General features: G+C 66.1%; 44 protein-coding genes, 1 tRNA gene and 1 pseudogene (1 of these 46 running past the window's edge). 28 read left to right on the top strand and 18 right to left on the bottom strand.

Translation table 11 applies throughout. The features are described 5' to 3' along the window. Positions 1 to 376 precede the first annotated feature (376 nt). From A5678_RS01815 to A5678_RS01805, 3 genes are all read left to right on the top strand, one after another. Positions 377 to 1,528 (top strand): exonuclease SbcCD subunit D, encoded by a 1,152-nt coding sequence (locus A5678_RS01815; protein ID WP_068037493.1) that lies wholly within the window; start codon positions 377 to 379, stop codon positions 1,526 to 1,528. After that, positions 1,525 to 4,146, top strand: a complete 2,622-nt coding sequence (locus A5678_RS01810; RefSeq protein ID WP_068037489.1) for an ATP-binding protein — start codon at positions 1,525 to 1,527, stop codon at positions 4,144 to 4,146. Before A5678_RS01815 ends, A5678_RS01810 begins: the two co-directional genes overlap by 4 nt. Before the next feature lie 97 nt (positions 4,147 to 4,243). After that, positions 4,244 to 5,485 carry an alpha/beta hydrolase gene (locus A5678_RS01805; protein WP_068037483.1) on the top strand — a complete coding sequence of 414 codons (1,242 nt, stop codon included), beginning with the start codon at positions 4,244 to 4,246 and terminating at the stop codon, positions 5,483 to 5,485. Here the strand turns inward: A5678_RS01805 and A5678_RS01800 are convergent. Genes A5678_RS01800 through A5678_RS01785 form a run of 4 tightly spaced genes read right to left on the bottom strand, consistent with a single transcriptional unit; the run spans position 5,472 to position 10,870 of the window. Next, a complete protein-coding gene (locus A5678_RS01800; RefSeq protein ID WP_068037481.1) occupies positions 5,472 to 7,100 on the bottom strand; it encodes an ABC transporter family substrate-binding protein in 1,629 nt (542 codons plus the stop codon). The two genes, A5678_RS01805 and A5678_RS01800, sit on opposite strands and share 14 nt — an antisense overlap. A gap of 34 nt (positions 7,101 to 7,134) precedes the next feature. Then, positions 7,135 to 8,973, bottom strand: coding sequence for an ABC transporter ATP-binding protein (locus A5678_RS01795; protein WP_068037478.1), 1,839 nt, complete (start codon positions 8,971 to 8,973; stop codon positions 7,135 to 7,137). Next, entirely contained in the window at positions 8,970 to 9,896 is a 927-nt protein-coding gene (locus tag A5678_RS01790) for an ABC transporter permease (RefSeq protein ID WP_068037471.1), read from the bottom strand. The genes A5678_RS01795 and A5678_RS01790 overlap by 4 nt, the downstream gene beginning before the upstream one ends. Then, a complete protein-coding gene (locus tag A5678_RS01785; protein ID WP_068037469.1) occupies positions 9,893 to 10,870 on the bottom strand; it encodes an ABC transporter permease in 978 nt (325 codons plus the stop codon). The genes A5678_RS01790 and A5678_RS01785 overlap by 4 nt, the downstream gene beginning before the upstream one ends. A gap of 136 nt (positions 10,871 to 11,006) precedes the next feature. Between A5678_RS01785 and A5678_RS01780 the strand changes: the two genes are divergently transcribed. Further along, positions 11,007 to 11,498, top strand: a complete 492-nt coding sequence (locus tag A5678_RS01780) for a carbonic anhydrase (RefSeq protein ID WP_068037467.1) — start codon at positions 11,007 to 11,009, stop codon at positions 11,496 to 11,498. A 3-nt stretch (positions 11,499 to 11,501) separates the two neighbouring features. Here A5678_RS01780 and A5678_RS01775 read toward each other — a convergent pair. Next, positions 11,502 to 11,949 (bottom strand): annotated as a pseudogene (locus A5678_RS01775) (PaaI family thioesterase). A 128-nt stretch (positions 11,950 to 12,077) separates the two neighbouring features. Between A5678_RS01775 and cysD the strand changes: the two are divergent. The 3 genes from cysD to A5678_RS01760 are packed head-to-tail and all read left to right on the top strand — an operon-like array spanning position 12,078 to position 15,458. Then, on the top strand, positions 12,078 to 13,064 hold the full coding sequence (gene cysD / locus A5678_RS01770; protein ID WP_156746718.1) for a sulfate adenylyltransferase subunit CysD: 987 nt from the start codon (positions 12,078 to 12,080) through the stop codon (positions 13,062 to 13,064). Continuing rightward, complete coding sequence (gene cysC / locus A5678_RS01765) at positions 13,064 to 14,914, top strand: adenylyl-sulfate kinase (RefSeq protein WP_068037465.1); 1,851 nt, start codon at positions 13,064 to 13,066, stop codon at positions 14,912 to 14,914. Before cysD ends, cysC begins: the two co-directional genes overlap by 1 nt. A 58-nt stretch (positions 14,915 to 14,972) precedes the next feature. Then, positions 14,973 to 15,458, top strand: a complete 486-nt coding sequence (locus A5678_RS01760) for an RrF2 family transcriptional regulator (RefSeq protein ID WP_068037463.1) — start codon at positions 14,973 to 14,975, stop codon at positions 15,456 to 15,458. A gap of 18 nt (positions 15,459 to 15,476) precedes the next feature. Here A5678_RS01760 and A5678_RS01755 read toward each other — a convergent pair whose 3' ends face one another. Then, complete coding sequence (locus A5678_RS01755) at positions 15,477 to 15,866, bottom strand: VOC family protein (protein ID WP_068037460.1); 390 nt, start codon at positions 15,864 to 15,866, stop codon at positions 15,477 to 15,479. A 9-nt stretch (positions 15,867 to 15,875) separates the two neighbouring features. Further along, positions 15,876 to 16,289: a VOC family protein gene (locus A5678_RS01750; protein WP_068037564.1), complete on the bottom strand. Its 414-nt coding sequence runs from the start codon at positions 16,287 to 16,289 to the stop codon at positions 15,876 to 15,878. Between the two features lie 70 nt (positions 16,290 to 16,359). On the opposite strand from A5678_RS01750, the gene A5678_RS01745 reads away from it, so the two are divergent. Then, positions 16,360 to 17,238 (top strand): LLM class flavin-dependent oxidoreductase, encoded by an 879-nt coding sequence (locus tag A5678_RS01745; protein ID WP_068037457.1) that lies wholly within the window; start codon positions 16,360 to 16,362, stop codon positions 17,236 to 17,238. Between the two features lie 132 nt (positions 17,239 to 17,370). Here A5678_RS01745 and A5678_RS01740 read toward each other — a convergent pair whose 3' ends face one another. Next, positions 17,371 to 19,086: an NAD-binding protein gene (locus A5678_RS01740; protein WP_068037452.1), complete on the bottom strand. Its 1,716-nt coding sequence runs from the start codon at positions 19,084 to 19,086 to the stop codon at positions 17,371 to 17,373. Between the two features lie 156 nt (positions 19,087 to 19,242). On the opposite strand from A5678_RS01740, the gene A5678_RS01735 reads away from it, so the two are divergent. The 3 genes from A5678_RS01735 to A5678_RS01725 all read left to right on the top strand — a co-directional run bounded on the left by A5678_RS01735 (position 19,243) and on the right by A5678_RS01725 (position 21,885). Then, positions 19,243 to 20,535, top strand: a complete 1,293-nt coding sequence (locus A5678_RS01735) for a tetratricopeptide repeat protein (RefSeq protein WP_068037438.1) — start codon at positions 19,243 to 19,245, stop codon at positions 20,533 to 20,535. An 87-nt stretch (positions 20,536 to 20,622) separates the two neighbouring features. Next, positions 20,623 to 21,108 (top strand): NUDIX domain-containing protein, encoded by a 486-nt coding sequence (locus tag A5678_RS01730; protein ID WP_231983551.1) that lies wholly within the window; start codon positions 20,623 to 20,625, stop codon positions 21,106 to 21,108. A gap of 327 nt (positions 21,109 to 21,435) precedes the next feature. Then, positions 21,436 to 21,885: a hypothetical protein gene (locus tag A5678_RS01725; protein WP_068037561.1), complete on the top strand. Its 450-nt coding sequence runs from the start codon at positions 21,436 to 21,438 to the stop codon at positions 21,883 to 21,885. Between the two features lie 23 nt (positions 21,886 to 21,908). On the opposite strand, the gene A5678_RS01720 is transcribed toward A5678_RS01725, so the two are convergent. Next, positions 21,909 to 22,595: a glycoside hydrolase gene (locus A5678_RS01720; protein WP_068037432.1), complete on the bottom strand. Its 687-nt coding sequence runs from the start codon at positions 22,593 to 22,595 to the stop codon at positions 21,909 to 21,911. Between the two features lie 107 nt (positions 22,596 to 22,702). Between A5678_RS01720 and A5678_RS01715 the strand changes: the two genes are divergently transcribed. After that, on the top strand, positions 22,703 to 23,203 hold the full coding sequence (locus A5678_RS01715; protein ID WP_068037430.1) for a nitroreductase family deazaflavin-dependent oxidoreductase: 501 nt from the start codon (positions 22,703 to 22,705) through the stop codon (positions 23,201 to 23,203). A gap of 38 nt (positions 23,204 to 23,241) precedes the next feature. Here the strand turns inward: A5678_RS01715 and A5678_RS01710 are convergent, their stop codons facing one another. The 3 genes from A5678_RS01710 to A5678_RS01695 all read right to left on the bottom strand — a co-directional run bounded on the left by A5678_RS01710 (position 23,242) and on the right by A5678_RS01695 (position 25,894). Then, positions 23,242 to 24,006 carry a S9 family peptidase gene (locus A5678_RS01710; RefSeq protein WP_068037427.1) on the bottom strand — a complete coding sequence of 255 codons (765 nt, stop codon included), beginning with the start codon at positions 24,004 to 24,006 and terminating at the stop codon, positions 23,242 to 23,244. 701 nt (positions 24,007 to 24,707) lie between these two features. After that, complete coding sequence (locus tag A5678_RS01700) at positions 24,708 to 25,388, bottom strand: thioesterase II family protein (RefSeq protein WP_068037423.1); 681 nt, start codon at positions 25,386 to 25,388, stop codon at positions 24,708 to 24,710. A gap of 116 nt (positions 25,389 to 25,504) precedes the next feature. Beyond that, positions 25,505 to 25,894, bottom strand: a complete 390-nt coding sequence (locus A5678_RS01695) for a hypothetical protein (protein ID WP_068037420.1) — start codon at positions 25,892 to 25,894, stop codon at positions 25,505 to 25,507. Positions 25,895 to 26,410: 516 nt separating this feature from the next. On the opposite strand from A5678_RS01695, the gene A5678_RS01690 reads away from it, so the two are divergent. The 5 genes from A5678_RS01690 (at position 26,411) to A5678_RS01670 (ending at position 30,880) form a co-directional block, all read left to right on the top strand. Then, positions 26,411 to 27,514: a tyrosine-type recombinase/integrase gene (locus A5678_RS01690; RefSeq protein WP_068037418.1), complete on the top strand. Its 1,104-nt coding sequence runs from the start codon at positions 26,411 to 26,413 to the stop codon at positions 27,512 to 27,514. A 105-nt stretch (positions 27,515 to 27,619) separates the two neighbouring features. Beyond that, the gene (locus tag A5678_RS26260) at positions 27,620 to 27,847 is read left to right on the top strand and encodes a helix-turn-helix domain-containing protein (RefSeq protein ID WP_197502003.1); all 228 of its coding nucleotides are present in this window, start codon (positions 27,620 to 27,622) and stop codon (positions 27,845 to 27,847) included. A gap of 138 nt (positions 27,848 to 27,985) precedes the next feature. Then, a complete protein-coding gene (locus A5678_RS01685; protein WP_068037416.1) occupies positions 27,986 to 28,585 on the top strand; it encodes a hypothetical protein in 600 nt (199 codons plus the stop codon). A 344-nt stretch (positions 28,586 to 28,929) separates the two neighbouring features. After that, positions 28,930 to 29,166, top strand: a complete 237-nt coding sequence (locus tag A5678_RS01675; protein WP_156746717.1) for a hypothetical protein — start codon at positions 28,930 to 28,932, stop codon at positions 29,164 to 29,166. 316 nt (positions 29,167 to 29,482) lie between these two features. After that, positions 29,483 to 30,880, top strand: a complete 1,398-nt coding sequence (locus A5678_RS01670; protein ID WP_082945329.1) for a phage major capsid protein — start codon at positions 29,483 to 29,485, stop codon at positions 30,878 to 30,880. Between the two features lie 969 nt (positions 30,881 to 31,849). On the opposite strand, the gene A5678_RS26255 is transcribed toward A5678_RS01670, so the two are convergent. The 6 genes from A5678_RS26255 to A5678_RS01640 form a co-directional block, all read right to left on the bottom strand. After that, a complete protein-coding gene (locus A5678_RS26255; RefSeq protein WP_231983546.1) occupies positions 31,850 to 32,938 on the bottom strand; it encodes a LuxR C-terminal-related transcriptional regulator in 1,089 nt (362 codons plus the stop codon). A 201-nt stretch (positions 32,939 to 33,139) separates the two neighbouring features. Then, positions 33,140 to 34,603 carry a tetratricopeptide repeat protein gene (locus A5678_RS01660; RefSeq protein WP_156746716.1) on the bottom strand — a complete coding sequence of 488 codons (1,464 nt, stop codon included), beginning with the start codon at positions 34,601 to 34,603 and terminating at the stop codon, positions 33,140 to 33,142. Then, the gene (locus A5678_RS01655) at positions 34,600 to 34,836 is read right to left on the bottom strand and encodes a type II toxin-antitoxin system RelE/ParE family toxin (RefSeq protein ID WP_068037408.1); all 237 of its coding nucleotides are present in this window, start codon (positions 34,834 to 34,836) and stop codon (positions 34,600 to 34,602) included. The genes A5678_RS01660 and A5678_RS01655 overlap by 4 nt, the downstream gene beginning before the upstream one ends. After that, positions 34,833 to 35,084 (bottom strand): type II toxin-antitoxin system Phd/YefM family antitoxin, encoded by a 252-nt coding sequence (locus A5678_RS01650; RefSeq protein ID WP_068037406.1) that lies wholly within the window; start codon positions 35,082 to 35,084, stop codon positions 34,833 to 34,835. The genes A5678_RS01655 and A5678_RS01650 overlap by 4 nt, the downstream gene beginning before the upstream one ends. Before the next feature lie 61 nt (positions 35,085 to 35,145). Continuing rightward, on the bottom strand, positions 35,146 to 35,532 hold the full coding sequence (locus A5678_RS26925) for a hypothetical protein (RefSeq protein WP_156746715.1): 387 nt from the start codon (positions 35,530 to 35,532) through the stop codon (positions 35,146 to 35,148). A gap of 440 nt (positions 35,533 to 35,972) precedes the next feature. Then, positions 35,973 to 36,045 (bottom strand) — tRNA-Arg (locus A5678_RS01640). A 115-nt stretch (positions 36,046 to 36,160) separates the two neighbouring features. On the opposite strand from A5678_RS01640, the gene argS reads away from it, so the two are divergent. The 11 genes from argS to A5678_RS01585 all read left to right on the top strand — a co-directional run. Continuing rightward, positions 36,161 to 37,813: an arginine--tRNA ligase gene (argS, locus tag A5678_RS01635; protein WP_068037397.1), complete on the top strand. Its 1,653-nt coding sequence runs from the start codon at positions 36,161 to 36,163 to the stop codon at positions 37,811 to 37,813. Continuing rightward, complete coding sequence (lysA, locus tag A5678_RS01630; protein ID WP_068037392.1) at positions 37,810 to 39,228, top strand: diaminopimelate decarboxylase; 1,419 nt, start codon at positions 37,810 to 37,812, stop codon at positions 39,226 to 39,228. Before argS ends, lysA begins: the two co-directional genes overlap by 4 nt. A gap of 3 nt (positions 39,229 to 39,231) precedes the next feature. Further along, a complete protein-coding gene (locus A5678_RS01625; protein ID WP_068037389.1) occupies positions 39,232 to 40,557 on the top strand; it encodes a homoserine dehydrogenase in 1,326 nt (441 codons plus the stop codon). Then, positions 40,554 to 41,636, top strand: a complete 1,083-nt coding sequence (thrC, locus tag A5678_RS01620) for a threonine synthase (protein ID WP_068037387.1) — start codon at positions 40,554 to 40,556, stop codon at positions 41,634 to 41,636. The genes A5678_RS01625 and thrC overlap by 4 nt, the downstream gene beginning before the upstream one ends. A 40-nt stretch (positions 41,637 to 41,676) precedes the next feature. Continuing rightward, positions 41,677 to 42,612 (top strand): homoserine kinase, encoded by a 936-nt coding sequence (gene thrB / locus A5678_RS01615; protein ID WP_068037384.1) that lies wholly within the window; start codon positions 41,677 to 41,679, stop codon positions 42,610 to 42,612. 267 nt (positions 42,613 to 42,879) lie between these two features. Continuing rightward, entirely contained in the window at positions 42,880 to 44,712 is a 1,833-nt protein-coding gene (gene rho, locus A5678_RS01610; RefSeq protein ID WP_068037381.1) for a transcription termination factor Rho, read from the top strand. Between the two features lie 191 nt (positions 44,713 to 44,903). After that, positions 44,904 to 45,140, top strand: coding sequence for a 50S ribosomal protein L31 (gene rpmE, locus A5678_RS01605; RefSeq protein WP_068037558.1), 237 nt, complete (start codon positions 44,904 to 44,906; stop codon positions 45,138 to 45,140). A 100-nt stretch (positions 45,141 to 45,240) separates the two neighbouring features. Beyond that, the gene (gene prfA, locus A5678_RS01600) at positions 45,241 to 46,314 is read left to right on the top strand and encodes a peptide chain release factor 1 (protein ID WP_068037371.1); all 1,074 of its coding nucleotides are present in this window, start codon (positions 45,241 to 45,243) and stop codon (positions 46,312 to 46,314) included. Continuing rightward, positions 46,311 to 47,159: a peptide chain release factor N(5)-glutamine methyltransferase gene (gene prmC, locus A5678_RS01595; protein WP_068037368.1), complete on the top strand. Its 849-nt coding sequence runs from the start codon at positions 46,311 to 46,313 to the stop codon at positions 47,157 to 47,159. The genes prfA and prmC overlap by 4 nt, the downstream gene beginning before the upstream one ends. A 72-nt stretch (positions 47,160 to 47,231) precedes the next feature. Beyond that, positions 47,232 to 47,891 carry an L-threonylcarbamoyladenylate synthase gene (locus tag A5678_RS01590; RefSeq protein WP_068037365.1) on the top strand — a complete coding sequence of 220 codons (660 nt, stop codon included), beginning with the start codon at positions 47,232 to 47,234 and terminating at the stop codon, positions 47,889 to 47,891. A gap of 28 nt (positions 47,892 to 47,919) precedes the next feature. Continuing rightward, positions 47,920 to 48,259: the start of a glycosyltransferase family 4 protein gene (locus A5678_RS01585; RefSeq protein ID WP_156746723.1), read on the top strand. The gene runs 878 nt beyond the window's last position; the window shows 340 of its 1,218 coding nt (coding positions 1-340); its start codon is at positions 47,920 to 47,922; its stop codon lies off the right edge, out of view.

Raw genomic sequence — 48,259 nt, 5'->3', positions numbered from 1 at the left:
CAGCTGCCGGCGCGCCCTCTCACAGCGCTCCAACATCACCAGCTGCTGCCGGACAGTCAACGCCTCCACCGGCAACGCGCGGGCACGAGCCAAGGCTGCATCAAGATCGTCGAACACCGCCTCGACACCGGGATGACTACCTGGACTCACACCCCCAAACTAGCCACCCCCACCGACAAAATGCCCTGAAAATCGCCACAGATGCACACTCGCGGAAAATCTTTCACTCGTGATCGCGGGACTCGTGGTCGCGCGGCCCGAAAGTCGCAAAGTAGCCGCTCGGAGACCTGCCGGGCGAGGTCCCGCGTCTTGTCGGTGTGCGGACTTAAGCTCGCAATGCCCTGGTAACCACGCAGTTCGAAAGGGGGCCACCGCCATGCGATTCCTGCACACCGCCGACTGGCAGCTCGGGATGACCCGGCACTTCCTCGCCGGTGACGCCCAGCCGCGATACTCCGCGGCCCGGCGGGATGCGGTGGCCGGTTTGGGGGCGCTGGCGGCGGAGGTGGGCGCCGAGTTCGTCGTGGTGTCCGGTGATGTCTTCGAACACAACCAGCTTCCCCCGCAGGTCGTCGGACAGTCCCTGGAGGCCATGCGCGCCATAGGGATTCCCGTCTACCTGCTGCCCGGCAACCACGATCCGCTGGACGCCTCCTCCGTCTACACCAGCGCGCTGTTCACCGCCGAACGCCCCGACAATGTGGTGGTGCTCGACCGGGCCGGCGTCCATCAGGTCGGGCCCGGTCTGGAGATCGTCGCCGCGCCTTGGCGGTCCAAGGCCCCGACCACCGACCTCGTCGCCGAAGTCCTCGAAGGCCTCACGCCGGAACCGGTCACCCGTATCCTCGTCGCGCACGGCGGGGTCGACGTGCTGGACCCCGATCGCGACAAACCCTCCCTGATTCGACTCGCCGCCCTCGACGACGCACTGACCACCGGCACGGTGCACTATGTGGCCCTGGGGGACAAGCATTCGCGCACGCACGTCGGCAACAGCGGCCGGGTCTGGTACTCGGGTGCGCCCGAAGTCACCAACTTCGACGATGTGGAATCGGACCCGGGCCACGTCCTCATCGTCGAGATCGACGAAACCGACGCCCGCCGCCCCGTCACGGTGGAATCCCGGCACGTCGGCCGCTGGCGGTTCGTCACCATCCACCGACAGGTCGACACTCGCCGCGACATCGCCGACCTCGACGTCAACTTGGACTTGATGACCGAAAAGGACCGCACCGTGGTGCGATTGGCGCTCACCGGATCACTGACGGTCACCGACCGCGCGGCGCTGGATGCCTGCCTGGACAAGTACGCGCGGCTGTATGCCTGGCTCGGCCTGTGGGAACGCCGCACCGACCTGGCGGTCATCCCGGCCGACGGCGAATTCAGCGATCTCGGTATCGGGGGATTCGCCGCCGCGGCGGTCGACGAGCTGGTGGCAACCGCCCGCGAGGGCGACAACGAGACCGCCGTCGACGCGCAGGCAGCGCTGGCGCTGCTACTGCGACTCACCGATCGGGGCGCCGCATGAAGTTGCACCGCCTGATCCTGACCAATTACCGCGGAATCACGCACCGGGAGATCGAGTTTCCCGACCATGGTGTCGTCGTGGTGTGCGGCGCCAACGAGATCGGCAAGTCGTCGATGGTCGAAGCCCTGGACTTGCTGCTGGAGTCCAGGGACCGCTCGACGAAGAAGGAAGTCAAGCAGGTTAAACCGACCAACAGCGATGTCGGCTCCGAGGTGAGCGCCGAATTAAGCTGTGGCCCTTATCGATTCATCTATCGCAAGCGGTTCCACAAGAAATGTGAGACCGAGCTGACGATTCAGGCGCCGCACCGCGAACAGCTCACCGGCGACGAGGCGCACGAACGCGTCCGTGCGATGCTGGCCGAGACGGTGGACAGCGACCTGTGGCATGCCCAGCGGGTGCTGCAGTCCGCGTCGACCGCCGCGGTGGATCTGTCCGGCTGTGACGCACTCTCGCGCGCGCTCGATGTGGCGGCCGGCGACACCGGGGCGCTGTCGGGCACCGAGCCGTTGCTCATCGAACGAATCGACGCGGAATACGGGCGCTATTTCACCGCCACCGGGCGTCCGACGGGCGAATGGGCCGCGGCGATCACCCGACTGGCCGACGCAGAAGCCGCGGTCGCCGAGTACGCGGCGGCGATCGCCGAGGTCGAAGAGCGGGTGTGTCGGCATGCCGTCCTGACGGAACGGGTGGCCGAGTTGTCGCAGCAGCGCATCGCCGCCCGTCCCCGGCTCATCGCTGCGCAGGAGGCCGCGGAAAAAATCGACGAACTTGCCGGTCAGGCCCGTGAGGCCGAGTTGATCGCGGCCGCAGCAGCGGCGACGAGCACCGCGGCGACAACCGCCCACCACACACGTCTGCAACTGCTGGCCGAAATCAGCACCCGCACCGCCGTTGTCGCCAACGCCGAGGCCGAAGCGCAAGGAGCGATCGACGCGCGCGAGGCGGCTCGCATCGAGGCCGAGGCCGCCGACGCCGCGGCCCAGGAGGCCGCCGGGGCCCTTGCCGACCTCCAACTCCGCGTCGAATCGGCCCGGCGTGCCGTCGCTCAGCTAGCCGGCCGCGAAGAGGCCGACCGGTTGAGCGCCCGGCTGGCCAAAATCGAGGCCACCCAGCGGGACCGCGATCAAGTGTGCGCGGCACTCAGCGAGCTCGCCATCACCGGGCAGTTGTTGCGACGAATCGAGAACGCCGCCGCAGCGGCCGATCGCATCGGTGACCAGTTGGCGTTGACGTCAGCCGCGGTAGAGTTCACCGCCGCCGCGGACATCGAACTCTGCACCGGCGACCAACGAGTGTCCTTGTCCCCAGGCCAGACCTGGTCCATCACGACCTCCGGCCCCACCTCGGTCCAGGTGCCCGGCGTCCTGACCGCGCGGGTCAGCCCGGGCGCAACCACGCTGGAGGTCCAAGCGAAGCACGCTGCGGCACAAGAAGAATTGTCCGCCGCATTATCCGCTGTCCGGATGCCCGACCTCGCCGCCGCCCGTGCTGCCGATGAACGTCGCCGCGAACTACAGGCCAGCCGCGACCAGCTGAGCGCCACCCTCGCCGGCCTGTGCGGTGACGAGGAGATCGACCAACTCCGCGCGCGACTCGCAGAGCTGCGCCCCGGGCAACCGGCGGAGGCAGGCCTCGCCGCCGCGAACATCGGCGCGGCCCGCGACGAACTCGATGCACTCGAGAAGACCCACCTGGCCGTGATGGGGGAGTGCGACGACCGCCGTCGGACCGCCACGGCCGTGACCGCCCGGTTCACCGACTTGACCACCCGCGCAACGGTTCTCCGCAACACGTTGGAGACGCAACGCGGCGAGCTCAATGCCGCCACCGACCGGCTGGCCCGGGAGCGGGCGTCGGCCGGTGATGACGAGCTGGCGGCCTCGGCGGACGCGGCGCTGCAGGCGGCGCGGGCCGCGGAACGTCGCTACGCCGAGCTCGCCGACGGGCTGGCAACGGCGAATCCGGACGCGGTGCGCGGCGAATTGGATGCTGCTACAAAGGAAACCGAGAAACTGCGCGAGCGCTATGAAGAGGCCGCGCGAGCATTGCGCGAAATCACCATTGAACTCTCGGTGTTCGGCAGCGAGGGACGCCAGGGCAAACTCGACGCCGCGGAAACCGAACGTGAGCACGCCGCCAGCGAGCACATCCGGGTCGGCAGCCGGGCCCGTGCGGCGCGGTTGTTGCGCTCGGTCATGACTCGCCACCGCGACACCACGCGGGAGCGGTACGTCGAGCCGTACCGCGCGGAACTCGAACGGCTTGGCCGCCCGGTGTTCGGTCCCACGTTCGAGGTCGACATCGACAGCGACCTGTGTATTCGCAGCCGCACTCTCGACGGCGTCACGGTGCCTTACGAATCCCTCTCGGGCGGGGCCAAGGAGCAACTCGGCATTCTGGCGCGGCTGGCCGGCGCCGCCCTGGTCGCCAAGGAGGACGCCGTTCCCGTGGTGGTCGACGACGCGCTGGGGTTCACCGATCCCGACCGGCTGGCCAAGATGGGGGAGGTCTTCGGCACGGTGGGCACTCACGGTCAGGTGATCGTGCTCACCTGCAGTCCCGACCGGTACGACGGCGTGCAGGGCGCGCACCGCATCGATCTCAGCGCCTAGCCCGACGCGCTGAGCTGCGTCGAACGCCGCGTGTGGACGGTCGTGACGGAGCCGGCGGACCGTCCCGGCAGAATGGGATCATGGCGGGCCTACACCGATGACGATGAATGCGAAACGGCGCCGGGTGCAGGAGAAGCTTGCCGCGCTACCCGGTGTGCGGCCGGTGCGTCGGCCGATCTCGCCGGCAAGCAGCGAAGAGTTCGATCTGTACTACGTGCGCACCGGTCGAAAGTCAGCGCACCCGCTGGTCATCATCCCGGGCGGTCCCGGCGCGGCGTCGGTGCAGCTGTACAAGGGGCTGCGGCGCCGCGCGGCCGCGGCTGGCCTGGACGTCATCATGATCGAACATCGCGGGGTGGGCATGTCGCGCCACGACGACTCCGGCGCGGATCTGCCCCCCGAAGCGATCACGGTGAATCAGGTCGTAGACGACATCGCCGCCGTGCTCGACGACGCCCACGTCGACTCGGCTGTCATCTACGGCGTCTCGTACGGCACCTACATCGCGTCCGGGTTCGGTGTGCGCCATCCCGGCCGGGTCCGGGCGATGATCCTCGACTCGCCGCTGCTGTCGCGGCATGACATTGTGATCGTGCGCCGCGCGATCCGCCGGCTGCTTCTCAGAGGCGGTAGCCCCGAAACCGCCGCGCTGGCACCCAAGATGCGCAAACTCGTCGACGCCGGGGTGATGACCGCGGCGAACACTCAGGTGGTGGCGACGATCTACGGCTACGGCGGCGCGGACCTGCTCGAGCGGGAACTCGACCTGCTGTTGGATGGCCGAAAGCTGTTGTGGTGGGCGATGTCCCGGTTCACCACCCTGAGCAACCTGCCGTTTCGCTACGAGGAAGACCTGGTGAGCCGAATAGCGTTCCGCGAACTCGACTACGCCGCCGAACCCGACGGGCTTCCGCTGGACCCGGCAGTGGCCGAACGCGAGGCACGCACGCAGACCGCGACTTTCGAGGACGAACCCTATGACCTGGTGGCCGAGATGCCGCATTTCGGCTGGCCTACCGCGGTTATTTCGGGCGGCCGCGACCTGATCACCCCGCCCGCGGTCGCCGAGCGCGTCGCCGCGCTGCTGCCCAGCGCGGTGCTGTTGAAGCTGCCCACCATGGCGCATAGCGCGCTGGACTTTCGCGAGCGTGCCGCAATCGCCATCGCCCGAGCGGTGTGCCGGGGCGAGTTCGACGGGCTCGCCGCGAAAGCCCCGGCACTCGACGCGCTTCCGGGGCGACCAGAGCTGCGCCTGCTGTGGAAGGCGATCGGGGTGGCCGCCGCCGTGGAGGGCGTCCTGCCGATCCCGGCGCCGTTGCGCCGGTTCAGCCGCGCATGAACCCGATGTCGGTGTAGCGCAGGTCGCCGAGACCGGCGGCGCCGAAGTTGGCCAGCGTGCTGCGGACCGCGACGTCACCAGGTGATTGCGTCAGTGGCAGGCTGAACCCTTCGGCCCAGATGAGCTTGTCGAGATCGTTGGCCAGCGCCCGCGCCTTGTCGGGATCGAGTTCTTCCAGGGTCCGCTCGATCGCCGCGTCGATCTGCGGGCTGCCAACCTTGCCGAAGTTGCTTTCCCCGCCCGACAGGTAGATCTGGGTCAGCGCCGACAGCGGGAATGCGTCGCCGAGCCAACCGAATTGGGCCATGTCGAAGTCTCCGACGTTGATGTAGTTGGTGAAGAACCCGCTGCCGGCCCTGGCCACGAGTTCGAGCTTGACGCCGATCTGAGCGAGGCTGTGCTGCGCGATCTGCGCGAACTGCCGGCTGCCCTGGGCGTCGTAGAACAGATCGCGGATGACCAGTGGGCGGCCATCCTTCTCGCGGAATTGCCCGTTGAGCTTCCAGCCCAGGGCGTCGAGCTCCCGCTTGGCCTCGTCCGGGTCGTACGGGACAACCTCGCTGTTGTCTTGATAGCCCTTCTGACCCGCGACATAGATGTGGTTGCCCAGCGCCACCGGATCACTGGTGAGACCGTACTGGACGACCTTGGCGATGGTGCGCCGGTCGATGCCCTTGGACACTGCCAGGCGCAGCGCCTTGTCGGCCAGGATCGACCCGGGCGCGCCGTTGAACGTGAAGTGAGACCATGCCGGGGCCGGGGCGCGCCGGATCGAGATTCCCTTCGTGCGCTGCGCGATGGTCAGCTGGTCGACCGTACCGACGCCGGATGCGTCGATGGTGTTGTTCTGCAATGCGGGCAGCCGCGCGGCGTCATCCAGCACCAGGTAGGTGATGTTGTCCAGGCGCGGACGGGCGCCCCACCACTTCGGGTTGCGGGACAACACGATCCGCTGGGTGGTCCGGTCCAGCGACGTGACGATGAAGGGGCCGGCCGACGGGCCGGGCGCGTCGAGTTGGCCCTTGTTGAATGCCTCCGGCGTGGCCGTCACGCTCTTGGGCAGCAGCATCCCGTTGCCGGCGAACATGCCACGCCATTCGGCGTAGGGTTTGGCGAAGGTCATGACGGCCTGCCGGTCGTCGACACCCCGGGTGACCGACGCGACGCGGTCGGCGCCGCTGGGACCCGCGATCTCGAACGTCTTGTCGGCGCCGCTCAACGCGTGGACTTGGCTCGCGATGTCTTCCCACGTGATCGGGGTGCCGTCGGACCACACCGCCTTCGGGTTGATCGTGTAGGTCACCACCTGCGGTGCGGTGCCGGTGAGTTCGACGCTGGCGAAGTAGTCGGTGTCGACCGTGGTCGAGCCGTCGGGGCCGATGATGAATGCCCGCGGCAGGGTGGCCTTCATCATGGCGGCTACTTCGGCCGAGTTGCCGTCGATGTTCAAGATATTGAAGTTGGGCGGGAAGTCGCTGAGCGCCAGCCGCAGGCTGCCACCGTCCTGCAAGGTGGCGGGGTCCTGCGGGTTGATATCGCTGGTGGTGCCGACCTCGGCGGCGTTATGACCGGTTTCCGGAATGACGTTGATGGCCGGGGAGCACCCGGAGACCATAAGCGCCACAAGGAGAAGCGCCGCCGCGACCCGCCTAGACACGTTTGCCCGGATCCGGTTGTGGCACGGCGCCCAGCAGCCGCCGGGTGTAGTCGTGCTGCGGATTGCCGAACACCTGATCGCTGTCGCCCTGTTCCACGATCGCGCCCGCATACATGACCACCACCTGGTGGGCGAGGTGTTTGACCACGGAAAGGTCATGGGAAACGAAGAGATACGACAGGCCGAATCGCTCTTGAAGGTCGAGTAGCAGGTTGATGATGCCGGCCTGGATGGAGACGTCGAGGGCGGAGACCGGCTCGTCGAGCGCCAGGATCTTCGGCTGCAACGCCAGCGCCCGGGCGATGCCGATGCGCTGCTTCTGCCCACCGGAGAACTCGGCGGGGTAGCGGGCGGCATCGGCCCGGCGCAACCCGACGATGCCGAGCAACTCTGCGACGCGCGCGTTGGTCTCGTCCTTGCCGAAACCGTTGGCCAACAACGGTTCGGCGATCAGGTCGAACACCGGCAGGCGCGGGTCCAGCGCGGCCACCGGGTCCTGGAACACCACCTGAATGTCACGTCGCAACGATCGCCGGTGAGAGGCGCTCAGGGTCGCGACATCGACGCCGAGCACTTCGATCGAGCCCGATTGCGGCGCAACGAGTTCGAGAATTTCATGCAGTGTGGTCGACTTCCCGGAGCCGGACTCGCCGACGATGCCCAGCGTGCGGCCCTGGTGTAGTTCGAAACTGACGCCGTCGACCGCGCGGACCTCACCGACGGTGCGGCGCAACACCACGCCCTTCGTCAGCCGGAACGTCTTGACCAGATCGCGCACGCGCACGACGACCGACGAGTCGCCGGATTCGGTCCGGGGTGCCTCGGTGTTGACCCCGTAGATGTCCGCAGCGCTGCGGCCGTTGACCTGGTCGGTGCGGATGCATGCCGCGCGGTGCTCCACCCCGACCGGGAGCAACCCCGGTTCTTCCGTGCGGCATTCCTCGATGACCAGGGGGCAGCGCGGCGCGAAGGGGCAGCCCGGCTCCAGTCCCACTAACGACGGGGGCGCACCGGGGATGGGGACCAGCCGGGTGCCCTGAGCGGCGTCCAGCCGCGGGACAGAGCCCAATAGTCCGACGGTGTAGGGCATTTGACGATCCTGGTAAAGGTCGGGGACCCCGGCGGATTCGACGACCCGGCCGGCGTACATCACCAGCGCCCGGTCGGCGAACTCGGCGACCACGCCCAGGTCGTGGGTGATGATCAGCACCCCGGCGCCGGTGATGTCGCGCGCGGTCCTGAGCACTTCGAGGATCTGCGCCTGCACGGTGACGTCCAGGGCGGTGGTGGGTTCGTCGCAAATCAGCAGATCCGGGTCGTTGGCGATCGCGATCGCAATGACCACCCGCTGGCGTTCGCCGCCGGACAGCTCATGCGGAAACGCCCGGGCGCGCCGTTCCGGCTGTGCGATGCCGACGAGCTCGAGCAGTTCCACCGCGCGCCGGCGGGCGGCGTTCTTGCCCACGTGCGGCTGGTGAATTTCGATCGCCTCGGCGATCTGGTCGCCGACGGTGTAGACGGGCGTCAGCGCCGACATCGGATCCTGGAACACCATGCCGACCGCCTTGCCGCGGAACCGCGACATCGCATCGTCGCCAAGGCCCAGCAATTCGGTGTCGTGCAACCGCACCGAGCCGCGGACGCGCGCGTACTCCGGCAGCAGACCCACCACCGCCATGGCCGAAACCGACTTGCCCGAGCCCGATTCGCCGACCATGGCCACGACTTCGCCCGGGGCGATGCTGTAGCTGATGCCGCGCACCGCGGTCACCGGTTCACCGTCCGTCGGAAAGCTGACGGCCAGGTCGGTCACCTCCAACAGCGCGCTCACCGGGCTCCACCTCGCAGCATGCCGCTGCCGGGGTCCAGTGCGTCGCGCAGGCCGTCGCCGGTCACGTTGGCGCACACCAGGATCAACACCAGCACGCCCGCCGGGAACAGGAACACCCACGGGAAGGTGGTCGCGGACTGGGTGCCATTGGCGATCAATGTGCCCAACGACACGTCGGGCGGCTGAATGCCGAAACCGAGAAAGCTGAGTCCGGTCTCGGCCAGGATGGCCGAGGCGACGTTGAGCGCGGCGTCGATGATCAAGATGGAGGCCACGTTGGGCACCACATGGCCGAGGATGATCCGGCGGCTGGACACACCCATGTACCTTGCGGCCCTGATGAATTCGCGTTCACGCAGACTCATGGTCATGCCTCGCACCATGCGCGAGCTGATCATCCAGCCGAATCCGGCGAGCAGCAAGACGAGCAACAAAATGTTGGCCGAGCTCTTGGTCCGCGGTGTGACGATGGCGATGAGGATGAAGCTGGGCACCACCAGCAGCAGGTCGACCAACCACATCAGCGCCCGGTCGCGCCAGCCGCCGAAATAGCCGGCGATCGAGCCGACCGTGGCGGCGATGCCGGTCGAGATGACCGCCACGCAGACGCCGATCAGCATCGACTTCTGCATGCCCCGCAGGATCTGCGCCAACAAGTCCTGCCCCAGCGCGTTGGTGCCCAACCAGTGCCGGCTGTTCGGCGGTTGCAGCAGCGCCTCGAAATCGAGGTCGTCATAGGAGTACGGCAGCACCGCCGGCAGTGTGTAGCAGCCGACGAACAGCAGCACCAGCAGGGCCAGCGACACCACCGCCAATCGGTTGCGGACGAACCTGCGCAACACCAGAGTCCGGCGCGAGGTGAACTCCGTTGCTGCCGGAGCCGAAATGCCCTGAGCGCTCTCCACTTTGGGTTCGGCGGTCATGACACCCGCACTCTCGGATCAAGAGCGGCGTAGAAGACGTCGGAGAGCAGGCCGGCGAGCAGCACCACCGTGCCGGAGAACAACGTGATCGCTGCGATGATGTAGGTGTCCTGCGTGGCGATGCCCTGCACCAGCCATTCGCCCATGCCGTGCCAGCCGAAGATCTTCTCCACGAACACCGCGCCGGTGACCAGCCCGGCCACCCCGTAGGCGAACAGGGTGGCCAACGGTATCAGCGCCGTGCGCAGCCCGTGTTTCACCAACGCGCGCCGGCGGGTGAGCCCTTTGGCGCGCGCGGTGCGAATGAAATCCTGGCCCAGAACGTCGAGCATCGCGTTGCGCTGATAGCGGCTGTATCCGGCGGCGGCGGCCAACGTCAGGGTGAGCGTGGGCAGAATCAAGTGCCGCAACCGGTCGACCAGGTGGTGCCCGAGCCCGCCGCTCACGCCCGGCGACGTTTCCCCGGTGTAATCGAAGAGTTGCACGCCTAATGCCCAGTTCACCCGCAGCGCACCCAGGATCAACAGGCTGGCGATGACGAACGTCGGGGTGCTCAGGACCAGCAGTGCCACCATGGTGACGAGGCGGTCACTGAGTCGGTACTGGCGGATGGCTCCCCACGCACCGGCCACGATGCCCAGGACCGTGCCCGCCAGCGAGCCGACGACCAGGAGCCGCAGGGTGACCCCGACGCGGCGCCAGAGTGTGGCACCGACGGGCTGTCCGGTGATGGTCTTCCCGAAGTCGCCACGGACGGCGTGCGAGGCCCACTGCGCGTAGCGGATCGGTATCGGCTTGTCCAAGTTGAGGGCGTGAGCCTTGGCGTCGATCACCGACTGCGGCGGCCGCGGACTGCGCTGCAACAGGCTGTCCAGTGGCCGGAAAGCAACCGACGTCAGGCAAAACGTCAGAAACGACGCCAGGGCCAGCAACACGACGTAGTTGAGCAATCGGCGCGCCAAGAAGCGGATCATCCCCGACCGCACCGCCCGGCTCGCATTGGGACAGGTTAACGAGCCGAGCCCGTCCTTGTGATCCGGCTGATTCTCATGAGTGAATTGCGGGTGGTTCGTTGCTACTTTCAGGCCGCGATGTCCCGAGGAGGCGTGCGTGACGGTTACCGATGACTACCTGGCCAACAACGCCCAATATGCGAGCGGCTTCCAGGGCCCGCTGCCGATGCCGCCGAGCAAACACGTCGCGGTGGTCGCGTGCATGGACGCCCGGCTCGACGTCTACCGCCTTCTGGGCCTCAACGAAGGGGAGGCCCACGTCATCCGCAACGCGGGTGGAGTCGTCACCGACGACGTCATCCGCTCGCTCGCCATCAGTCAGCGACTGCTGGGGACCCGTGAGATCATCCTGATCCACCACACCGACTGCGGGATGCTCACCTTCACCGACGACGACTTCAAGCGCGCCATCCAAGAGGAGACCGGCGTCAAGCCGCCGTGGGCGGCCGAAGCCTTCCCCGACCCGGCCGAAGACGTCCGGCAGTCGTTGCGCCGCATCGAAGGCAACCCGTTCGTCACCAAGCACGTATCCGCGCGCGGATTCGTCTTCGACGTCGCCACGGGCAAGCTCCAGGAAATCAAGGCCTAGCCTTCAGCCGGCCTTGTAGGTGGCCAGGGCCTTCGCGACGAGCTGGCCCTGCGCGTCGACGATCTCGGCCTCGCAGTCGACCAGCGACCGGCCGCGCCGCAGCACCCGGCCGACGCCGATCACATCGGTGGCCCGGGCGGGGGCCATGAAGTCCAACGTCATCGACACCGTTACGCCCCCCAGGTCCGGGGGCGCCTCGGCGCCGCACCACGCCGCCGCCATGACGGTGACATCGGCGAGCGTGGCGATAGCGCCGCCATGGACCATGTCGCCAAGGGTGATGTTGGACGGGTTTCACGGCGGCCGCAGCCTAACCTCGTGCTCCTCGAGTTTGTCGGCCTGAATTTTTCTAGATGCCCAGCTTTGCGACGAAGGGTGATTGGGGGAGGAACTGCGAGATGACGTCCCGGCCGCTGGGCGGCCGGGTGGCGGGCGCAGAGGCGGAAGCCATCCGCTCATGCTGTCGCACCAGGCACCGCCCGCAAAGGGTTGTCGCCGCTGTTGACCCGATCCGTGCGGTGGCCGGCGTCGCTCCAGGGGAGCGGTCCCCACTTGACACCGCCGCCGCGAACTGATGCTATGAATGGCAAAGCTGCCAAATATGACCGACTCAACCAGGTTTACCCCAAGGAAGCTATGACCAGCGATCTGAAGGCGGGTCCGGCCGCCGGCCAGTACGAGTTGAGCCATCTGCGCTCGCTGGAGGCCGAAGCGATCCACATCATCCGGGAGGTGGCCGCCGAGTTCGAGCGGCCCGTGCTGTTGTTCTCGGGGGGCAAGGACTCCATCGTCATGCTGCACCTGGCGCTGCGGGCGTTCCGGCCCGGGCGGTTGCCGTTACCGGTGATGCACGTCGACACCGGCCACAACTTCGACGAGGTGATCGCCACCCGTGACGAGCTGGTCGCCGAGCACGGGGTCCGCCTGGTGGTCGCCTCCGTCCAGGAGGACATCGACGCCGGGCGAGTCGTCGAGCCACGGCAGGGACGCAACCCGATCCAGACCGTGACGCTGCTCCGCGCGATCCGGGAGAACAAGTTCGACGCGGCGTTCGGCGGAGCGCGCCGGGACGAGGAGAAGGCGCGCGCCAAGGAGCGAGTGTTCAGCTTCCGCGACGAGTTCGGCCAATGGGACCCGAAGGCGCAGCGGCCAGAACTGTGGAACCTGTACAACGGCCGGCACCACAAGGGTGAGCACATTCGCGCCTTCCCGCTGTCGAACTGGACCGAGTTCGACATCTGGTCTTACATCGGCGCAGAGAACATCGGGCTGCCCTCGATCTACTACGCCCATCGGCGCAAGGTGTTTCGCCGCGACGGCATGTTGCTCGCGGTCCACCGGCACATGCAGCCGCGCGACGACGAGCCGGTGTTCGAGGCGACGGTGCGTTTCCGCACCGTTGGGGACGTCACCTGCACCGGATGCGTGGAATCGGAGGCCGCGACGGTGGAGGAGGTCATCGCCGAGACGGCGGTGTCCCGGCTGACAGAACGCGGCGCGACCAGGGCCGACGACCGAATCTCGGAAGCCGGGATGGAAGACCGCAAACGGCAGGGGTACTTCTGATGGCCACGCCCACCACGCTGCTTCGCCTCGCCACCGCCGGCTCGGTCGACGACGGCAAGTCCACACTGATCGGCCGCCTGCTCTACGACTCGAAGGCCGTCATGGAGGACCAGTGGGCGGCGGTGGAGCAGACGTCCAAGGATCGCGGCCACGACTACACCGACCTGGCGCTGGTGACCGACGGCTTGCGAGCCGAACGCGAGCAGGGCATCACGATCGACGTCGCCTACCGCTATTTCGCCACTCCCAAGCGGAAATTCATCATCGCCGACACCCCGGGCCACATCCAGTACACGCGCAACATGGTGACCGGCGCGTCGACCGCCCAACTGGTGATCGTGCTCGTCGATGCCCGGCACGGCCTGCTCGAGCAGTCCCGTCGGCACGCCTTCCTGGCCTCGCTGCTCGGCATCCAGCACATCGTGCTCGCCGTCAACAAGATGGACCTGATCGGCTGGGACAGAGACAAATTCGAGGCCATCCGGGATGAATTCCACGCCTTCGCCGCGCGCCTGGATGTGCACGACGTGGCCACCATCCCGCTTTCCGCACTGCACGGTGACAACGTGGTGACCAAATCGGACCAGACGCCCTGGTACGAGGGTCCGGCGCTGCTGTCGCACCTCGAGGAGGTCTACATCGCCGGTGACCGCAACCTGGTCGATGTGCGGTTCCCGGTCCAGTACGTCATCCGGCCGCACACCCGTGAGCATCAAGACCACCGCAGCTACGCCGGCACCGTGGCCAGCGGGGTCATGCGTCCCGGGGACGAAGTCGTCGTGCTGCCGATCGGCAAGACCACCCACATCACCGCCATCGAAGGGCCGAACGGTCCAGTGGAAGAGGCGTTTCCGCCGATGGCCGTGTCGGTGAGCCTTGCCGACGAGATCGACATCTCGCGCGGTGATCTCATCGCCCGCACCAACAATCATCCCCGGGTGACGCAGGAATTTGACGCGACCGTGTGCTGGATGGCCGACGAAACGGCGCTGGAGCCGGGCCGCGACTACGTCATCAAGCACACCACCCGAACCACGCGCGCGAGGGTGACCGGGCTGGACTACCGGCTCGACGTCAACACCCTGCATCGCGACAAGGCCGCAACGGCGTTGCAGCTCAACGAGCTTGGCCGCATCTCGCTGCGTACCCAGGTGCCGCTGCTGCTCGACGAGTACACCCGCAATGCCAGCACCGGTTCGTTCATCCTGATCGACCCGCACACCAACGGGACCGTGGCCGCCGGCATGGTGTTGCGCGACGTCTCCGTGCAGACCGCGAGCCCGAACACCGTGCGGCACAAGTCATCGGCCCTCGCCGAAGCCCGGCCGCGAGGCAAGACGGTGTGGTTCACCGGCCTGTCCGGTTCCGGCAAATCCTCGGTGGCCATGCTGGTCGAGCAGATGCTGCTCGAAAAGGGCACGCCCGCTTACGTTCTCGATGGCGACAACCTGCGACATGGTTTGAACGCCGACCTGGGCTTCAGCATGGCCGACCGCGCCGAGAACCTGCGCCGGTTGGCGCATGTGGCGGCGTTGCTGGCCGACTGCGGCAACGTCGTGCTGGTGCCGGCGATCAGCCCGCTGACCGAGCAACGTGAGATGGCTCGTAATGTGCACGCCGCGGCGGGGTTCGAATTCGTCGAGGTGTTCTGCGATACCCCGATCGAAGAATGCGAGCAGCGTGATCCGAAGGGGCTGTACGCCAAGGCCCGCGCCGGTGAGATCGCACACTTCACCGGCATCGACAGCCCGTATCAACCGCCGGTCAAGCCCGACCTGCGGCTGACGCCGGACCGTAGCGTCGAAGAGCAGGCGCGCAGCATCGTCGACCTGCTTGAATCTCGGGCGTAGGGCACCGCCACAGCCCGGCTGCACCGGATTTCGCGCGCCGAGTGGCACAATCCTGAGAGTGCGCATGTCGGCGAAGGCGGAGTACGCGGTGCGGGCCATGGTCCAGCTCGCCACGGTCCCCAGCGGAACATTGGTGAAAACCGACGACTTGGCCCAAGCGCAGGGCATACCGCCGCAATTCCTCGTCGATATCCTGACCAACCTGCGCACCGACCGTCTGGTGAAAAGCCATCGGGGCCGCGAAGGCGGCTACGAACTGGCCCGCCCCGGAGACGAGATCAGCATCGCCGACGTATTGCGCTGTATCGACGGGCCGCTGGCGAGCGTGCGCGACATCGGGCTGGGCGACCTGCCGTACTCGGGGCCCACCGCGGCGCTCACCGACGTCTGGCGGGCGCTGCGTGCCAGCATGCGGTCGGTGCTGGAGGAGACAACCCTGGCCGACGTCGCCGCCAATGCCCTGCCCGAGCATGTCGCGCAATTCGCCCACGACTACCGGGCGCAGGAGAGCGTGCGGCACGGCACACCGCACGCCGGCGACTAGGCGCGGCCATAGGGAGCGTCAGCCTCCCGACCCGTAGGGGCGGGTGAGAATCTCCATGGCATGCCCCGAGGGATCGCGGAAGTACACGCCGCGCCCGCCGTCCCTGTGGTTGATCTCGCCGGGCCGTTTGGCGCCCGGGTCGGCCCAGTGCTCCAGGCCTCGTGACTGGATCTTGCCGTAGATCGTGTCGAACTCCTCTTCGGAGACCAGGAAGGCGTAATGCTGCCGCGGGATCTCCCCGCCCTCGGAAACGTCCGCATAGTCCAGACTGGCGTCGTGCTCGAGTTGGACAACCATGAAGTGGCCGAACGGCTTTGGTTCGGGCAGGCCGAACAGATCGGCGAGAAACTCCGCGGACTCGCGTTTGTCCCGGGCGGCGACGATGGTGTGGTTGAAACTGATGGGCATGGCCTCCTCCTACTTCGGTGCCGTGAGCTCTAGGGCGATGTTGTCGGGGTCGCGGAACTGAAGGATGTAGGACGGTCCGATGTCTTTCACGGGCTCGTGCGCGATGCCGAGCTTATCGAGATGTGCTGCGGCCGAGTCCAATTCATCCTTGTTGGTGATCCGGAACGCGACGTGGTCGAGCCCGGTCCGATCCTCGTCGAAGCGGTCGGTGGCAACCGGCCGCAGTCCCAACAGCGTGCCGCCGAGGTCGTAGATGACGCCACCGAACAGGAAGCTCAGCTGGCTACGGGTGGCCTCGTCGGCATTGTCGGGCACCTCCAACAGGACCGGCCAACCGAACACGCTCTCGTAAAACTGCCGGGATCGTTCGATATCGGTGACGGTGAGGCGGACGTGCGCGATGGAACTGCTGGTGAAACCCATCTGCTCCATGCTGCCACTTGCACGGCCGGATGTTGACCGTCGTGCCAGAATCGCCGTCGTGCGGATTGCGATGACGCTGCCGGTGATGGAGCCGGACTTGGACGCGAAGGTTTTGGAGGACTGGGCGCGCGCGATAGACACCGGCCCGTTCTCGTCGCTGTGCTGGGGCGAACGCATCGCGTTCGACAACCCGGACAACCTGACCCTGCTGGGTGCGCTGGCGGCCTGGACGAACCGGGTGCGGCTGCTGACGACCGTGATCGTGCCGCAGCTGCACGACCCGGTGATGCTGGCCAAGGCCCTGGCCACCGGCGACATGCTGTGCGGCGGGCGGCTGAGCGTGGGCATCGGCGTGGGCGGCAGGCACGAGGACTACCACGCCGTCGGCGCAGATCCTGCGACGCAGACCATGCGCGAGATGGCCGAACGCGTCGCCGTGATGAAGCGGGTGTGGGCCGGCGAGAAGCTCACCGAGTCGGTCCTGCCGGTCGGCCCGGCGCCGGTGCAGCCCGGCGGTCCGCCGCTGTTCGTGGGGAGCATCGGCCCCAAAACCATCCGCAGCGCCGCGGCCTGGGCCGCCGGGCTGGCCGGGACCACCCTGGATCTGGACGTGGCCAAGCAGAACGAGCTGTTCGACGTCGCGCGCGATGCGTGGGCGCAGGTGGGCAAGGGTAAACCGCACCTGGTCACGTCGTTTTGGTTTGCGTTCGGGTCGCCCGAGCAGGCCCGGGCACAGGTGCATCGCCATTTACGGCGGTACATGAATTGGATACCGGCGGAATACGTCGACGCCATGGCGCCGACGACCGGGTGGGCCGGCACCGAGGACGAGCTGCTGGCGGTGCTGCGTAAGTTCGAGGACATCGGCACCGACGAGGTACAGCTGATCCCGACGAGCGCGGACGTCGAGCAGCTGAGCCGCGCGGCGGACGTGGCGGGGCGGCTCTAGATCGCCGCGCTTGCGATCGCCACTAGGCCGATGGTGGCGACCCGCCGCGCCCGGCTACGCCGCGCTTGCGATCGCCGCTAGGCCGATGGTGGCGACCCGCCGCGCCCGGCTACGCCGCGCTTGCGATCGCCGCTAGGCCGATGCGCGTTCGTCGCCGGCGGCCGGCTGCTGAGGCGGCTGTCCCTTGCGCAGGGTCGCCAACAACTCGCGATACGGGCCGACAAGGTAGACGGTGTCGCCGCCACGAAGCCAGGCGTCACGCCGCGGGTGCAGCTCGGCGGGCGCGTCCTCGCGGGTGATCGCGATGACGCGGGTCTGGGTGGACAGTTCGAACATCTTCAACCCGTCGAGTTCGCTGCCGGACGCCACATGCATTCCGCCGATCATGAACGAGCGCTGCCCGACGGAGAACGTGCCCAGCACCTGCAACCCCATCGCGGCGCCGATGAACCATGGTGCGGCCAGTTCGACGGTGGAGCGGACGTTTTCAAATCCGAACCGCTGCGCCACCGCGGCCCCCAGCGCGCGGTCGTAGACCCGCAGCACCAAGGGAACGTCGGTTCGGACGACTTCGGGCATCACCCGCGGGCCCAGCATCTCGCGCAGCACGATCCCGGTTTCGATGTTCACCATGTCGTCCTGGGTCAGCACCGCCACCGCACGGGCGTGCTCGACGCGGGCGGCGTCCAGCGTCTGGCGCAGCGTCGCGTCCCCGAAAATCACCGGCACGTCGAGGTCGGCCGCGGCCGACAGGAAGCGGTTGTTTTCGTCCCGCTCGATCACCGCGACGTCGTACCCGGCTGACCTGAGGTCGGCGACGACGCGGCTGCCGAACGAACCGAGCCCGACGACGATGACGTGATTGCGCAGGTGGCGCGCCCGGCGACGCCCGACCGAGTGGGCGAAACGCCGCGATATCAGCAGGTCGGCGATGAAAGCGACGAGGAGCGCCGTGGTTGTCACGCCGGCGAACATCAACATGATGCTGTAGAGCCGCAGCCAGGTGGGTTGCTGGAGGAAGCTGAAATCGCCGTACCCGACCGTCGCGATCGTTTCGGTGCTGAAGTAGAGGGCGTCGAGCCAGGTCATCTTCGGTTGTGGCTGGTAGCAGAAGCGCAGCACCACCGTCGACCCGAGCAGCAGGCACGCCGCGGCCAGCAACGCCCGGGAGAACATCGGGTTGACGTCGTCACGCAGGGCGCGCACGCTGTCGAGCGCCCGCCGCAGCCGGGGCAGGCGATAACGGGTCACGGTCGGCCGCGGCACCTTGATGCCGCGGGCCGCCAACTCGTCGGCGGTGCCGATCATCGCCGTCCAGTCGCCGGCGTGCACCGACAGATCGCGGCCCGGACAGGACACCACCTCGCCCGGGGTGGCGCAGTTCTCGCCGTGGATCACGGCCACCGGTGCCAGGTCGCCGTAGATTTCCCGCAGCGTCGCGTCACGCGGTGCCTCGGCCCCGGAGACGACGAATTCGATGCCCGCGGCCTCGAACGGGTGCACGGTGTGCGCCAGGCATGCCTCCACCACCGAGGGTGCCGCCAAGTCGGCAACGTCGAGGATCGCGCCGGGGCGCTTATCGGCGGCCATCGCCGTCCGCAACACGTCATTGGCCAGCCGCGCCACCACGCGCACACGCGGGTTGGCCTTCCTTGCCAGCAGCGCGATTTCGAGGTTCGTCGCGTCGTCGTCCCCGACGCAAATCACGGCTCGCGCGCGGGTGACTCCGACGGTGTCGAGCTCGCCGGCGGTTCGGACCTTGACGATGTGCACGCCCGCGTTGTTGAGCTCCTCGACGATTGTGGTCGCCAGCGCGTCTTCACCGCTGACGATAATGTGCCCGCGCATGGTTAGGCACGCTTCGGGTCGTCCGGCATGACCCCCACCTCTGCTGACGTTGGAGTTTCGATCCTACGACTATCGGGCACGGTGCCGATTCATGCCAGCACGACACCGGCCACGGAGTGAATTGCCACGGGGCCGCGGGCGAGATTCGATAGCGGTATGACGCAGCCGGAACTGCCTGGGCCGCTCGCCGCCTTGACCCGGCTCATCTCGGAACGCATCGCCGCGGCCGATTTTGCCGGGGCGTTGCCACTCATGAACGAGCTGGTCGCGGTCTGCCGCCCGATCTTGGGAGAGCGCCACCCCAACGTCTTGGACATGAAACTTGCCCTGGTCCACCTGCAGCTCCAAATGGGAGACCAGGCCGGGGCCTACGCCGTTCTCGAGCAGCTGGTACCCGAGTTCGAGGAGGTGCTCGGTCGGGATCACATCACGACGTTGACGGCGCGCCACATGTTCGCGGACCGCCCGCAACAGGAAGCGCGGGCCGCGTTGGCCGAATGGTCGCAGCTGCTCGCCGACGAAGAACGCGTGCTGGGCGCCGAGCACCCCACCGTGCTGACGTCGATGGACCGGGTGGCGCACAAGCGCAAGGAGCTCGGTGACTATTCCGGTGCCATCGCCGAAGGCGAGCGGGTCCTTGCCGCCCGGCGCCGGGTTCTCGGCGACGACCACGAGGACACGTTGGGCACGCGGTTGGCGCTGGCGCAATGGCACGGCGAATCGGTGGACGGCGCCAGCGCCGTGGCGCAGCTCGAGTCGCTGGTCGAGGTGATGCGCGAAAAGCTGGGCGACGACCACCGCCACACGCTGATCGCGCGGCACACCATCGCGCTGTGGGAGCCGGAACCGGAGGACTACCGGGACAAGGTCGCTACCTGGCAAGCCCTGGTCGATGACGAAGCACGGGTCTTCGGTGACGACAATCCGGTCACCGTCGCGGCCAGGGAGGAATTGGCCAAGTGGCGCGACCGCGTCGAGGGCAACCGGTGGGTCGCCGAGATGCGCGACCGGATCGAAGAGGCCACCCAGCGGCGCCTGAACGCTAAAAGCCAAGCAAACCAACGGTTTTCGAACGAGGAATACCTGCGATGCTGGCTTGCCGAGCGCGGGGCCCAATTCCCGGTCTGGGCAGGCCATTACGGCGGCGACGCGGTGTGGGACTTCTCGCCGGAATCCCTTGACGCGCTGGAAGCGCTCGTCATGCAGAAGGCCTCGACACCCGAGCAGCTCGTAGACGAGCAGAATGCGCCGTTCGTCGATGGCGCCGTGTGGTATCTCGGGGAAGTGCTCCGCCGCGGACGGCCCCAACCGTGGCAATACGTCCGCGGCGATACGGCGGATCCCACCGTCGGGCACGTCGACGTGTTCGAACTCCTCACCCGTGCGCTGCACTCCGTCGACCGCGGCGTCCTGCGCCGCACGTACGACCGCTTCACGGCATCCCGGTGACGGCACGCACCCTCGGCCGGTGGTGATACTGGGTTGGTGCCCTTCATCGAATGCGTCACGTCCCGCGAGATCTATCGGAGCCAATGGATGGTGCTCCGCGAAGACGACATCCGCCGCCCGGACGGCAGCCCCGGCATCTACGGCGTGGTGGACAAACCGGACTATGCGCTGGTGATGCCGTTTGACGGGCACCGCTTCCGGCTGGTCGAGCAGTTCCGGTACCCGTTGGGGGAGCGGCGGTGGGAATTCCCGCAGGGCACCGGCCCCGGCTTGGCGGACACCGACCCGTCCGAGTTGGCCGAGCGTGAGCTGCGCGAGGAAACGGGATTGAGTGCGACGTCATTCGAAGTGCTCGGCCAGCTCGACGTCGCCCCGGGCATGACCAGCCAGCGCGGGTGGGTGTTCCTGGCCACCGGAATCGCCGAAGGGGAGCCGGATCTCGAGCACGAGGAACAGGATTTGCGCAGTGCCTGGTTCGGTCGCGAGGACGTCGAGCAGATGATCCGGTCCGGAGTGATCGCCGACGCGCAGTCCGTCGCCGCCTACAGCCTGTTTCTGCTACGGCGACCATGAATAATGGGGGGCCCGCCGGGCTCCCCGCACTGTGGTGGTCGGTATCAGGTCGACGTGACGTACTGCGGGGAGTAGACCGAGGCCGCGTCGACGACGGAGGCGGTGAAGCGGCGAGGGAACATCGGGTTCTCCTTGTGCTGAGGTGGATTTCTGGGTGAACGCGGGTGCGTCGATCACAGAATCAGCACGGGGCCTTAACGGCTTCTCAAAGAATCCTTGGCGGCGCACGGGGTGCGCCGTTGAGCCCCCACCATGGATCTGATGTCTCCGGGATGGCGGTTCGGCGGGGCTGTGCCGCTCGGTGCCATCGCGGCCGCAGTGATCGCGATGACCGCGGCTTCGGTGCACGCGGCGACCCCGTCGTGGAACGGGAAGTATTCGCTGGTGAGGTATGCCGCGGGCAAGTCCGGCACCAGCGCCGCGGCCAGTCAGTCCGAGCCGACGTTCAGCGCCGACTACGTGTTCGTCACTGCCTGCTCGTCAGGCAAGTGCGTGGCCACCGCGACCAACGGCCCCCCGCCCGAGAACCCGACGCTGCCCCGGCCGTCTCACTACACCTGGGACGGCACCCGCTGGTTTGAGCACTTCGACTTCCAATGGGATTGCTACATGGGCGAAGGCGTCCCCAAGGTGTGGGCGCCCGCACGGTCGTGGGCCTTCTACACGCCGCAGGAGGACGGATCGTTGCGCGGCGCCTGGCATACCGACATCAACGGCGGCCCGTGCCGGGGAACCGTCGAAATGCCCGTGGCGGCGTTTCCCGCCGGGTCGGAGTGAAGCTCGCTGTCACCCAACAGCAGTCATTGCGGAGCGGGCGCCATCGAGGCGATGTAGTAGACCTCGTGCCCGGTCGGGTACCCGCCACCGTTGGTGGCGATATGCACGTGGTCGTAGTGGTTGAGGGTTTCCGAGCCAAGGTCGGCGGTCCAACTGCCCCCGCCGACGCCAGGGTAGATCTTCTGCCGCCAGATCACGTGGTTGATTCCCCACCGCTTCGCATTGGCCAGGGCGTACCCGGCGATCTGGTTGCCGAGGTCGATGCCCTCGGGGCTGTTGTGGTTCGGGATCATCACGTCGATCGCCAGCCCGTTGGGGTGCCAGGGTAGGGGGTCTTCCCGGTACCCAAAGATGGTCTTGATCTGCGGAAACAGCACGCTGATGGCACGCTCGGCCCAGATGGTCTTGACCTGCAGCCTGTCCTCCGACGCGAGGCCGCGGGGCAACGCCACCTGGAATTGCTGGGCGGCGGCAGGCGCGCTGGCGGCCAACATCTCCACTTCCGCGGGGCTGGCGGTGTGCGGGGTGTTGGGCGGGGCGGCGGTGTTGACCGACGCGGCGGCCGCGGTGGTGGGGGCTGCCGCCACCGCGTTCGGCGCGCAGCATCGCGGCTTTGTGTCTTGGGCGTAGACCATGCCGGCCGCAAGCGCGAACGAGGCTGCGATTGCCAGCCAGCGGCCCCGGCCGTTGGCTAACACGTTCTTGCCCACGACCAGCAGCTTAGTGCCGTAAGCGACGTCTGTGGCGGGTTTTCATCCGGATATTTAGCTCGGGCGAATAGGCCCTATGCCGCCCGAGGTCGGGTCACAATGACACCATGCCCGGCCAATCCTTCGGCGATGCCAATGCGTTCCACCGGACCATGCGTCGTTTCGCGTCCACGCCAATCGGTGTGGCGCTTCTTCGCCCAACGGCGCACCACCTCGACCGACTCATCACCAAGGTCACGGGCGGCAGGAGCAGCTTCGCCGGCCTCGCGACCGGCATCCCTGTCGTGATGCTCACCACCACCGGCGCCAAATCCGGTGAGCACCGCACGGTCGCCGTGTACGGAATCCCGCATCCGGATGGCTTGGCTTTAATCGCGTCGAACTTCGGCGGCGCCAAGCATCCGGCCTGGTACCACAACCTCAAGGCGCACCCGGAGGCTACCGTCACGATCGGCCGCGACACCTGGCATGCGAACGCACGGCTCGCCACGCCGGGCGAGCGCGACGAGATCTGGGCGAAGGGCCTTGAGCTGTACCCCGGCTGGCGGAAGTACGAAGTGCGGGCGGGCAAGCGCCACATCGAGGCGTTCGTCCTGGCGCGGAGTTGACATAAGCCCAGTTCTCCTGTCGGACAGGCGATCTGGGGTCAAACCCTATCGCCGAGGTATGCGTCGGCCCAGGCGCCGATGATTCGCCCGGCGCGATGAGCTTGGCCCCGAGCGGTCAGGAAGTGATCCGAACCCTCGAGTGAAACGAAACTCCGAGGGTGACGGGCCAAGCGGAAGATCTCGCTCGCGTTCGCGATGCCGACCGTGTTATCGGTGGGCGAGTGCAGAATCAACAGCGGCAGGCGCAAGCCCTTGATCTTGTCGCGCAGATGGGCTGCGCGGACGTCCTCGACGAATGCCCGTTTGAGGGTCAGCGTGCGTCCACCGACCATCCACTCGGCGCTGCCCTCTGCTAAGCAACGGTCGACGACTGCGTCGTAATGCTTCTCGACGTGGCTCGGGTCGACGGGTGCGGCAACGGTGACGACCGACTGCACACCCTGGCACTGTCGGGCCGCGGCGAGCACCGCCGCGCCGCCCCACGAGTGCCCGATCAGGATCTCGGCCGGGGTTCCGCGGTCCGTCATGAATTCGCATGCCTTGGCGATGTCGTCGACCTTGACCGTGAACGACCCGTCCCCCCAGTCGCCCTCCGAGCCACCGAGACCCAGTGCGTCGAAGCGCAGCATGCCGATGCCGTCGGAGGCCAGTTGCTTGCAGATTCTCGCCGCGGCCGGCGAGTCCTTACCGAGCGTGAAGCCGTGCGCGAACACGCCCCAGCCGCGCACCGCCCCCTCCGGCACCTCAATGACCCCGGCCAGAGTCGCGCCCGTGGAACCCTGGAACGTGACACGTTCGCCCATGCTGGAGATCTAACCTGCCCCGGACGACGCTCGTAAGGGGCCCCGGCAGCCGCGAAATTGCGGCATCGTGAAACGCCGATTGCGCACTGATTAGCGTAGGTACGCGAAAACCATTGGCATTTTTAGGGTTAAACCCGAATCGAACGCACCATTTGATACCAACTGGTTGTTGTAGCGGACGAACCAACAGAATCGAACACCGATTCGGCCAGAGAGTAGCTTCTGGCGAGCTTGGGTAGTGCTGTGCGTAGCTGTTACGCGCTAGACACTTGTCGCGAGCACTTTCTGGCGACGCTCAAGATCCTCCAACCCACAATTCTGATCCTTCAGGGTGAGAAGGCGGCGGGGTGGACTAACACTTTTCTAACCGACGTTCGCAAATTTGCCGATTACCCATACCTGTATGAAGGCTACTTGGGAGAAGTGCGGACGCTTGTCTGCGCGTTCTATCACCCGTCTGCACAAAGACCGTGGCAGCGGTGGGACCACTCGCACGCTCCGTACCTGACTGAATTTGTCGAGCCAACCCTGCGCGAGGCGATACGCCTGGTCTAGTGCAAGTGCGCTCGAAGCCGGCAGGAACGATAACTGCGGGATTGAGCGACATATACGCAGGTCAGAAGCATAATGCCGGGTGCGCGCGTCGGATAGTCGTCGGGTTCGCCCAAGCGTTGCGCGAGTTGGCGTTGTTCGCCGCGTTGCTATGCTGCCGCGATCGTCGACATCAGCGGACGCAGGGTCTTAAACAGCGGCTGCCGATCACGAAGATAGAAGTGGCCGCCTCGAAGCATCTGCACAGAGAAGTCCGCCGTTGTCCGCGAACGCCATTCGTACAAGTCGGATTCACTCACAAGCGGGTCCTCGCTGCCACCGAAGACATGAATCGGGCAGGACAGTTCCGCTGTGTCGTCTTCCTCGTCTGTCATACACAGCCGCAAGTCGTGTCGAGTGGCAGTGACGGCTCGCTCGTGCAAAGTGGGCCATCGCGTTAGTTGCGAAGGCAGCCCGCCCAAGTCGGACAGGAGAGTCGCGAGCTGGTGGTCGTCGAGTAGATCTATGACATGGAGTGGCGGCGGAAGGTGCGGTGGGGCGTACGCGGACAGGAATACCGCCCTTGGCAGCGGAGCGCCTTGCGCCGCGCGCAGGCACGCCAATCGGTATGCGAGCAGGGCGCCGAAACTGTGGCCGAAAAACATATGCGGTTGGTCAAGGGTGGCCAGCAGCTGATGGTTCACCGAGTCGACGAGTTGCCTTAGCGTGGTGAAGCGCTGCCGGTTGGCGACCTCGACTGGGATCACCTCGACGGCCGGCCTCAGCGCCTTATCCCAGGCGTTGAATGCCAGCCCGCCGCTCCCGGCATGGTGAAAGCAGAACAACTTCACGGCGTCAGTCGCCTTTCTCGTCGCGGCTCACCGAAATCGACGTTTGGCAAGCCCCTGGGTCATGCTTGGGGAATCTTGTGGCCGCATGCATCGGCGGCGCGCTTACCAAGCCGGGCCTAGCCGGCTGCGTTCAGAAGCTCCAGCTCCTCGGCCAGCGCCGTGACCATGAACCGGATCTGTTCGGATGAGTGGCAGCTGGTTACAAAGAATCGCAAACCCGCTTTGTCCTCCGGCACAACGGGAAAAACGATCAAGTCGGCATTGATGCCGCGCCGCATCAGAGCGTCGGACAGTTCCAGCGCCTTGCTCGAGCTGCCGACGATGCACCAGATCATCGGGGCGCCCGCGCTGTCGACGGTGTCGATGCCGGCTTCTCGGGCCAGGCACAGGAAGAGTGCGGTGTTCGCGTGCAACCGGCGCAGATGTTCGACCAGCGCAGGGCGCCCGGTGGCCCTCGTTCTTGACGCCACAGGTGCGATCACGTCGAGGCTGTGGTTGGTGTTCATGCTGTGCTCCGTACCTTCGTAGGGCGGGACCCGGATGGCCCGCGCTCACAGGTAGGAGCGTTCGAACCCGCTAGCAGAGACAGCTTTTCCGAAGAATTTCTTGCACCGGCAACCCCGCGACTGTCGCCGACCCCTACCAGCGCCCCGCACGGGCTCACCCTTCGCGCCCGTCACTATCGGCGGCGTTGCAACGTCCGGGCGACCACGCACAACGGCGAAAGCGTGTACTGACCGACGCAGCGGCCCCGGCCACGGCCCCGGCCACTACACGCAGGGATATACCAACTGCGCAGACACGCAGGGCATTGATCTTTATAGACGGTTTTGCCTGATAGACGCGGTGCCCCCGGCAGGATTCGAACCTGTTAGCCCCTACGACGTGGCTGAGTTGGCTGACCCGGAATTTTAGCGGCTTGAGCTGGCATTTTGGTGCCTCCGCCAACCGGCAGTAATAGACATTGTGGGACACAGAAGTACAGTCTTATTGTCACGTTGGTTGCACGGAAGGTTCCCAGGATGCCACGTAAGACCCGCCGCAAACGCCGCCGCTTCGGACGCCTGCGCCACCTACCGTCCGGGCGCTGGCAAGCCGCCTACATCGGCCCCGACAGCAAGCTGCACAAGGCCCCCCACACGTTTGCCTCCGACGTGGCCGCGGAGTCGTGGCTGGCCGTGGAGCGCCGCAAGATCGACGTGGGCACGTGGGGCGCGGTCGAACGCAGCGACGGCATCACGCTACGCGCATACGCGAAGCGGTGGATGGAGCAACGAACACTGCGCCCGCGTACCGCCGCGCTGTATGAGTCCATGTTGGAGCGGCTGATCCTGCCCACCCTGGGTGATGCGGTCATGGTGACGCTGACACCGGCAGCGATCCGCCAATGGCACACCGCACTGGGGGAGGACCACCCCACCCAAAACGCCCACGCCTACGCGCTGCTACACGCGATCTGCGCCACCGCCGTCCAGGACGAAGTAATTGACGCCAACCCTTGCCGCATCCGGTCCGCCATGCAGACCAAGCGCCGCAGGAACATCGACATCCTCACCCCAGCCCAGGTAGATCAGCTGGCCACCGAAATGCCCGCACAGCTGCGCTGCAGCGTCATCCTGCCCGCCTGGTGCGGGCTTCGGTGGGGCGAAACCAGCGAGCTACGCCGCGCGGACGTAAGCGCCGGCTGCAGCGTCCTGCATGTTCGGCGGGCGGTCACCTACCGCGACGGTAAGTTCTCCCTGGGTGAACCCAAGACCGCAGCCGGAGTTCGCGACGTAGCAGTACCACCCCATATTCGCCCAATCATTAAGGCGCACTTGAAGAATTACGTGGGCCGTGCGGCTGACTCGCTGCTGTTTCCTGACGACGACGGAACCCATCTTCGCGCCGACCGCTACCGCACCCATTGGGAGAAGGCCCGCGCTAAGATCGGCAAGCCCACCCTGCGCGTCCATGACCTACGCCACGTCGGTGCCGTCCTGGCAGCCCAATCCGGTGCAACCACAGCGGAATTAATGCACCGGCTGGGTCATACCACCCCGCAGATGGCGCTGCGCTACCAGCATGTCGCTGAAGGCAGAGACGCCGAGATCGCGGAGCGTCTGTCCAAACTTGCTGGCGCGTAACAAATACGCGCGTGTAGCGCGTTTACCCTGAGCTCCCCAGGAGACACGCCAGGGCGCGGATGGTGTCCCACCATGGCGCGGAAGGCTGATGTGTACTCAGCGACCATGAAGACCAACCAAACAACCACAGAGGGGCTTTTGCCCCCGATGCTGGGTCCCAAACAGGCTGCCGAATTCGGCGGCGTGGACGTGAAAACCATTTACCGTCGCGTCCAGGACGGTACCTTGCCTGCCGTGCGCTTTGGGCCGCGCTGCATTCGCATCCGGCGCGAAGACCTGTTAAAGCTACTGACGCCCGAAGGACCGCACCATGCGGCCCGGAAAACGAGTTGAGAGCGCGCAACGCGGGCCACAGCGTTGCCTCCTCTCAACTTCGATGAGCCACCCGCATGTCATCCAGGAAGACCGGGACGCACTCGATGATCTCGGCCTGATCGACAACGACCACACCGAAGTGCTGGGTGGGCAGCCATGACCTGGACGAAACTCTCCGACGACTTCTCCGATGACTGTTGGGAGCTTTCCGACGCTGCCTACCGGCTCCATAGCGAAGGGCTGGTGTGGTCGAATCGGAAGCTCCTGGACTGTCGGCTGCCCAAGAGCGACATACGACGGTGGGCGAAGCGGCCCGACGCTGCCGATGAACTGGTGGCGTGCGGCTGGTGGCGAGACATCGGCGACGCCTACGTGATCGTGCATCACGCGGTGTATCAGCGGACCCGCGATGCTGTCCTGGCCCAGCAGGACGCCAACCAGAAGAACGGGCAAAGGGGCGGACGTCCCAAGGGTCCACCGCGCGAGCGTCGACCCCGGAAGCGTTCAACAAAAATCCATTCGCTAACCGAATCGCTAACCGAACGCAGAAGCGAATCGGTTTCTGTCCGCATCGGTTCCGATGTGTCAGAAACCCGTTCGCTAACCGAAAGCAAAAGCGAATCGCCAACCGAAAGGGACGGGACGGGCCTGGACAAGAAACCAACCACCCGCGTCGGCGAACTACCGGTAGCTGCCGGCGCGGAGTGGCCGCGCTGGCGTGGCCAAGGCTCGAGCCCATTCGACGAATACAACTAGCGATGAGCGCAAGCTCCGATGTGTTCCGAGCCTGGGACGCCGACCCCGACCAACCTCGTGTGGTGGGCTACCGCGCCGCCCATATGCGGCTGCTGGCTGCCAGGGGCCGCGCGACGTCGTACCCCTGCATGGGTGATTGCGGACGCCCTGCAGCTGAATGGGCGTACGACAATAGCGATCCGGACGAACTCGTGGCCACCGTCAACGGCGCGCCGCGCCGCAACAGCCTGGACCCGGACAGGTATCAGCCGATGTGTCGGCCATGCCATCGACACTTCGATCGCACCCACCGCGCGCTGCGCGTATACGCCACTTGGTGACCCCGACCCGAAAGGACCCCCAACATGAACGCTGAAGAACGCCGACGCATTGTGAGTGAAACCCGCGAAATCGCCGGGGAGGCCGCAACAGCTCACACCCTGTCCGACGACGAGTGTGAGCGCGGCCTGTTGGAACGTGGCCTGGACACCGAGCAGGCCGCTCTGGACCAGCTGCAGCATCAGGATCCGTTGGGGATAACCATATTCGGGGACCGCGACGACTGGGTGGATTCGCGACTTTCACGTACACCGCCGAAATGACCTCTGGCGCTTTGTCGGTGGCCTGGTCTATGTTGGGTGCTGCGACGTACACACGCAGGCCCGACCCGCAAGGGTTGCGCCGCCACCGGACCGGGCAGGCCTGGGATCCGCTGGCAAGGCAACGCACAGTTCGCATTTCGGTTTGCCCGCGTAGGCCACTGCGCGGATAGCGGACAACCTCATTTCGCGTGGAAGCAGCATGCAATTGCCGCGTGGCTCCGTCGCCGCTTACTTGGCTGCGACGGCGGGGCCGCGTGGCCCCTAAACGCGGCCACCACTGAAACCTTAAACAGCCCTTGACCAGAGGAACGAGACAATGACTCAATCGCTTACGCGGGACGCGGCGGTGGCCCGTATGCACGAAATCCACGAGCGGATGGAAGCCCTCGCCGCAAAGCACCGCATCTCGAAGGCCGAGGGCGCGGAGTTGGACGAGATTGGCACCGAGTTCGACTCGTTGACCCGCCACGTGGAAACCCTGGACCGCCGTGATGCCATTGCCGGGGCAGCGCGCGGAGCGGGTGGCCAGCTGCGGGTGGAGCGCGGCTCCATCGAGCCTTACACGCCCACCATGGGCGGCACCTCGCAGCGGGGCAGCGCCATGCGGACCTTGGAGCGATCGGTCAAGACTGGTGGCCTGGATGAGCGCGCCGCCGAGGCCGTGGAGCGCCTGGTGGACGGCGGCAACGACTTGGAGCGCAGCTGGATGCAGCGCTGGGTGACCGACAGCGGCAGCCCGGAATACAAGGCGGCATTCCGGAAGCTATTGGCGCACGGCGAAGCCCGCGCGGGCCTGGAATTCACCGGCCCGGAACGCGTGGCATTCGAGCGGGTTTCGTGTTTGAAGCAGGAGCAGCGCGCCATGTCGTTAACGGACTCCGCTGGCGGGTTCCTGGTGCCGTTCGAGGTGGATTTCAACATCAACCTGGTCAACGCCGGTTCCATCAACCCGCTGTTGCAGTGGGCGCGGGTGGTGCGCTCGGTTTCCGACATCTGGCATGGCATCAACTCCAACGGGATCGTGTCGGAGTTCCTGGCTGAGGGTGCGGAGGCATCGGACGCGAGCCCCGCTCTGGCGGAGCCGCAGGTCGTCAACTACAAGGCATCCACATGGGTGCCGTTCTCCGTGGAAGTGGCGATGGACGCCACGGACCTGGTTTCCCATCTGGGCCAGCTGATTTCGGACAGCCAGCTGCAGCTGCTCAACGAGAACTGGACCAACGGCGGCGGTGTGGGCGGTCCCACCGGCATCGTCACCAAGCTGACTGGCTCGTCCAGCGTGGTCAACGCGGGCACGGAGGCAACGATTTCAGCCAGCGACATCTGGGCTCTTCAAAATAGCCTCGGCCCTAGGTGGCAGGCCAACGCCAAGTGGCTGGGCAACCTGGCCGCCATCAACGCCATCGCCGCGTTGGAGACCCCCAACGGCGCGATCCGGTTCCCGTCCATCCAGAACGACCCGCGCTCGCTGCTGGGTCGTCCGGTGGGTGAGGCCTCCAACATGGACGGCAGCCTGGCCGCCGGCAGCCACGCGATAATCTACGGCGCCTGGGACCAGTTCGTTATCTCCCAGCGCATCGGCACCAGCGTGGAACTGGTTCCCGTGGTGTTCGGTCCCAACCACCGGCCTACCGGCCAACGCGGGCTGTGGGCCTGGTCGCGTTTGGGTTCGGACTGCATCAACACCGCAGCGTTCCGGATGCTGGCGCTTTAGCAACGACTTCCGTGGGACGGGGATTTGTGGTGGGGTGCCCTCGGTGTGCACCGGAGCCTGCCCCGTTCCACGGAACTCCCACTTCCGTGGGCGGGTGACGGATGTGTTGCCGACGGGACAAACAGCACTCGGGCGTCGACACCAGGGCACCGCTGCCCGCCCACGGAACCCCTGAGACTCCCGTGATCGGGCGCATGGTGTGGCCAGTCGCTGGCTTCCCCGGTCATGGGACCCTAACTCGAACGCAGACCCCAGGGGGGCGGTCAAACAGGACGAGGACCGGGAGGCAAACCACGCCCGCCCCTGTGTGGGTAGCCCCCCCTCAGCTTTTCACCGAAGAATTTGTGCCCCGCGAAAGTCGCTTTTAGCAGGGATTTTCGCGTGTTTACGCTGGTCAGCTGTTTGTGGCGGCGGGTTTCGGGGACAGCGTGAAAACCGAAGGCGTTCGGTTTCACGCTGGAAAGCGGCAACGGGATCGGCGCAAACCGAATTTCCCCGCCAGATTTAGGTGGCCGGTTCCCAGCGCCAACCATCATTGTTAGTGCAAACGATCTTTTCGCCGTCAGCGGTCACGCCGGTTACGCCGTGGTCTCTGTTACGGCAAAATTGGCCGGGCCGATAGCAATTGCCGCCGTTGCTCACTGGCTGGCAGGTTGACGGCGAGAGCGGCGGCGCAGGAGCCGTCGGGGCGAAGAATGCTGCGGAAAGCGCGAGGGCGGCCAGTACGTTCACGCCGCATATTATTGCCTCGACGTTAACGCGGTGTCCCGGAAATGATCTTTTCGCTGCGGAAGTCGCTTTTCAGCGGGGGCTTCCGCTGGTCAGGCGGTGTCCTGCGGAAGCACGTTGTGCAGCAACGGATTCGGGTTTGACTGGTCCTAAAACCGAATGCGGGCGGTGGGCACTTAGTGGCCCATTGCTGGCATGCTTCGCTGCAACCGGAAGGGCTCTGGTCGGTCGCTCCCGCATTCAGAACGGCGGCTCGTCGTCTCCGAGCAATTGCCTTTCGCTCTTACGCCACTCCCGGAACTGTTGGAGCTCTGTCTGAAGTCGCTCGATGTCGAACTTCTTGTGGCATCGCTTACACATCGGCATATAGAACTCAGGAAACCGCGAATAGGGCACGATGCTTCTCAACTGCCAATCATGCCGAGTGTCATACAGTTCAGACTGATCCGTGCCGTCGTACGCCCATTCCTCAGCGGGGTCGCAACACCAGATGCATGGGTATTGCTGGACGCGGCCCCACAGCGCCCTGCACCGATGGTGCGCCCCGGTATAGGTGCATTCATCAAAGATGGTTCGGATGGGAACCATGTGGCCATGTACCCGTAGCTGCCGAAGGTGGGCTTCGCAGTATCCCTTCGATTTTGCTTTACCGGTGCAGCCGTCGAAGCTACATAACTCTGGCTGCTTCATTCGGGGCTGGAACGAAGGCATGACCGCGCCGGTGTCCCTCAGTTGCCGCGCATGGCCATTGCAGTAGCCATGTTTGTTTCCACGCGGACGGGTGCAGCCTTTGACGATGCAGGGCGTGTTCTGGCCCTTTGGTGCGCGCAGCAATTCAGGGACGAGCGGCAATCCTCTTTGTTTCCGTTTTTCGTGCGTTGAGCAGTAGCCGTCGGTGCCGTAGTTTGATGGCCGCTCGCAGCCGTCGATGTTGCACCGCTTCGGCCCCGTGAAGACTTGCGGACACGGGTCGCCCGTGACGCAGAGCGCCCTGTGAACAGTGGTCTGGCTGATACCGAGTTGGGCGGCGATCGCTTGCATGGTGAGCCCGGTCGCCCGCAGTGTGAAAACCGCTTGCTCGCGCTCCCGACGGGCCTCCTGCTGTTGCTTCAGTCGCGAGTGGAAAGGTGTCACTGTGCCGTTATCCCGCAGTTGGCGCGCATGGCCACGGCAGTAGCCGGTTTTGCTTCCGCGCGGGCGCTCGCAGCCCTCGACGATGCACGGCGGTGTAGGTCGGCGTTTGCGCAGCGGGCGTGGATCGCCCGTGACGGCCAGCGTGGACCGAACTGTCTCGACACTGACCCCGAGCTGTTGCGCGATCGTGTGCATGGTCAATCCACTCGATCGGAGCGCCAAGACAGCCTGCCGGCGCTCTTCCCGCACCGACGCGCGGACCGCCGGAGAAACGCGCGGCGGCGGACGGCCCCGCTGGGATCGCCCGGACTGGGGGGCATCTTGCATGCCAGACAGCATTTCAAACCGCATGCTGTGTAGTTGTGCATTTGGTTCCAACACCAGAATCAGGCGGAACTAGCAGGCATCCAGCAGTTCTTGAAGGGCGTCTGAGTATTCGCTCAGACCATCGTTGAAGTACACCAGATGCCATTCGCCGTTGGCGATCCCAGCAAGATCCCACATCCAACAGAAGAGACCATCTGTCGGGTTTTCCCGCGCCGAATCGAGCGCTTCCCGCGCTCCTGAGATGTCTCCCAAAATGTAGCGCGCGAGAGACAGGTTCAGATAGGCCATGGCCAAAAGCGGCTTCGAACTCGTCGTCTCGATGGCTGTTGCCAGGTAGCCAGCCGCCTCTTCCGGCTGTTCTGGGAGAATGCAGAAGCCAAGGTTGTTGGTGACCTCTCGGTCATCTGGCCGAATTTCGTACAGCATCTTGAAGATTGACACCGCCTCCGCGCGATCCCCGCGCTCAAGAGCTTCAACCGCCAGCGGCAAGAACTGGCCCACGTGTAACAGGCCTGCCGGCCCATCTCCGCCGGAGTCATCGTCGATGTCCGCGTCGTGTCCCTCAACGTGGCGCGCGCCCACCTCCGCGAGCAGCATGGCCAGCGCTTTGACGTCCACGGAGCGCTCACGCATGTTCGCTGGAGGGCATGGCGAAGCGCATTGGGAGTGGATATATCTCCACTCCCGCTGCAGTGAACGCCGGCTCCAGTCATCGAGATATGTCGCGGTGAAGCGTTCGACGAGCCAAACAGCGTCGAAATCCCTTGGGGGAAGGCCCTCTGCGTACAACCGTTCAAGCTCATCGACGGGCATCGTCAGCCGGTGTTCTATCAGGTCTTCGATATCAGCGAACAGAACCCAAGCCGTTAGATGGGGTCTGATTGTGTCCACGGCTCGTTCAAGGCCATCCTCCGCATCGGAAGCGCTCTCGTCGAAATCCGGTGCCACAGCACGGATTAAGTTTATCCAACCGAGTTCATCCGACCCTTTGGCAAGCACGTTGTGTATGTGCCACAAAACTGAGGTCGTGATGTGCCTGAACAGGCCTTGACGGGTGACGGCGACCGGGTCGATACCGCGAATTCTTAGCTCATCACAGATTTCATTGAAGCGTTCCATGCGCGGCGGATCATTCGGATCAACCGACATCCAAGCCAGCTGAAACTGCAAACCCTTGATCAACGAGGTCATACCCCACGAGTTGACGTCACGATCGCGGTCCGTCAGGTAGAACTGTCGCGCATCGAAGGCGACTCGTCCGGTAGCTGGAATGCGGCGCGGACGAGGGCGCCTAGGCCCCTGCATAGCCGCAAGGTCACTACCAAGAGTTAACGTGTCCGGTTCTACCGCATGGGACAAATCGTCGCTGAGAATGTCTTTGCATTCCTCGCCGCAGATGGGCGAACCGTCCGGCTGCAGTTGATAGAAGGGGCACGACGGGGTCAGTTCTGGGACGTCGCAAGCATCACTGAAGTCCGCTAGTGCACGATATAGAAGTTGCTCCTTCCTGATTTCCTGTTCCCGACCACTCATCTATACGCGTCCTTCCGCGGGACGATCGTGAGCACAACCAGCGGGTCGACGCAGTAGATGATTCGGTGGGTTCGCCCCAGCCGAAGAGAACGCTTTCCCTCAAGCCTGCCCTTCAACTTCTTGCCGAGCGCGGGTTCGGTCTGTAACCGCTCGATCAGCGCCTCGGCCTTCGCGAGCAAAACATCCGGAAGTTGCTCCAGATCTTTAGTCGCGCGCCTTGTTCGACGGGTCATCCGTTGAGCTCCGCCTCAGCTTCCTCGATCGCATCCATCGCCTCGTCGTCGCTCAGGATGTTGAGTGTCTCGACCAGCGACTCGTACTCCTCATAGGAGAGGATGACTGCGACGGGCTTGCCGTGGCGGGTAATGGTGTACTCCGTGGCTGTAGTCACAACTTCGTCGATGATGGCCTTGATGTTGTCCCGCACCTCGGTGAGGGCAATCGAAGCGGACTCGGCAGTACGGAGCTCGTTCGCGTTCATGTCAAGAACTGTACGCATCTCCGTACGTTTTTCAAGTTATTTCCTCCCAAAGTGTACGAAATCACGTACGTTTGCGAAGTTGTAACGCGGCTCGAACTGCCTGAAAGCCGGTGAACAGGGCGGACAGAACGAACAATTTCGACTCATAGCAGCGCCACCACGCTTGCGGCGGTGATGAGTGCCCAGGCCGCGCAGTCACGGATCGTGCCAGATATTGCTGCGGTCGCTGCCGGCGAGCACGGTACGTGCCCGGTTGTGGGTTGCCCAGGGCGAGGTCATCGTGGTCGCAGGCGCCCAGGGCCACCGCTGCGGCGACCTGGCGGGCGTCATCCCAGCACAGTCCGGCCAACGCACCCTCGGCGTGCAGCGGCCCGCACAAGTCCTGCAGGACCTCGGTGAAGGCGTGGGTGTCCAGCAGCTTGGCGGGCAGCTGGACGATCAGGTCCAAGGCAGCCGCCTCGCGGTCGGCGGGGTTGGCGGGAACTCGTATGTGGTGGTCATAGCGGTCGACAGTATGTCGGTGACAGCGAAACGCCAAGGCACGCAACAGAAGTGATATATATGTGGAGAACTGGGCATCTGTGTGGAACGCGACGTATGAAGACGCTGTCGTGGAAAGATCGGCACATGGGTAACCACCACGTCCACAACTGGCACCTTGTCGAGGTAGGCGAGATACCCGACGATCCAGACGCCACATTCAAGGTGGAGCGATGTTCATGGTGCGGTTAACGCCGCGAATACCGCGACTCCGGCCACTACGACCACGGCTGACGTCTGCTTTTGGGGTGGGCGGGCATTGCCCTGGACAGCAGAGCGGTGGACCAGCTGTTAGGTGCCCGTTATTTCACGCATCTGCACGGTTTTGTGTTTGCACTGGTCAAGCAGTGCCCCCGGCAGGATTCGAACCTGCGGCCTTCTGCTCCGGAGGCAGACGCTCTATCCCCTGAGCTACGGGGGCGCTACGACTTCGGTGTTGCGCCATTGGGCCCCGCCAGACTAGCGCATGACGGTAGCCGCTTTGCCACCGCAATGGATTCGGGGCGCGGGCACCGCAGCCAATAGGATGGACGCTCGTGACCCCCGCTGACCTCGCTGAGCTGCTCAAAACCACCGCGTCCGCGGTGCTGGCCGAGCGCGGGCTGGATGCTGCCGCATTGCCGGCGACGGTCACCGTGGAGCGCCCCCGCAATCCAGAGCACGGCGACTATGCCAGCAACCTGGCGCTCCAGCTGGGCAAGAAGGTCGGCGCCAACCCCCGTGAACTGGCCGGATGGCTGGCCGAGGCGCTGGCACAGGCCGACGGTGTCGCCTCGGCGGAAGTGGCCGGACCCGGCTTCATCAACCTGCGCCTCGAGGCATCGGCGCAGGCCAAGATCGTCAACGCCGTCATTGGGGCCGGCGACGCCTTCGGCCAGTCCGATGCGCTGGCCGGCCACAAGATCAACCTCGAGTTCGTCTCGGCCAACCCCACCGGACCCATCCACATCGGCGGCACCCGCTGGGCCGCCGTCGGCGACGCGCTGGGCCGGTTGCTGGCCACCCAGGGCGCCGACGTCCTGCGGGAGTACTACTTCAACGACCACGGCGCGCAGATCGACCGCTTCGCCAGCTCGCTGATCGCCGCCGCCAAGGGCGAACCAACCCCCGAGGACGGCTATGCCGGCGCCTACATCAACGACATCGCCGCGCAGGTGCTGCAGAAGGCGCCCGACGCGCTGAGCCAGCCGGACGCCGACATGCGCGAGACGTTCCGGGCAATCGGCGTCGACCTGATGTTCGCCCACATCAAAGAGTCGTTGCACGAGTTCGGGACCGACTTCGACGTCTACACCCACGAAGACTCGATGCACACCAGCGGCCGCGTCGACCAGGCCATCGCCCGGTTGCGCGAGACCGGCAACATCTACGAAAAAGACGGCGCAAGCTGGTTGCGCACCAGCGCTTTTGGTGACGACAAGGACCGCGTCGTGATCAAGAGCGACGGCAAGCCGGCCTACATCGCCGGTGACATCGCCTACTACCTGGACAAGCGGCAGCGCGGCTTCGACTTGTGCATCTACATGCTCGGCGCCGACCACCACGGATACATCGCCCGGCTCAAGGCCGTGGCCGCCGCGTTCGGTGACGACCCGGCGACCGTCGAGGTACTTATCGGGCAGATGGTGAACCTGGTCCGTGACGGTGCGCCGGTCCGGATGAGCAAGCGCGCCGGAACCGTGATCACGCTCGATGACCTGGTCGAGGCGATCGGCGTCGACGCGGCGCGCTACAGCCTGATCCGTTCCTCGGTCGACACCCCCATCGACATCGACTTGGCACTTTGGTCATCGGCCTCGAATGAAAACCCGGTCTACTACGTGCAATACGCGCATGCCCGCCTGTCGGCGCTGGCGCGCAACGCGGCCGAACTGGGTTTGGTCCCCGACACCGGCCACCTCGAGCTGCTCAGCCACGACAAAGAGGGGACCCTGCTGCGCAGCATCGGGGAATTCCCCCGTGTACTGAAAATGGCTGCGTCCCTGCGGGAACCGCATCGGGTGTGCCGTTACCTGGAAGACCTGGCCGGCGACTACCACCGGTTCTACGACTCGTGCCGGGTTCTGCCCCAGGGCGACGAACAGCCAACCGACCTGCATACCGCGCGCCTGGCGCTGTGTGAGGCCACCCGGCAGGTCATCGCCAATGGGCTGACGATCCTCGGCGTCACCGCTCCGGAGCGAATGTGAACGTGCACCCCGCCGGTCCCCGGCATGCCGAGGAGACCCGGCACCCGAATAGCCCGCCGCGACCGCAATCTCCCGACGAGCTGCTGCGCCTTGCCTCGAACGTGTGGCCGCGCAACATCGTTCGCGACGACGCGGGTGTGGCCAGCCTCGCCGGAATCCCGGTGACCCAGCTCGCCCGGGAGTACGGCACCCCGCTGTTCGTCATTGACGAGGACGACTTCCGTTCCCGGTGCCGCGAGCTGGCGACGGCGTTCGGTGGCGGGCGCAACGTGTGCTACGCGGCAAAGGCTTTCCTGTGCACCGAGATTGCGCGCTGGATCGATGAGGAAGGCCTCTCGCTCGACGTGTCCACCGGTGGCGAGCTCGCGGTCGCGCTGCACGCGAACTTCCCGCCGGAGCGGATCACCTTCCACGGCAACAACAAGTCCGTTGCGGAACTGACCTCGGCGGTCAAGGTTGGGGTCGCGCACGTCGTCCTGGACTCGATGACCGAAATCGAGCGCCTCGATGCCATCGCGGGGGAGGCCGGCGTCGTCCAGGATGTCTACGTCCGCCTCACGGTGGGCGTCGAGGCGCACACGCACGAGTTCATCTCCACCGCACACGAAGACCAGAAGTTCGGGCTGTCGGTGGCCAGCGGCGCGGCGATGGCCGCGGTGCGCCGGGTATTCGCCACCGATCACCTGCGACTGGTGGGGCTGCACAGCCACATCGGCTCACAGATCTTCGACGTCGACGGCTTCGAGGTCGCCGCGCACCGTGTCATCGGGCTGCTCCACCAAATCGTCGACGAATTCGGCGTCGACAAGACGGGGCAGGTCTCGACCGTGGACCTCGGTGGGGGGCTGGGGATTTCATACCTGGGAACCGACGACCCGCCTCCGGTGGCAGAACTGGCGGCCAAGCTGACGGCAATCGTCGGCAACGAATCGGCGGCCGTCGGGCTGCCCACCCCGAGGCTGGTGGTGGAGCCTGGGCGTGCCATCGCCGGGCCGGGCACCATCACGCTGTATGAGGTGGGCACCGTCAAAGACGTCGACGTGAGCAGCACGGCCGAGCGCCGTTATGTCAGCGTCGACGGCGGCATGAGCGACAACATCCGCACCGCGCTGTATGACGCGCAGTACGACGCCCGGCTCGTCTCGCGGGCCAGCGACGCACCGGCAACGCTTGCGCGGATCGTCGGAAAACACTGCGAAACCGGTGACATCGTCGTGCGCGACGTCTGGGTGCCCGACGACCTGCACCCCGGTGATCTGCTGGGGGTCGCCGCGACCGGCGCGTACTGCTATTCGCTGTCGAGCCGCTACAACCTGATCTGCAGGCCGGCGGTGGTGGCGGTTCGTGCGGGGCGGTCCCGCCTGATCCTGCGCCGCGAGACGGTTGACGATCTACTGAGTCTGGAAGTGAGGTGAACTGTGCCCCGTGACGAGAAGCCCGTCGGCGTAGCGGTACTCGGGTTCGGCAACGTCGGAAGCGAAGTCGTCCGGATCATCGAGGACAGCGCCGACGACCTCGCGGCTCGCGTCGGCGCGCCCTTGGTGTTGCGCGGCGTCGGAGTGCGGCGGGTCGCCGCGGACCGCGGCGTCCCGATCGAGTTGCTCACCGACAACGTCGAGGAACTCGTGTCCCGCGAAGACGTCGACATCGTCTTGGAGTTGATGGGGCCGGTCGAACCGGCCCGCAAGGCTATCCTGCGCGCGCTCGAGCACGGCAAATCCGTCGTCACGGCGAACAAGGCGCTGTTGGCCACCTCCACCGGGGAATTGGCGCAGGCCGCCGAAAACGCCCACGTCGACCTGTATTTCGAGGCGGCGGTCGCGGGCGCGATCCCGGTTATCCGCCCGCTCACTCAGTCGCTGGCGGGCGACACCGTGCTGCGGGTCGCCGGCATCGTCAACGGCACCACCAACTACATCCTGTCCGCGATGGACAGCACCGGTGCCGACTACGAGACCGCCCTGGCCGAGGCGAGCGCACTGGGCTACGCCGAGGCCGATCCCACGGCCGACGTCGAAGGCTACGACGCCGCGGCCAAGGCCGCGATCCTGGCATCGATCGCCTTTCACACCCGGGTGACCGCCGACGACGTCTATCGCGAGGGCATCACCAAGGTCACTCCGGCCGACTTCGCCTCCGCGCGGTCTTTGGGTTGCACCATCAAGCTGTTGTCCATCTGCGAGCGCATCACGGGCGACGATGGGCAGGAACGGGTCTCGGCCCGCGTCTATCCGGCGCTGGTGCCGCTGTCGCACCCGTTGGCCACGGTCAACGGGGCGTTCAACGCCGTCGTGGTCGAGGCCAAGGCGGCGGGCCGGCTGATGTTCTACGGCCAGGGCGCCGGTGGCGCGCCCACCGCATCCGCGGTCACCGGTGACCTGGTGATGGCCGCCCGCAACCGGGTGCTGGGCAGTCGCGGGCCGAAAGAATCCAAGTACGCCCAACTTCCCATCGCGCCAATGGGTTTCATCAATACCCGCTACTACGTCAGCATGAACGTCGCCGACAAGCCTGGTGTGTTGTCCACCGTGGCGGCCGAATTCGCCAAGCGAGAGGTGAGCATCGCCGAGGTCCGGCAGGAGGGCGTGTCCGACGAAGGCGGGCGACGGGTGGGAGCCCGTGTCGTGGTGGTCACCCACAGCGCCACCGACGCCGCCCTCTCCGAAACCGTCCATGCGCTGGCGGATTTGGATGTCGTGCAGGGCGTCACCAGCGTGCTGCGACTGGAAGAGACCGGCTCATGAGCGTCCCGCATACCGCCGTGCACCAACCGTGGCCGGGACTGATCGCGGCGTACCGTGACCGGCTGCCGGTGGGCGACGACTGGACCCCGGTCACCCTGCTCGAGGGTGGCACCCCGCTGATCGCGGCCACGCGCCTCTCGGAGAAGAGCGGTTGCACGGTCCACCTCAAGGTCGAGGGCCTCAACCCAACCGGTTCGTTCAAGGACCGGGGCATGACCATGGCGGTCACCGACGCACTGGCGCGCGGCCAGCAGGCCGTCTTGTGCGCATCGACCGGCAATACCTCGGCTTCCGCGGCGGCATACGCCGCGCGCGCCGGCATCACCTGCGCCGTGCTCATCCCGCAGGGCAAGATCGCGATGGGCAAGTTGGCGCAGGCGGTCATGCACGGCGCCAAGATCATCCAGATCGACGGCAACTTCGACGACTGCCTGGAACTGGCCCGCAAAATGGCCGCCGATTTCCCGACGATCGCGTTGGTCAACTCCGTCAACCCGGTCCGCATCGAGGGCCAGAAGACGGCGGCGTTCGAGATCGTCGACGCGCTGGGCACCGCACCGGACGTGCACGCCCTCCCGGTGGGCAACGCGGGCAACATCACCGCGTACTGGAAGGGCTACACCGAGTATCACCAGGACGGCGTTATCGACAAGCTCCCCCGCATGCTGGGCACCCAGGCGGCCGGCGCGGCACCGCTGGTGCACGGCGCCCCGGTCAACAACCCCGAGACGATCGCGACCGCGATCCGCATCGGTGCGCCCGCCTCGTGGGCGGCCGCGGTCAACGCGCAGCAGCAGTCCAACGGGCGCTTCTTGGCCGCCACTGATGAGGAGATCCTGGCCGCGTACCACCTGGTGGCCGAAAGTGAGGGCGTCTTCGTCGAGCCCGCGTCGGCGGCCAGCATCGCGGGTCTGCTCAAGGCTGTCGACGACGGTTGGGTGGCGCGCGGATCCACGGTGGTGTGCACGGTGACCGGCAACGGTCTCAAAGATCCCGACACGGCGCTGAGGGATATGCCGACCGTCTCCCCGCTGCCCGTTGACCCGGTGCTCGTGGTCGAGAAGCTGGGACTGGCCTAGTGGCGATCGCAGCAGAACTGAAAGCCTGTCCGTGACCCCGATGCTGCCCGCCGGGCTGGTGGCGAGCGCCGTGGTGTCGGCGTCCAGCGCCAACCTCGGTCCGGGTTTCGACAGCATCGGCCTGGCGTTGGGTCTGAGCGACGAGATCGTCGTGGAGACAACGGAATCCGGTCTGGTGGTGCTGGTGGAAGGGGAGAGCTCCGAACAGGTGCCGCGGGGCCCCGAACACCTGGTCGTGCGCGCCGTGGAATGCGGGCTGCGGGCCATGGGCGCCGGCGCCGGGGGCCTGGTGGTTCGCTGCCGCAACGCCATTCCGCACTCCCGCGGCCTCGGCTCGTCCGCGGCCGCCGTGGTCGGCGGCCTGGCTGCCGCCAACGGCCTTGTGACGCAGACGGATTCAAAACCACTCGGTCATGACCGGCTGATTCAGCTGTCCTCGGAGTTCGAGGGTCACCCCGACAACGCCGCGGCGGCCGTGCTGGGTGGTGCGGTGGTTTCCTGGATTGATCGCTCCGGTGATCGTCCCCGGTATTCGGCGGTGTCCGTGCGCCTTCACCCCGACATCCGTCTGTTCTGCGCAATACCCCAAGAGCGCTCGTTGACCGCGGAGACCCGGGTGCTACTGCCCGCCCAGGTGAGCCACGAGGACGCCCGATTCAACGTCAGCCGCGCCGCCCTGCTGGTGGTGGCGCTGAGCGAACGCCCGGACATGCTCATGCCGGCCACCGAGGATGTGCTCCACCAACCGCAGCGTGCTCCGGCGATGCCGGCCTCCGCGGAATATTTGCGACTGTTGCGGCGTCATAACGTCGCAGCGACACTTTCGGGGGCCGGTCCGGCACTGATTGCGCTGAGCACAGCGCCGGAGTTGCCCGCGGAAGTGGTGGAGTACGGGACCGCGAACGGATTTGCCCTCACTGAGATGACCGCCGGCGAAGGAGTTCGCTGGAGCCCGGGAGTCACAGTCCCCGGTTGATTCACAGCGTGGCCGGAGGGTTTGCTTGCTTCCAGGCAGGATGCGGGCTATCCTCGGACCCGTCCAGCAATCGCAGCATCTGCATCTGCATACATACTGCCTTGCCGCTAGGACAACACCAATTCTTCTCGTGGACGAGGTTCGCCGCTTACTCCGCCGATTAAGGCGATCACCGTTGCAGAGTCGATATTTGGGCGCACTCGGCGATTTGGCTGAATGCAACGAACCCCCCGGATGACGTGATCAGCGGGGGAAGAAAGGAAATCCGTGACTGATACGGACCTATTCACGGCTGACGCGAGCACCGAGAGCAATGAGGTGCCGAGCGCTGTGACCCCAGACACACCCGATGTCAAAACCAAAGCCTCGGTTGGCTCTCTGTCGACCATGGTGCTTCCCGAACTGCGCGCGCTGGCTAACGAGGTCGGCGTCAAGGGGACGTCGGGCATGCGCAAGAACGAACTCATCGCCGCCATCAAGGAAATCCGGGGACAGTCCAACGGGACTTCCGCCCCTGCCACCTCCGAGGACGGCGCGACGTCGGAAGCCGCCAGTGCTGAAGCACCCGCCGGCGAGGACCACCCGAACGGTTCGACAACCGAGGCGCCCCGCCGCGAACGGCGCAGCGCCTCCCGCGAGGCGGGATCGGCCCGCACCGGCGACGAAGCCGAAGACGAGCGCTCACGCAGCCGCGAGGGCAATGCGACCGGCGAGGCCCACACCCGCCAGGGCGGCAAGCGCGACAACCAGAGCGACGAGCGCGGCCAAGACTCCGGCAGCGAGCAGGGCGGTGATCAGCAGGGCTCTGGCGGCCAGCAGTCTCGCGGCGGCTCGAACCAGCAGGACGACGACGGCGAGGGCCGCGGAGGCAGGCGTGGTCGCCGCTTCCGCGATCGCAGGCGGCGCGGTGAGCGGTCCGGCGAGGGCGGCGACACCGAACTTCGTGAAGACGACGTCGTGCAGCCGGTCGCCGGAATCCTTGACGTTCTCGACAATTACGCGTTCGTGCGCACCTCCGGCTACCTGGCCGGTCCGCACGACGTCTACGTGTCCATGAACATGGTGCGCAAGAACGGCCTGCGCCGCGGCGACGCGGTGACCGGCGCGGTTCGCGTGCCGAAGGACGGCGAACAGCCCAACCAGCGCCAGAAGTTCAACCCGCTGGTGCGCCTGGACAGTGTCAACGGCGGTCCGGTCGAGGACGCGAAAAAGCGGCCCGATTTTTCCAAGCTGACGCCGCTCTACCCGAACCAGCGGCTTCGCCTGGAAACCACCCCCGATCGGCTCACCACCCGGGTCATCGACCTGATCATGCCGATCGGTAAGGGCCAGCGCGCCCTGATCGTGTCGCCGCCGAAGGCCGGTAAGACGACCATCCTGCAGGACATCGCCAACGCGATCACCAGGAACAACCCGGAATGCCACCTCATGGTCGTGCTCGTCGACGAGCGGCCTGAGGAGGTCACCGACATGACGCGTTCGGTCAAGGGTGAGGTCATCGCGTCGACCTTCGACCGGCCGCCGTCGGACCACACCTCCGTCGCCGAATTGGCCATCGAGCGCGCCAAGCGGCTCGTCGAGCAGGGCAAAGATGTCGTCGTGCTGCTCGACTCGATCACCCGCCTGGGCCGCGCCTACAACAACGCGTCGCCCGCGTCGGGCCGGATCCTGTCCGGTGGTGTCGACTCCACCGCGCTGTACCCGCCGAAGCGCTTCCTGGGTGCCGCACGAAACATCGAGGAAGGCGGGTCGCTGACGATCATCGCCACCGCGATGGTCGAGACCGGATCCACCGGCGACACCGTCATCTTCGAGGAGTTCAAGGGCACCGGTAATGCCGAACTCAAGCTGGACCGCAAGATCTCGGAACGGCGGGTCTTCCCCGCGGTCGACGTGAACCCCTCGGGTACCCGCAAGGACGAGCTGCTGCTGTCGCCGGACGAGTTCGCGATCGTGCACAAGTTGCGCCGCGTGCTGTCGGGTCTGGACTCTCATCAGGCCATCGACCTGCTGATGTCCCAGCTGCGCAAGACGAAGAACAACTATGAGTTCCTGGTGCAGGTCTCCAAGACCACACCGGGATCGATGGACAACGACTAGCCGACGACTAGCCGCGCCCGGCTGGTCGGTCACGGCACATAAACCACGCATAGGACACGCCGGCAGACCCCGCCGTGGTTTATGTTTCGCGACAACCCAAGCGCTGGGAATGCCGCCGGGCACCCCGTTGTTTTGGGGGGATAGCGGTTGACCTGGCATAATCGGTGCTCGACAAGATCGAAGAGGACAGCATGAAATCTGACATTCACCCCGCCTACGGGGAGACCACCGTGCACTGCGGCTGTGGGAACACCTTCCAGACCCGCAGCACCAAGCCCGGCGGCAACATTGTCGTCGAGGTGTGCTCGCAGTGCCATCCCTTCTACACCGGCAAGCAGAAGATTCTTGACAGCGGAGGCCGGGTGGCCCGCTTCGAGAAGCGTTACGGCAAGCGCAAAGGTGCCGCGGCGGACAGCACCGACAAATAGCTGCGTTGCCGACGCCCGAACTGTGCGAGAGCACAGGCCGGGCGTCGGTTTGCGTTTACGGCAATGGCAACCGCGGGGCGAAACGGGCAGGAGGTGACAGGTGACGCAGCCGGTGCAGACGATTGACGTGCTGCTGGCCGAACACGCCGAGCTCGAGCAACGGCTGGCGGATCCCGACCTGCACAGCAATCCCGCCGAGGCGCGCAAAGCCGGCCGTCGCTTCGCCCGATTGGCGCCGATCGTTGCCACGTATCGCAAGTTGGAGTCGGCGCGCGGCGACCTGGAGACGGCGCGCGAGTTGGCCGCCGACGACGAGTCGTTCGCCGATGAGGTGACCGAACTCGAATCCCGGGTCACCGAATTGGACACCCAACTGACCGACATGCTGGCCCCGCGCGACCCGCACGACGCCGACGACATCGTGCTCGAGGTCAAATCCGGCGAGGGCGGCGAGGAATCGGCGTTGTTCGCGGCGGATCTCGCCAGAATGTACATCCGCTATGCCGAGCGGCACGGCTGGAATGTGACCGTACTGGACGAAACCACGTCGGACCTCGGTGGCTACAAGGACGCGACGCTCAGTATCGCCAGCAAGGGCGACTCGGCCGACGGGGTGTGGTCCCGGATGAAGTTCGAGGGCGGGGTGCACCGGGTGCAGCGCGTCCCGGTGACGGAATCCCAAGGCCGCGTACACACTTCGGCGGCGGGCGTACTGGTTTATCCCGAACCCGAGGAAGTGGGCGAGGTGCAGATCGACGAGTCGGATCTGCGCATCGACGTGTACCGCTCGTCCGGCAAGGGCGGGCAGGGAGTAAACACCACCGACTCCGCGGTGCGGATCACGCACCTGCCGACCGGCATCGTGGTCACGTGCCAGAACGAACGCTCGCAGCTGCAGAACAAGACACGTGCGCTGCAGGTGCTGGCCGCTCGCCTGCAGGCTTTGGCCGAAGAACAGGCCCTGGCCAACGCGTCGGCCGACCGGGCCAGCCAGATCCGGACCGTCGACCGCAGCGAACGCATTCGCACCTACAACTTCCCGGAGAACCGGATCACCGACCACCGAATCGGTTACAAGGCACACAATCTCGATCAAGTACTCGATGGCGACCTGGACGCGATGTTCGACGCGTTGAGCGCCGCCGACAAACAGTCCCGGTTGCAACAGGCATGAGTGTCTTGCGGCGCGCGATCGATTCCGCTACGGCGACGCTCGCCGAAGCGGGGATCGACTCCGCCCGCTGGGATGCCGAGGAGCTGGCCGCGCACTTGACGGGCACCGAGCGCGGTCGACTGGCCTTGCTCGAGTCGCCCGGCGACGACTTCCTCGGCCGTTACCGCGACGTCGTCGCCGCGCGCTCCCGGCGGGTGCCCCTGCAGCATCTCACCGGCGCGGCCGCGTTCGGACCCCTGATGCTGCACGTCGGGCCCGGCGTCTTTATCCCGCGCCCCGAAACCGAAGCCCTGTTGGCGTGGGCGACCGAACAGCGCCTCCCCGAGCGGCCCGTCGTTGTCGATCTGTGCACCGGTTCAGGCGCATTGGCGGTGGCACTGGCAAAGCACCACCCCGTGGCGCGCATCATCGGCATCGATGACTCCGAAACGGCCCTCGAGTACGCGCTCCGCAACGCGGCGGGGACCCCGGTCGAATTGCTGCAGGCCGACGTCACGGGCCCCGGCCTGCCGTCCGAACTCGACGGCGGTGTCGACTTGGTGGTGGCCAATCCGCCCTATGTTCCCGATGCCGCGGCAGTGGAACCCGAAGTCGCCCAACACGACCCACACCACGCGGTGTTCGGCGGGCCGGACGGGATGGCGGTGATCGCCCCTATCGTCCGCCTGGCCGGACGCTGGCTTCGCCCGGGCGGCATGTTCGCGGTCGAACACGACGACACCACTTCCGCGCAGACCATCGAATTGGTCTGTGAGACAGATTGTTTCGATGAGGTCACGGCCCACTACGACCTGGCCGGCCGGCCGAGGTTCGTCACCGCCCGCAGAAACGAGCGGCGCGGATGACTGGCATCGTGACGATGCAGAGCGCAGCGATGAGGTGGGGGCACCTCCCGCGTGCGGGGGAGAGCGGCGCGGATGACTGAAGTCTTCGACTGCGCCGATCCCGGTGAGCGTTCGCGCGGAATTGCCTCGGCGGCAGGGGCGCTCAAGGGTGGCCGACTCGTCGTCATGCCGACCGACACGGTTTACGGCATCGGCGCCGACGCCTTCAACAGCGCCGCGGTCGCCGCCCTGCTGTCGGCGAAGGGCCGGGGCCGGGACATGCCGGTCGGCGTGCTGGTCGGCTCGTGGCACACCATCGAGGGCCTGGTCTACACCATGCCGGGCGGGGCCCGCGACCTGATCCGCGCTTTCTGGCCGGGCGCACTGAGCCTGGTGGTGACGCAGGCGCCGTCACTGCAATGGGATCTCGGCGACGCCCACGGCACTGTGATGCTGCGGATGCCGCTGCACCCGGTCGCCATCGAGCTCTTGCGTGAAGTGGGACCGATGGCGGTGTCCAGCGCGAACGTGTCCGGCCGTCCGCCTGCGGTGGATGCCGACGAGGCCCGAAATCAACTCGGCGATCTCGTCGACGTCTATCTGGACGCGGGAACGGCCGAGCAGCAGGCCGCCTCGACGATCGTCGACCTCACCGGCCCCGCCCCGCGGATCCTGCGGCCCGGCCCGGTGAGCGCCGAACGGATCGCCGAAGTGCTCGGAGTCGATCCGGAAAGCCTGACCGCCCAGGCCTGACCCGAGCGGTTCTCGGGTTGCCAGGTTGGTGCAGTACGGTCTCGACGTGTCCAGCGACGTAACCAACCTTGCCAGTGGTTTGCTCGCCCTGGGCGATCGCGGCACCGGTGTCCCGCTGCGGGAGCTTGCCCTCGTTGGATTGACCGCGGCGATCATCACCTACTTCGCGACCGGTCCCGTGCGCGTGCTCGCCACGCGGCTGGGCGCGGTCGCCTATCCGCGGGAACGCGACGTGCACGTGACCCCGACCCCGCGCATGGGCGGGCTGGCGATGTTCCTCGGCGTCCTTTCGGCCGTCTTTCTGGCATCCCAGCTTCCGGCCCTCACACGCGGGTTCGTCTATTCGACGGGTATGCCGGCGGTCCTGG

The organism is Mycobacterium sp. E2733 (assembly GCF_001667585.1).
In the GTDB taxonomy this organism is placed as follows: Bacteria; Actinomycetota; Actinomycetes; order Mycobacteriales; family Mycobacteriaceae; genus Mycobacterium.
The sequence above is the reverse complement of the archived record's forward strand: the minus strand, read 5'-3'. Positions and strand labels throughout refer to the sequence as shown.

Bases quoted from the DNA above. Each gene is read 5' to 3' on its own strand.
- A5678_RS01740 (WP_068037452.1), bottom strand. From the start codon at position 19,086: ATGCGCGGGCACATTATCGTCAGCGGTGAAGACGCGCTGGCGACCACA.
- thrC (WP_068037387.1), top strand. From the start codon at position 40,554: ATGAGCGTCCCGCATACCGCCGTGCACCAACCGTGGCCGGGACTGATC.
- A5678_RS01660 (WP_156746716.1), bottom strand. From the start codon at position 34,603: ATGAGTGGTCGGGAACAGGAAATCAGGAAGGAGCAACTTCTATATCGT.
- A5678_RS01695 (WP_068037420.1), bottom strand. From the start codon at position 25,894: ATGAACACCAACCACAGCCTCGACGTGATCGCACCTGTGGCGTCAAGA.
- A5678_RS01730 (WP_231983551.1), top strand. From the start codon at position 20,623: ATGGTGCTCCGCGAAGACGACATCCGCCGCCCGGACGGCAGCCCCGGC.
- A5678_RS01810 (WP_068037489.1), top strand. From the start codon at position 1,525: ATGAAGTTGCACCGCCTGATCCTGACCAATTACCGCGGAATCACGCAC.
- A5678_RS01800 (WP_068037481.1), bottom strand. From the start codon at position 7,100: ATGGTCTCCGGGTGCTCCCCGGCCATCAACGTCATTCCGGAAACCGGT.
- A5678_RS01650 (WP_068037406.1), bottom strand. From the start codon at position 35,084: ATGAACGCGAACGAGCTCCGTACTGCCGAGTCCGCTTCGATTGCCCTC.
- A5678_RS01710 (WP_068037427.1), bottom strand. From the start codon at position 24,006: ATGGGCGAACGTGTCACGTTCCAGGGTTCCACGGGCGCGACTCTGGCC.
- A5678_RS26255 (WP_231983546.1), bottom strand. From the start codon at position 32,938: ATGCACACGATCGCGCAACAGCTCGGGGTCAGTGTCGAGACAGTTCGG.
- A5678_RS01690 (WP_068037418.1), top strand. From the start codon at position 26,411: ATGCCACGTAAGACCCGCCGCAAACGCCGCCGCTTCGGACGCCTGCGC.
- A5678_RS01750 (WP_068037564.1), bottom strand. From the start codon at position 16,289: ATGGGTTTCACCAGCAGTTCCATCGCGCACGTCCGCCTCACCGTCACC.
- A5678_RS01735 (WP_068037438.1), top strand. From the start codon at position 19,243: ATGACGCAGCCGGAACTGCCTGGGCCGCTCGCCGCCTTGACCCGGCTC.
- A5678_RS01790 (WP_068037471.1), bottom strand. From the start codon at position 9,896: ATGACCGCCGAACCCAAAGTGGAGAGCGCTCAGGGCATTTCGGCTCCG.
- A5678_RS01675 (WP_156746717.1), top strand. From the start codon at position 28,930: ATGAACGCTGAAGAACGCCGACGCATTGTGAGTGAAACCCGCGAAATC.
- A5678_RS26260 (WP_197502003.1), top strand. From the start codon at position 27,620: ATGAAGACCAACCAAACAACCACAGAGGGGCTTTTGCCCCCGATGCTG.
- A5678_RS01745 (WP_068037457.1), top strand. From the start codon at position 16,360: ATGACGCTGCCGGTGATGGAGCCGGACTTGGACGCGAAGGTTTTGGAG.
- rpmE (WP_068037558.1), top strand. From the start codon at position 44,904: ATGAAATCTGACATTCACCCCGCCTACGGGGAGACCACCGTGCACTGC.
- A5678_RS01755 (WP_068037460.1), bottom strand. From the start codon at position 15,866: ATGCCCATCAGTTTCAACCACACCATCGTCGCCGCCCGGGACAAACGC.
- cysC (WP_068037465.1), top strand. From the start codon at position 13,064: ATGGCCACGCCCACCACGCTGCTTCGCCTCGCCACCGCCGGCTCGGTC.
- A5678_RS01590 (WP_068037365.1), top strand. From the start codon at position 47,232: ATGACTGAAGTCTTCGACTGCGCCGATCCCGGTGAGCGTTCGCGCGGA.
- prmC (WP_068037368.1), top strand. From the start codon at position 46,311: ATGAGTGTCTTGCGGCGCGCGATCGATTCCGCTACGGCGACGCTCGCC.
- cysD (WP_156746718.1), top strand. From the start codon at position 12,078: ATGAATGGCAAAGCTGCCAAATATGACCGACTCAACCAGGTTTACCCC.
- A5678_RS01805 (WP_068037483.1), top strand. From the start codon at position 4,244: ATGACGATGAATGCGAAACGGCGCCGGGTGCAGGAGAAGCTTGCCGCG.
- A5678_RS01670 (WP_082945329.1), top strand. From the start codon at position 29,483: ATGACTCAATCGCTTACGCGGGACGCGGCGGTGGCCCGTATGCACGAA.
- A5678_RS01715 (WP_068037430.1), top strand. From the start codon at position 22,703: ATGCCCGGCCAATCCTTCGGCGATGCCAATGCGTTCCACCGGACCATG.
- A5678_RS01685 (WP_068037416.1), top strand. From the start codon at position 27,986: ATGACCTGGACGAAACTCTCCGACGACTTCTCCGATGACTGTTGGGAG.
- A5678_RS01725 (WP_068037561.1), top strand. From the start codon at position 21,436: ATGACCGCGGCTTCGGTGCACGCGGCGACCCCGTCGTGGAACGGGAAG.
- A5678_RS01655 (WP_068037408.1), bottom strand. From the start codon at position 34,836: ATGACCCGTCGAACAAGGCGCGCGACTAAAGATCTGGAGCAACTTCCG.
- A5678_RS01785 (WP_068037469.1), bottom strand. From the start codon at position 10,870: ATGATCCGCTTCTTGGCGCGCCGATTGCTCAACTACGTCGTGTTGCTG.
- thrB (WP_068037384.1), top strand. From the start codon at position 41,677: ATGCTGCCCGCCGGGCTGGTGGCGAGCGCCGTGGTGTCGGCGTCCAGC.
- A5678_RS01815 (WP_068037493.1), top strand. From the start codon at position 377: ATGCGATTCCTGCACACCGCCGACTGGCAGCTCGGGATGACCCGGCAC.